We start from the raw sequence: 57,671 nt of genomic DNA, 5'->3' as shown, positions 1-57,671 counted from the left end.
TTGCGTATAACTTATCATAGTTATTGCCGAAAGCAAAAATACAACAGCAGATAAATGTAAATAATGTGAAGAATACTGTCTGAGGAAACCGTTTGGAAAATGCCTCTAATCCTTCTCCTAAACCCTCGTTGTATTCTCCTTTTGGTTTGTGGCAAGCAAATATAACCAATAACATTATCCACATGCCAAACATTCCTAATGTACTTCGTGCATTTTGACTTAGGAATGGGAAATCCTGACCAAAGAAAACCGTTCTGTTTGTCACGGCCATCCATTCAAAGGTGCTTTGCACCACAAATAGCAATACGACAGCAAACGTAAGTGCTCTGCCCGCGGGTGAATAATTCTCGTTTTGGAAAACGATCCAAAGTAGTGCTAACGAAAGGAGAATCATCATAATTGGCACGAATCCCGACAGCTCGCCAATCACGTATCTGGATAGTGCCACATCACTTATCTGTGTATTCCATGTGACACCTTTCTTAAAATGCGGCAATAAGGAGATTATTCCATCATCAGCAATTCGCTTGTCCCCTTTATTGATATGGTATTGCAAGAACCATTGGTTTTGGGCGGCATTTAGTAACCTTTGGGAATTTTCGTGGTTATACATCTCGTCTTTCATAATCTCACCTACAGTTTGTGTGTGGATGATTGCACGATATTTAAAGTGAAGATTGTGGTTCTGAAAATAATTGTATCCCATAGTGGATGACAAACCTACGACAAGTACTACTGAGGCCATACCTATCAAACACCACTTCTTTTCCAAATGTTTCCAACGCCAAATAACACCCAAAATCGTACCTCCGATGATTAATGGAACCACAATAAATGCAAATCTGGACTTACCGATTAATCCTCCCAGGAATGGTTCGTTGCTATACGAGAAGGCCACTATGTCAGGCAACCAGATAATGGTAATGACAAGTAGTGCAAGGAGAGCCATAAAAAGATAAAAGCCGGCGGCCTTTCCAGAACTATATTCTTTCCACCGATATTTCAGATATGAATATAGGATAATTGTGTAGTAGATACTTTCAAATATGAAGAACATGATCGTATAGCCTGGATCGTTGACTATGAGAGCTATCAACGCAATCAGAGCGTTTGCAATCCGGAACCCGATGGACAGCCCTCTCATAATGATATATTCATTAATGAGGAAAAGGATTACAGGTACAAGAATGTTTAGTCCAACTACATTGATATGTGCTATTTTGATGATTATTGCAATAGCAGCAGATGACAGAATAATGAAAATACAGAGGAATTTGTGCCATCCTCCGTTACCCTCAAACTTGTTTGAGATTTTCCTTAAACCAACCAATGATAACAGGGCAATCAAAGGTGCTGTCCACAAGACGATCGTTATGAGCATAGGGTTTTCATACCAGCTTTCCGACAATTCCATTCTGTATCTCAAGAATTCGTTCAGCGATATATCTGTTACTGGTGGGAAAACGGCAATTCTCCAAAGCAGATAGATTCTCATAACAAACAATGGTATTGCAAATAGACATGCAATCATCATAATTTTGGAAAAATGCCCATTTGTAAGTATCATTGAATATAAGAAAGTCAAGAATAATAACAGGAACACAACTCCGAAGATCGTTGTGTCTTTTACATAGATGTTTCCTTCTCCGGTTATAGGACTTGATTGGCGAAGGTCACATATATTGAAATGCCAAATGGCTCCATTCTTTGCTGTCAATACGTTTGGCAATGATGCGCCGCTGATGTGATCATCTGTTAGTTGTGTGATAAAAGGAGTCTGGCTATTATTGATGCGATAATTAATATTGCCATTGAAATTATATTCATTATCTTCTCTCTCAAAGAGTGGATAGTAAAAAGCCTCGTTAACGCTTGTCTTGAGCAGAGATGAGGTTTTTGTTGTAACGGCTAATACTTTTTGCTCGTTTTCCTTTATGTTTGAACCATCAGAATTTTTTGGGAAATTGTTGATGTATGGGAACCTATATCTCAAACAAATATTGCCATTATCATATGATGCTTTCATTGGACGTGTGGCTTGGCTGCCAATGCCTATATAGAAGTAAGTGTCTTCGTCTATTTCAACAGTTTGCAATCCCTTCTTGGTATTATACAATTGGCCGTCACAAACAAGTCTCAACGGCTCCATACTATGTGTATGAGTGAGGTAGTAAATTCCTTGATCCTTATCGTCATAGTCACGTACAATGATGGAATGACGGAGTAAACATAATAAACTTTCTTCATTTTCCTCATAGGATGTTCCGCTGTGAAGGATGTCATATAGGTTATATCCAATATTGATTGGTTGCTTGAACGATGGCGAATAGGACTCTTTAGTATTGTCAGGTGCAAATGATACCTTGATATTGATGGAATCCTGTTCAAATTCAGTAATTAAGATATCACACTGAATGGAGTCGTTTTCAATTATAAGATGATTTTTGAAAGAAGGTAATTGCCCTTTGTTGATGAGTCTTCCTGTCCGGCTTCCATTGACTACTGCAAAAAGAGGCTCTGCTTTCAAATCGTAATGAAGCATACAATTATTGCCTGCATTGCTTGAAGGGGTAATATAAACATTCCCTTCCATTTGTTCACGATCAAACAATGAATTCTTCTTTTTACTTCCTACCAATATGACAGAATCCTTCTTGTCAACTCCTTCCATTACCAGCACATTATAATCTGCATTGCTATAAACAGAGATGTCGGGGTGCAAGTAATTAAGGGTTATAAATACGGATGCCGTAGCAGTTAAAGCCCAAGGAATTATTAGTTTTGCTTTATTATCTATATATTTGCATAACAATAGCGATAGTATGCATATAAGGAAATAGATGGTAAAATTGAGTGGGAAAAAGTTGTTTAGAACAGCCCCCAACAAAATACCAATAATACTAAGGAAACCGATAATAAGGATTCTTTTCATATTTCATTCTCTGCTTTAAGTTGATAGCCAAATGCTGTTGTATCGACCTTTACGCCCTGTTTTTGCAACCATTCATAAATGGCAATAACTCTGACTTGTACTGTAGATCGGTCGTTATAAAACTTTTTTAGTTCTATTTCGTCTTCTGGTAAGTTACCGATGATCATTCTTACTGCTTCGGTATTATAACCAACCTTGTTAAGGTCAGAATTGCTTTCTTTGATAAAATTGACAGTTTGCGATGCTATTTCCCACAACAGCCAACTTATCTCTCCATTCTTTTCTGGTGTGAGAGGGATTTGGATGTTATCAAACAATTCGTCCCATTTTGTATTATACCGCTGATACATAGCCTTGCTCCATTTCTTTTCCATACAATCTTCGATAGGCAGAGTGATTTCCTCATTTGTTTCTGTTTCCGGCTCGGCCTGTTGGGATTCTTGAGTATTGGCTTCTTTGTTGTCATCATTCACGTCATTCTTTTTATCATTACTGAGCTCTTCTTGAGCATTTTCGTTGGATACACAATTGGATTCTTGCTCTTTTCCAGCCAGAATGCCTTGCTTTTCAATGCCAATACAAGCAAGTATTATTAAAGGGATACCTAATGTGACACCAAGCAACATCTGCCAAATATCTGCAAAGATGACAGGGAAAAAGAACGGCAGTACGATCGTGGCTATAAGTGCTATCAACGCCACAACAATCATTATATAATAAACAGTTCTCATAGATCTTTGTTTTAATATAGTTTAATATCAGGAATATCGTAGCTCTCAGGCAGTATTCTATATGGATAGGGGAATAGGCTTTCGTAAAGTAATCCCTTTTTCAGAGACTCGGCAGTAGTCTTTAACTTCATACTGCTTTTTTCATCCCTAACGTAGAAATCAATGCCATCAAAGAATATTGAATAGTCTCTTTTGTCAAGTTTCATGTTGTTTTCCGGAACATATTCATCATCGGAAATATAGAATCGGATGTTGGAATCGCACCGTCCTACTTCCTTTTCTCCACACATCATTTCAACGATATCATCGCGGTCAGCATCTAGATTTACCGTTTGGCTCTTCCTGTTTGTGTTTCCTTTCTGGTGGGTACTCTCCGAAATTTCCCAATCCCAAAGATTGTGCCAATAAGCTTTTGCTTTATCAAACAACGTTTCTTCTTCATGGTTGTTAAGCACAATATCTCTGCTCTTATTTTTTTCTTTTAGGATTGCCATGAACATATCCTTGAGTTTTTTCTCCTCATTTTCTTTCTTCGTCACATCTACTTTTATGGGAATACCGATAATATCAGACTGTTTGTTAATTTTCATGTCAAGTAAAGGTCCTCTAAGGCAACCTCTCTTGGGCTGATCCATAAATATTATCTTATCTTTTAAATGATATAATTTTTCCAAGACGTCTATCGTCTCATCACGGAATGGCTGATATTTAAAGGCTCTACCTCCTAATACTACTTTGTTGAAATTGGTTTCCTTGACATTAACAATTATTTTTTCAATAATCTGGTATATCATTGAACGGATGATTCCACGTTGATCATCGATATGACCTCTCTCTTCTATCATATCGATAATTTTCCCGGCTTTCATCACTTTTTCTATCCGAAGACTTTTTTTCTCGACATTTACCACAGCATCCTCATCCTGTTTATAGTCTTCCAAGATTCTTTCTAAACGGTACAAATCTGCATCTTCTGCTTCCGTGAGAACTTTTTTGATGATATCCTTAGAGTCCAGAGAACCAGACATGCTGGTAATATAGTTCTCAAACATTGCATAGTTCAGAGCATTACCAGCCCCAACGAATCCAGAACGGTAAATGCTGACAGCATCACTACCATCTTCAACTTTAATGATTGAGAAGTCCGTAGTTCCCTTACCTACATCTATCATCAGATAATTGCCAGCTTCTACTGCGAAACCACCAAACTTTGACCAGTAAAGGAAAGAGGCATCACTTTCCGAGAACGATCTGATGTCAAGTACCACGTCTTTCATCGAGTCTGGTAGCAAGTCACGGAATTCGTGAGAATCTGTATGTTCCTGAATAGCGCGAATGAAGTTTGACAGTTGGACCTGGCCCATAACATTGGGAACCAGGAAGAACATTCTGATGGCACATTTGCCACTTTGTTTCCTCCTCTCTCTCTTGTCTTTAACTTCCATTATTGCTTCATGAACAAATCGCATTACAATGGCCTGATGCAATATCTCTGGTTCTATCTCATCAGGTGTTTCACCGGAAAGATAGGATATTTTTATATTGGGCAGTCTTTGACCTTTGTCTTCTGTATTGTTCCTTTTTGTGATAAAATTGAAAAGAGGATCTCCGCTACCAGGCCTTATTATTATGGCACTATTATATGAAGGTAATTCAACCTTTTGTTTGGGAAGGAAATAAATACTTCTGAAGAGTTTTTTATCTTTATCGTCTTGTTGGTCGTATGTCCTTTCACCAATACTGTCAGGATCAATACCATAGAAATGACTTACAAATTCATTAAACAGTTCAGACTCATCATTATTATCTCCGTTTCGCATGACTAACATCTGGCTTGCTTCTGATCCAAAATCCAAAACCATGCTGTATGTTTTGTCGCCAGGAATGCAGTTTATGTAAATCTCTCCAGTTATATTATTTCTATAATGGAAAGCGATGGTATAAGCTTCAGTATCCTCATAACCCTGAGCTTGACTCCAGATATCCAGATATTTGCCATCTTCTACAAATCTGAATAGTGAATCTTCAGGCAATTCTGCATCCATTTTTTTATCTGTCAGATAGATGTCCAATCTATTATCTTTTGGCGCAAAAGACTCAATATATACTTTTTTATCCTCCTTTTTGTTTTGGTAAGACACGAGTTTTAGGTTCTCGCGCTTAATGTGCAATAATTCAACTCCAGTACTTTGGCTGGCCAAGAGTACTTTGATAGGAAGCTTTTTACTAGAATCGTCTGTCAGCTTCAGGTTGTAAGCACGTTCTGCGCTTTCGAAGTAAAAATGGTATACCATATTATAATAATGTTTATTGTTTCTGAATGATGATCTTTGATAATTTAGGATAGCGTTTGTTAGTAGGATTGAGATTGCTGCCAATCATTTTGACACTTGTGACTCTAAATCCGTTCTTAAAATAGTCTGTCAATTCTGATGATTTGTAATATGATGCCTGTTGGGGAACACCATCAACCATAAAGATGGTATTTCCAAACGGTGTGGGACTATTCGTAACAAGCATTGATTTAATAAGAGGATCACCCGTCACCAATAGTTGGGTTATAAAATCCAGATAGCTAACATCGATGACCTGCACTTCCGACATTTCTGCATCTGCTTCACCTCTTAAATATACAGTACAGTTGTCTTTAAGGAAGAGAGTGTCTTGCGCATTTATAGTGCTTGACTGTAGCTGCCAATTGATATCTTCTATAGTTTTAATTTTCTTTTGATAGTCTATGTAATAATCTATAGTCTCAAATTTTGTATTACTGAAATATATAGTGCATGTCTTAGGATCATATACTGCATTAATCTTTGGTTTGGGAGTTGTCTTCTGTATGGCAGGGGTATCACCTGTTACGGGCGTTTGGGTATCATTTGATTTGCTAATCCATCCAGGAATTAGAGCAATGAAGACACCTACCGCAATTCCAATGGCGATACATGTCGTTACGATATAAATCCATTTCTTTTCTATATGAATCTTGTGAATGTTGAAGCCTTTCTTGTTGCTTTTGTCGTTCTTCCAACTAATAATGGAGTTGGGATCTTCGATGTTATTGAAGATTATTTCCCCTGTTTGAGCATCAGCAACATAAAGGTTACATAAGAGCGTGTTACAAAGATCTTCTGCAGCACCAGAATCATATACTTCAATTATTGCTTTTCGTATATCTTCATATACACATCCTTCATCCTTATAATTTAGATAGAGAAGTATATCTAAGAGTTGTGTATAAATGAAACCCTTATAAAGATTGAATGTTTGAATATGGTTCTCATCTTGTTGGTTAATCAAAAACAAGACAATCTTTTTGCCATCGTCTTTATAAACGATGTTAATGTTATCTTGTGGCACAAGTATCTGATATTTCTTCTTGCTCATAACTACTTACTATTTTTCAATTGGCATCACGCGATACACATCTCCAAGGAGTACCATTGCTTGGTTTCCCATGTCCTTAGGTTGCTTTATGAGGTATACGCGATAATCCTTTCGGTCTTTTTCGCTTGTGACTTGTTTCCGCTCTATAGAACCATTGAAAGCCACACTTTGGTATTCCTGCATCAGACTGACGGTAGATTCATATACCTCACAACCATCTGACAATGTCTCTGTCTTTTTCCAGTTTCTAGGGTCTGCTAACTTTCCATTGATGTAGCCATTGACGATACCTATTTTATATGATCTATGCTTAACGCCATTCATAGCTTGATTCTTAAGAGAAGCAAAATATGCTGGCATAAGAGATGTTCTAAACTTATAACCACGTGAGGTCCTGTCATACCAACTGGTTTTCATTTTTCTCTTGTCGAAATCACGGAATAGGGGAGGAACATCATTCTCAATGATGCTTTGTTTCTCATAGCCAGCTTTTAGCAAAGCCTGTTTAGTTCTACTGGCAGGAGAGTTTCCTACAGAACTGATGTATTTGCATAACAGAGTCAGTTTATTATTTAACTCTGCCTGCACAGGTTTTAAGTCATCCCTTGTCAAGTTCGAGCTTTGAGCCCATACTTGACAGAAACATGCAAAAAGCAATATGGTAGAAACTATCATCCACTTCTTCATAGATTTCTATTTTTTTGATTTTTTCTTTTTCCCAGCCTGATAAATACAGTGCCCTACTATTTTTTTGCTTTCTTTTTGCTCAATAATAATAAGGTATCCTTTTGATGTTTTCGATTTGTTCGGCTTGATATAACCACTAAGTGTTGATCCTGACACATGAATATCGATGTCATCAATATTGGAGTAAAGAGTGCCTATTGGATTAGTGGCAATACAAGTTCTCTCCTCTCCATTAAATCCTTCCATAGATTTTACATTGCTTATAATAGTAAAATCCCATTTTCCACCTTCTGCAGGTATATATGAAAGAGTTTGATCTAACGACAATTCATATTCTTTAATGACATCTGGTTTAATGAAGGTTAGTTCCAAGTTAAAGGCAATACTTTGAATAGAAACATTATTATATTCCTGCCCTCTCCATATAACTTTTAATTCAATAGGCTCATCTTCCACGCGTCGTCTTTGTGTATCATCTTCGATTTTCCTTTCTAACACACCAATGACAGTGTATCTGCCACTTTCAGGTAGTTTTTTTATTTCTATTATTCGAATATGGTGGCTGATACTATAATCTTTTAAAACGTTCTTCTTGTACCAAGCAAGGAAATTAATCATTTTGATGTCGCCGGAATTTATTTGGAAGACATTGACACCTTTCTGATATGCTGCTGCAAAATCCTCTGGACGGATTGGTTCTATAGGGTTATTCATTTCAGAAACCTTATAGAAGAACTCCTTAACGGCACGTTCAATGTCTGCCTTTATGTTATGTTTGTTTTGGGCAGCGGTTGCCAATGGAATAAGCAAAACAATAGCCTGTACTATGGCTCGATTGATTTTCATCATTTTTTGCTACAAATAAAGTTAATTATTGTGATAATCATTATTTTTGTTAAAGATTCTGTTACATTTTTTTGGGGTCTAATCCTTTATTTTAATTATATTTACTTCTTTGCTATTAATGGACATCGCATCGCTACTATCTTTGGGAAGAACATATACTTCTGTTCCAAGAGGAATGACCACTTTTCCGAAACGATTCATAAATAATGTTGCTACACTTTCGCTTTCAATCTTCGCATAAAAATTATAGATACTAGCTTCAATATAGATTAGCTCCTTGTCATACCCAGTGATTCGTCCAAGTAAACGACCTTTTTTGCTGAAGTTTATAGTTGGGGTTACTTTGAGGATGACTTTGTATTCAGCTCCAATAAGCGGTCCTTTGCTCTTAGGTATATATTCCAAAATAGAAAATCTGTATGATCTTTCTACAGAAAGTGTCTTGTCTTTATCTGTGATACCATATATGTTACCAAATGAAATCACATAAAAATCCTCTCTCTCTGAAACGACTTTTCCTGTCAGGACTAATCCCTTTTTGAATTGTTCATTATAGGGATATTGGAAATAAATGATACTTGTGTCTCTTTTCTCATCTACGATAGCATTTATGGTGTCTCCAGGTAAAAGGAACTGATAGGTAATATTGTTTTTGGATATCAAATATACAGATCCGGACGGGAGGAATCCTATCAAATCTTTATACTTACCTTCATTAATATATGCATCATAACCTTTCTCGTTCTTGGAAAGAATGGTTATAGAACATTTTGTCCCTTTCTCCGGCCTGTTTTCTATGATATGAGGATGTGCTAACTCAAAGATATCATTTGAGGTGCCTCTATCCCTGTCTTTATATATTACTTCAATGGTGTCAGGAAGCTCTTTGTCATACTCTTGTTTCGTAGTGAATAATTTTCTGTTTGGTATGAATATTCTTAATTGAGCGTTCCTATTCTTATATTGACTATTGATACGAAGCAATGCACCTTCCATCCTTCTGCCAATAAGTTCTGCTTTATAGATATGGTCTATGACAGGTTTTATCTTTATCCCATCTTCAAATTCGCTCAGATATGGCAGTTTTGAAATTGGCTCTATGCTGTTCTTGTATGTTCCCTTAACTATCTCGTTAGGCAAATATCTCAACTCCTTCTTATTTTGACGACAGTCAAGGAGTCCTCTTTGCCCTCCACAATCGACTAGATAACGTTTTGTTCTCTCGTCGTATATGATGACTCGACAATCAACGGTAATATTATTTGATTGATGGTTTATAATAGTGTTTTTTGCTATTTGGGGGTCGTTAAATGAGAACAACGGATAAATCTCATGATTACTATACAAAAGTTTTCCCGTGAAATATACTTTGGGCTTCCGTTGCTTTAGTAGTGTCCAGTTCTTTATCTTATGCCTTTCACCTTCAATGATTTTGCATTTAATCATCAAATCCTTACAAGTAAGATCATAAGGCATGTTGTAAAACCATCCAACTTTCTCAATTCCATTTTTCTCAAGGATATCACCAAAGTTCTCATTAAATTTCGGGTATGTAGTTTTGGCTATCTTTCCATGCCACAGGAATTTAACGTTATTGTTGTCTTTGGTGTAATTACAAGATAAGATGTATTCACGATATTTAAAGTGAGCTTCCTCAGCCTCGTCTAAACGTACAAATGTTCCGATATTAAGATTTCTGTAGATGACACATGCAAAGGCGTAGGCGGACGGTGTCATTTGAATAATAGCCCATTTCTTTGTGTCTGAGTCTTCCGCAAGAAATAAACTATTGTTCAATGGCAGATAGGGGTGTAAAGATCTATCGGCATTGGTTTCTGTAGTAGACAAATTTGGAACGTCGGATTTGGTTACCAATTGTCGTGTCCCATCAGACAATACTAAGATACGTTTCTCTTTGTCAAATAGTACGACTTTCAATTGATATTCTACCTGTTCCTCATCTGGTTTAAAACCTGGAAGAACAAAACCAGTACAACCTTTGTATTTAATTCGGTAGATACCTGTTTTTGACTGCCACACTTGGTTAACAAATACATAATCACCAACATTTATCTTTAATGATTCCCAATATGGTCTGGGATCTGAAAATTCCGCATCAAAGGACAAGTCTTGTTCAATCCCGTTTATCCATAATGTCAATTTGCTTCCAGGCTCCCAATCCCCTTCATAATTGAGCTTATGAATTTCCTCTGGTTCGAAATAGAAGAAGGAGAGTAAGTTATGCCAACGTAGTATGGCATACCTTTTATTGGTAATCGGATTCGTCCAGCTGAGAACAATTTCTACCTCTCTGTAGTTGGGGGCTAATTCCTGATCGTCAAGTTGTTCAATACATTTACCGGATGCTTCTAAAACGGAGAAGTTATAGTAAAGAGTGTCACCATCATTCTTTATACGTGCAATAGCTGGCAATTTTATGGTGGTGTCTTTACTGTTGTTGTAATCGATCATTTGGTTGATGCGGCCCCTCTTTATCTTGCCGTTATCGTTTCTGCCAGACTCGTGTTTGAGGCAGTCTGGTAAATCCTCATTGACATACGTCAAACCTCTGTAGTTCCCACACCGGACATGAAGAATGTCTTGGTCGACTTTGGATTCGCAAATAATCTCGATATCCACCAGTTGCCCTTCTTTGATTTCTTCTTCATTGACTTGCGCAGTTGTCCTACTCTCCAAAACCACCTGTTGGGGATACTTAGGCGTCTTTATTTCAGTTGGGAAAAGCGTGACTCTCTTTTGATCCAGATCGATGTTTTGAATTCGAAAAGCAGTTGTCGAATTTAATGGATGTTGCTCAGCCCATTGCAAGATGTCCAGTTCTGTTAGGGCAGTGTATGGGATTAATGATTGCACGTAATCCCCTTGGTTCTTGAATAGAACAAACAATCCACTCTTACTATAGTGCCACAAGACACATTCCACAGTTTGACCAATCTCTAAGCCTTTAAGGCAATCATCTTTATTAACCCATTTTAATTGTCCGAGTTCATTATTTTTGTACTTAGGATTGTTGTACAATTCAGGCATTCTCGTCTCGCTAAAAGACACATTGCCTGTTTTGTCAATGGTGTTGATATACACTTTCATGGTACCGTCTTCTTGCTGCAATTGCCTGTAGTGATCCATTCCTTCCTTGGATTTGGAGTGGAATAAGTCAGAAGAAGTCATTGCTCCATAAAGACCTTTATATTCAACAATGATATGGTCTTTTAAGACAGCGTTAATCTTCACCTTAAATGGTTCGTCCTTCCGATAACTTTCAATTTGCTCTTTAACATCCTTTCCTTCAAGTAATATGTCTCTCAACTCCTTGAGCACCATTTCACGCTCCTGTTTAGGCAAATGGTCTTTCTTGATATATGAAACATAGACCACTTGGTCTTCGCCAAATCCGTCGATATATAATTCCAGCTCTGTTCCAACTTTTTGCTTATGCAAGAATCCTTTTACGCAAAGTCTCCTGTTTAATTGGAATCTCCAGTTGCTAAACTCTTCTGATTTCAAATCAGCCACAGGTCGCTCATCAGTAGCTGCTTTTTCTATTTTCAGAAGAACTGTGCCACCATTTTTCCATATCTCCAACAATTTTAGCTTCTGTTCAACGGATTTCTGTTGGAATTTTTCTAATATTTTCTCATAGCCTAAACTTGCATTACTCATAGTTTCATTCGTTTGTTAATTTTTCAATATAAAGGGCAGAACAAATTAATTTTTTGTTCTCATAATCAATAGAAGGGAAGAATGACACTTTGTCATCAGCACTAAGCAGCGTGGTATCAGTGTCCTTACTCATGTAGAAGGGATATTTAAGATTGTCTTTGACTATGACAACCAATTTGTCGTCTCTTTTCTTAACAGTGCCTTCAATGAATCCCAAAGTCATACCTCTCTTTTCTTTGACGGTCTTGTTGTCAAGGGGATATATCTTTCCGTTTTTCTCGTGGACTACGAAATCTCCTTTGTTTATTCCAGCCGACAAAGGAGTGGGGTAGTTGCTGAAGAACGAACCTGTTCGGTATTTTTGAGGATCGTAATTGTTTAATATACCGCTTCTAGATGGCGAGAACAAATTTGTCTGGGATGCTGACGTCTCAAGCACAACACACACATTGGGAATGGACATGTCCCACTCCTTGATTACACCTTTCAGATATTTGTAGACGATTTCAATAGAACAGCTTTTTTTCTTGCAGAAGTAGTATAGGTCTTTTACATCTCGATTGTTGTCACAACTTTTAACGAGTTTTTGGCATATCGATGCATGGTACATCTCTGGATGGTTTATACGCACGATGTCAATCAAGTTGTCAAAAGCGATGGCCTTAGTATAAACACCGTCTTTATCTGCAAAGAATTCTATATAGCCTTCTCTGATACCATTGTCTGGTTGTTTTTCGATGGAAAGAAGAGGTCTGTTGCTATATTGTCTTTGTTCTTCTGTACTCATGTCGACCTTTTGAACCTTATGGAACTCTCCTTCGCCGTCAAATCTGACAAAGAGTGAGCTGACATCATCAGATTTTGATGGAAGGGGAATTACTGCAATCTTTTTGTTATTAGATGTAATTTCCTGATAGTAGACCTTTGTTACTCGGTATGGGCCTTCTTTCTGCTCGCTCAGTTTCAGAACCTCTTGATCGTATGCTGCTTTATAGTAACGTGGTATTTTTTCTAATGGCAGCAAATCTAAACACTCAGGATGTTGCCTCATGATGTTCTTTCCATCATCGCAGACAAGATATTTCTCCAATATTTCTTGTTTTTCGGGTCCTATCATGCCGTGCCGCATGAGTACTGAATTAAGGACCATCAAATGAATGTCACTTCCTACAGGTAAGTCTTCTAATAATCCTATCAGTATCTTTTCTTCTGGCTGTTCTTTTCCTTTCTCTGACCACTCTTTTCCTATGACGATGTCCTGAACGTAAGGTATATCGAATTTTGTCATTAGCTTGCTGGCAGCTTTTAGATGAATGGCCGACCTGAACCGATATTCAAAGTTGATGTTGTCTTTCTGCATTCTGCTGTTGATTTCATTCAATTTGTTTTTCATCACATCAACATTGTTTAATACTAGAATGGCATTTGCACTGAGCTTGCGGTTGATGACTTGTTCTATTTCATCTGCCTCCTGATATGTTAATGAGTCAATAACCTTTATGATTTGTTCATCTCTTAGCTTTAAGAGGATGCGCATCATAATGCGCTCTAAATGTGCGGCAGTCTCCAGCAGGTTCATGACAACCATACGCTTATATATCTCATATAATTTTTGATATAAAAGCAGACGGTTTGTACTATGCTCTATCATAATACCCGTTAAAACATTCAGCGCAGTTGTCCTGTTCCAGTTTTTCTTAAACAGTTTTCTTTCGTCTAAAGGTTTTATTATCCACAATCTCAGCCAGTATGGCGTGAAAATGCTATCCAGCAGTTTTTCATCGTTCATCAGTGCGATACAGGTGAAAATGGGTTTTAGATGATCATTTACCTGTGCTGTCACCACATTCGGATCTGTATCCGAAAAACCATTAATGTTGGTATTTTTGAATGTGACCAAGAGAGATGATACGACCTGCCTGATCATTTCTTTCGGCTGGATGTTGATGTAATTATCACCTGGAGTTTTAACGTCATTATTCCATAACTCATCCTTGATAGTTGATGTCGCGTATGCCAATACGGGTAATATCGGATTAACTTTAGAGATGGTTTCTTCTTCCTTATCCTCACCTAACGATAAAAGCGCCAAGGAGAATTTGCTCATCCTTCTACGCCCATTATTTGTCTTTTCTGCATAGGTCTTATTATATTTTTCAATTTTTTCAAGTAGGTCGTTTCGCTCGTTGGTTTTCTTGATAAGCTCAGGGTCATAGTCATTTTCGTCATCTACCAGTCCGATTTCATCTATTTTCTTTTGGCATTTTTTAATGTTATTATCTCTATCCTCTCTACAACCATAAAACCATTCTGTCTCCAAGATTTCAAAAGTCTCTCTTAGGATGTTCATCATCTCTTGCTTTTGAAAATCCTGTGGCACTTTGCCTATTGTTCGAATTGTAGTACGCAGTTCTTCGGCATTATCTTTACAACCTTTTATCTGCTGTGCAAAGTCGTATGCCAGATAATATTCTTGCCAAGAATCATGTTCAAAACTGTATTCGCCATTTTTAAGTGTAAGAACATATAGACTAGATGAAATTTTGAGAAGCTCTTCAATTGTCGTTATAGTTGAAATTGTGATAATATCATCTCCTCGTAGAGCAATGGATTCATAGTCTATTGAACGGCATTGCTTCTCAAACATTTCTTTGGCAATGACTCTCAGTAGATTGTTGATCAATAGGATAAGTCCTTTATAATCTTGATCTTTAGGAGCCTTGTAATTGGCTTTTTTTACAAGTCTTTCTTCTATCAGTGCTCGGTATAGTTTTGATATGGGAATATCAAAATCCTGCTCCTTAATCTCTTTATCCCTGAACAATTCAACTATCTGAACTAATTGCATAGGATTTTGAGCCAGCTCTCCTATCTTGTGGTCCTTAATCTTATCCCACAAATACTCATTGTTGTTTTCGTTGTTGTTTTGTTCTTCACTAACAATCCTGTTATAGTTGTTAATCTGTGTCTGAATCTGCAAATCATCTAATGGCTGCAGGTTATATCTTTTGAAATGTCCAATAGTGCCTTGTTCATTGGTGTCTATTCCGCTGATTCTGGTCGTCACAAAGTATCTTACCTGTGGGTAAATCACAGAGAAGTCTAAGATGTCATTGATAATTTGTTTTCTTAATCCGTACGAAATATTGTTTCCTTCGCTGTCTCTCTGAACAATCTCGTTTAAGCCTTCAATAAATAAGATGCACTTGCCCGTTTCAAGCAACTGCTTGAGATATATTCTAATGGGATTTAATTTTTCATTTGTCAATTCGATTTTTTCCTCCAATGCAATATTTACTAAGATGTGATCGAATAGACTATGGTATTGGTAGATGTCAACCCCGCTTTCTCCTTTTATAATGAGTTTGTTTTCGAAATCAATTTTGATGGGTAATGGCATGTTTTCCTTGTCTTGCTCCCATGAAGCAATGACCCTATCAATCATGTATGCCAACATGGTCGTCTTGCCAGCACCAGATTCTCCTGCTAAGAGAGTAAAATGTTCATCAGGGTCATCAATTAGTTTGCTGGCATTAACAAGACTTTCTTCGGAATCTTCGTTTCCTTCTTCTTTACTATTAGTATGGAATTTCAGATTTACATCAATAATCTGTTTCAGGCTACTTTTGTCACTGCTCTTATAGATCTTGTAATTGATGATATTGAATTGTTCATTCTTAAGCTTTCCAATGTAACTTTCTAACGTTTCTGCACCTTTAATTGCCACTCCTTCTGGGGTAAATGCGCCATTTTTCTCCAAAGCATCATAAATGTCATCATAACGATACCAGATGACTAATATGATGAAACTTGTAATGCTATTTAATATATCCCGGCATGTTTCCCCGCCACGCAAGCACGAAGGAATAGAAAAAGCTGGATTGCCGAAGGGATGTTGGTCGTTGCGATATTTCCTTAATGTATATGCAATTTCTGAAATTGGGGACAAGTCTTTGTCTATAAATCCCATTGGGTTGGATGGAAACTTTTTTTCGAAATTCATAACATCATCCAATCCAAACTTATGTTTCTTACTCGCTTCCTCAAATTCTACAGGATGAAGTAAGAAAATAATTTCTGATAAAAATTTCTCCAACTTAAGTAAAAAGTCACTCAGATTGCCTATTTCTGGCTCTGAGCTATAGTTATATCTAAATACTTTTTTTTCATAATCAATTCCTTTGGTTAAAAATCTCGGTTTGTTATTAATATAGTCAAATAAGACGTGTGACAAGACAAGTACCGCTTCTAAAGAATGATGGTATTTCTTTTCAGCTACAGGAACAATCTCATAGAAATATCCCTTGTGAAAATTTCCTTCCTTGTTGTAATATATGCGAAGATTTGCATTAGCGTTGCAATCTTCTCCAATGCACCGATCATGTATAGAACTGAAATCATCAATCAATTCTTCGCTTAGATTATTCTTAAATGTCAACTCTTCCATTTACAAAATATTTAATGACGATTATTATTCAATTTTTCTTTGTTTAGATTAGTGTACTTTTTCTGTACTCCATCTACAATTCTCCATGCTATTACCATAGTTGCTATAACAATACCTATAACCTTAGCGGCATATATTATTGATGAGGTTCTTTCGGCATTGATGCTGCGGAAATTTGAGAAATAGTCGAAAGAGTCATTGAGACATGAGAACCATGTTAGAGCCAGTGCAAACACAGCGACCCATTTCAAAATTTTGTTTTGAACCTTGTCCATTTCCCTTTCCGTCTTTTTATATGCTTCCATCTGTTCATCATGCAGTTGCTCCAAGGTCTCTTTAAGCGTTGAAAGTTTGTTGTCGACATCTATAAAATACTTGTTAACAGCAAGATTGTTGCTACAGAACTGATAGATTGCATTAAGATGGGAATGGTCTGAGACATCAGGGAAATAGGTATTTATTTTGGTCTTACTCATCTTTTCCATAAGTTGTCGCAAATTCTTTAATCTGCTATTCAAATCTTTACCTGAATATCCGTATTCCTCAGCCAGTTTGCGACTCATCTGCAGTAGCGTGTGGCGTTGCATGATGACAAGTAGATATACCCATAGGTAACTATGAACTAATGGTCCTCTATCAAAACTCATCATAAAGTCATCGCCAGGCCCTTTCTGGAAAGTGAGGACACCACCACCTTCAACGGCCGATCCTATATAAACGTTCTCGAACAGTTGCTTATAAATGTCATTTCCTAAAGACGTGGGAAGGGCCAGATAGTCTTGATCTTGACAGCGGATGATACGAGAAAAATCATCCATCAAGCTCGGGGCCAAACTGGCCTCGGAGGTTGCCTGAATATAGGTAAAAACGTGTAGCCGGTAATCGTCAGCTCTTTCATATTTTCCTTCGAATTCAGCCATCAGACTATCGGTGAGTTGACGCATAATCCAATGATGGTTTAAGAGGTCTTTCATATGATAGCCTGTCGTCGGGATGGGCTCGCCCATGGCTTTGTCAACAGAAGCCATCTTGTCCAAGAAGTCTTGCTTTTCCTTCAATGTCTTTTGACACGTGAGGATAAATTGCTCGTTAGCCTTTTTGTATTCAAGATACTCTTTGCTGATTTCTTCATTGATTCTGGCGATATTATCATCAGCATTTGTTTTTGCATTGTCATTATCAGCTTTGGCAATTCGCTGCCTAAGCATTCTGATAGTCTTGATTTTTTTGCTGATGAGCTTTCGCTTTAAATCTATTTGGTTATTTTCTTTAATCAGTTTTATTTGTCGAGGCAGATAAATATGTACCGACTGAGTACTTTCTTTTTGATAGGTCTTGAATAATTCATAGTTCAGTTTGACTAGGTTCTCGACACTCTTGTTGCCTGACAGTTCTATCGAGAATACTAACAATCCGACTTGTGCGTTAGGACAGATGATGAGCTTAGGCGAAAAGAACAGAGGATAATCATTTTTCAAGTTGTTGAACCTAAAGGTTAAATGTTGTTCCACCTTCTCTCCATCAACGGTTTTCTTGACGAAAATAGCATGTTCATCAGCACTCCCCATGATATCGGTAAATTGTTTGGAGTATTCCGACAAAGAATAAATATGATAGTCATGTGTGGCGAGCATATCGTCAGCAGGCAATGCACCCGTCTGTTTGTCTACCATGACTGACCTTGAGAGAAACTCCTGAATATGAGAGTATAAGATGCCTTTGTCAATGTTCATCTGTGCTCTTTGCCAGATGGATTTCTCAGCTGGTTTGATTTCCTGGTGCTCCTTGATGTAAAAAGGCATCATGAAAAATGTATATGACTTCTCTATTCCTTTTTCCATATTCGTCAATTGAAAATGTTTATCGTTAAATATCTTTTTCCGTTAACAGCCATCGACCGTATATACGCTTCGTCTCATATTTGTTGCTAATATTCATAATTTTACCATTATAAGCATAGATACATTTCGGAGTCGAAGATTTAGATTTCTTTTCGCCTTTAAAAAGATAACTATATATGGCCGACATCAAATAATGGTGTATTTCGTGGGGAGAATCGCATTTGTCGTTGAGTCCCATTGGGGTAAAGAGTCCTTGAGGCACGATAGACTGTAAACATCTGCTCTTTCTGATGGTGTTTCCATTTTCGTCGTTAATGTTTTCAAAAGCATTCAGCATGTGATCTACCTGAGTAATGGTGTAATTGGTCATGATGCATCGATTGTGTGTGAATGGGAAAAGACAACTCTTGTTCGTGAGATATAAAATCTCGATATTGATGGGGTATGGTCTGGCCAAGTCGGGTACTAACCTGTATACGTTTTCGGCTATTGTAGACAAAGGATAGCTGTCTCCTTCTTTAGGCCGTGCTATAATCAGAGTTACTTTATATGCACCTATTATTTTGTGAATGGGGAGCATGTTGTCCATGATGTCGAAGATGTTGTCTAACACATTCTCCAGAGATCCCTCCCCAGCAAAAAGATATCTGTCTATTAATATCAGACGATTTGAAGGATAATGTTTGAAGCTGATATTCTCCAAGATTTTATCCCAATAATATTTGGTAGGACCTTCCTTAAAACTGAAACGTAAACCAGGATCCATCAACACAGAAGCATCCATTTGATTCGTTGGCTGGCATATAACTCCATAGTCCCGCTGTATTTCTGCTGCATCTTCAGGAGAAATGTCTAACAAATAGATGCCGTTCCAATAATTGGTGACTAATCTGTGATTTAGAGGAATGTCTTCGATAAATTGTGTCGCATACAAGACTTTAACTCCATAAGCATTTGACAAGCGTATAAGAGGGTCTTCTTCCGGATCATTTAAATAGTACCTTTTCTTTTCCCATGAGGACACAAATATCACCTTTTGCTTGGTAAAGATCTTAAACCAAACATCCTGGTCTTCAGGCTTTGTGTCTGAAGCCATATTGTTGATGACGATATCCTCCAAGGTCTCTTGGGGAATAAAGATACTGAGCATAGGCTACTTCCTCCTTTCGTGCTTGATGATGGTCATGTGGAGACGTCCAGCTTCATCGAAGAAGCCTGTGTCGAACTTATTCTTGAATCTGCCGCTGGGGAGGAATCCCGTATCGTAGGGGGCACGAGTAGTCGGGAAATAATATACCTTGAAGGGATTCTTCTGCTCGAGTTCTTCCTGGTCTTGGTAAGATTGCTGGAGCACTATGTTCTGTACAGAACGGATGATGTACTCCGAGTGAGTTTCGATGATGAAACGGAATCCATAGTCGTTGTAGATGTCTGCGAAGAGGTCTGCCAGCAAACTCTGCAACTTGGGATGTAGATTTTGTTCTGGTTCTTCGATAACAATCGTTGGCGTGGGGGTTGATGGCCCTTCATAACGACTGATAAAAGTTGCCAATTTAAGAAGAAGGATCATGATTTGTATATAACCAAGGCCGAGATCTGCTAATTCCATTTCTCTGCCAGCCATATTCTTGACTTTTACATAATAAGCCGCTCCTGACTTGCAGTCAATGCTGAAATCTGAACCAATCTCAAACTTTCTCATCCATTCAAGAACGAACAGCCGTTCTTTGTCTTCTTCTTGAATTTGTTCTTCAAAGTAGTCGTGAAGGACAGCTGCTATGTAATCGTTCTTGTCCTCGTATGAGAAGACTATCTTTTGTGTTACTGCATGTGTATAAATGTATTCAATGACATTGTTTCTTAATGTGACTGCAACCTTTTTCGCGAGAGCTTGTAGTTCGTCTTTATATTCATTGCATTTTTCGGAGAAATCAACAATTTGATTAATGATGTCATTCTCATTCATCAATACTGATGGCCTCTCCATTGCCATCGTGAGGTTTGTCTCATTAGCAAATATTGTTGCCTGAGAATTTTTATAATTAAAGGCAACAGAAATCCCTTCAGCATCCTTGATAGAAAGAAGGATAATAGGGGAAAGAGTCTCATAGCTGTCATCTTTATCATTTTCATTTCCTTCAATAGTAATGCCGAAAGTGATTTTTTCTACGACTAAGTTGAATGAAATGGTTTTGTCTTTCTTATCAGCTGCATGATGATTTAATGCTCTCCAAAAAGTTCCTATATGGAGATCGTGTATCTGGTTGGCATCAAAACGAAATTTGGGCGCATGGGATGCGGGATCTTTCCAGGAGTTACGAATATGGCGCAAGTTGTCAAAAGTGAGCAGAAGTGCCTTGACTAGTGTTGACTTTCCACAATTATTACCTCCCACAAGAAATGTGATATCCCCGAATGAGAGGGGAGGGAATTCCTCAAACCTTCTGAAATTCGAAAAAGATATTTGTTTCATAAAGTCTTATTGTATTTTGATTTGTCTGTATTTGCCCTTGAAGATATGACCCTCGCCTTCTACGATGGGTACACTTACTGTCTTTGTCGCATCATTATACCCATAGTGTAGTTCCGTTGTTTCCTGCGATCCAACTACCTCTATAAGCCATTTATTTCCAAAGATTGGAGCAGGAACTAATTTCCCCTTGTTGATGGTGAATGCATATAAAACAGTATCGTCTGACTTTACATATTCATCACTTCCTTCAAGCATCATTGGTCTGGCATCGCTGAACGAAGCTTCTATTAAATAATATGTTATTCCGTTGAGTTTGCTATTACGTATACTCTGGATTTCACAATATGGGAAATTGGCTTCTCCGAAGTCAACTAGTGAATTATATAATAGAACGGTGAAATCGTCTAATACGCCAACATCATCATTTCCCATTTCATATTGCAAAATACCTATATCATAGTTTGAACCAACTCCATTTCCTCCTGTATATCCTGTAAAAGCATAAAGGCGTAATTTCCCATCGGGGGAGTCGCGTATGTATAAGTCCTCGACCTTGATTGGCATGTGAAGGGTTTCTGGGTTGGAGTGAATCAGATAAGACATATTCAGGTCGCGTCGCTCTGTGCCACATCCAGGAGGATCATTACCTTCGTATTCCATTGTCTTTCGAATAGCTTCAGACACATTAGGGTTCGCAGTGAATACAGTTCCTTCCTTAATGATGTTGGTATAGAAATCGGTTGTATCTTTCCCTGAAGAATTAATATATGAGACTCCATCGTATTCATTTACAAACATTGAACTACGATGAAGGATATATTTCCCATTCAATTTACCATCAGCAAGATATTCGTTAAAAACAACACAGGTGTCCCCATCTTCATCAACCTCATAAATCGGCTCCAAAGTGAGTAGTTCTTTAGTGGGTGCTCCAATATAGCGGGCATGCCATCCACTCACGGCATTCTCAATCTCTAAAGGGAGGCATTTCCCAAATTCAGTTGGGGTACAATATATTAAATGGATATAATCCAAGTTGGGCGTAACTTCCTCATCTGTACATGATGTTATGGTCATGCATAGAAGTGCTAAGGTAAAGAACGTCTTTATTCTCATAGGAATTCAATTATTGTGTTACAAATTTAGCAAAAAACATTCACACGCCCAAGATTTCTTAATAATATTTTAAATTTATTAAGAATTGAAAAAGATTCCAATAATCTGATATTCTTTTGCATTTCAAAAGCCAATTCGTTTCTTTTCACAGGGGACTTCAATAGGTTGAATATCAGCTGGCGTTATGTTGAAGAAAGCCTTGGTGTCATCATTGTTTTTGCTCCGCATACAACGCTTGGCATGAAAGAGGTATATGTTTTCTAGGAGATTTGCTACAAATCGAGCATTCCCCCAATTGTTAGGATTGCGTACTTTATATGCTTCTGCTAAGACGGCTTTGTATTTCTTTAGACCAGCCTTTGTGAAGTGATAACCGTATTCGCTTAATCGGCGATAAGTGATTTCCATAAGTTCTTGTATTGAAAAATCCTTAAATTCAAAATGATTTGGGAAGCGCGAGGCTAATCCAGGATTCAAATCCAACAGCTTCTGCATAGGTTCTTTGTAGCCACATAGTACAATGGCTACATCTCGTTTTTCTTCGTTAGATAGGATGTCCATGAACTGAGGGAGGATTAGTTTCCCTGGATCATTTGGATGATTGGAATTCAGCAAGTACGCCTCGTCTATCATAAGCACACCGCCTCTTGCTTTTTTCAGGACCTGTCGAATAGCATTCTCCTCATCTCCCCAGTTAGACCCCAAGAACGTAGCGCGATTGCATACCACGACATGGCCTTTACTCAAAACTCCAGCTTCTTTTAATAACCCGCCATATATTTTACATACAGTTGTCTTGCCTGTTCCAGGTCGGCCCAAGAAGATAGCATGAAGGGAAACGTGATGCTGCTTCCATTTGGGATAATGATCGACCATCCACTTATTGTACTTGGTTAGCTCTATCAGGTCACTTATTTGCGTTTTTATATTCTGACAGCCGACCATCTTTTCGAGTTCTTCACGAGGGGAAGGAAGTGGCTTGAGTATCTCGACATTTATAGTTTTGTTTTGACCAAGTCTCATTGTCCCTGAAGGGAAATGGGGAAGATCAATATCTGTATCTTCCTCGTCGTCTTCCATATCCTCATCCTCGTCATCATCTGCGAACTCGTCTAAGTCATTAAGAAAGTCATCGTCATCCACAAATGACTGTATATCGATGTCGTTGTCATCTTTGTCAAGTCCAAACTCCATTTCATCATAGTCAGCATCAATACCTTCAAATGCATAAGGGTCTCTTGGTAGATCACCTTGGCGTTCACACCAAAGTCTGAAGGCTTTGTATTGAGCAAGTGCCGTGGAATGGTATTTATATGAATAGTGAACAAATGGTATGGATCCTTTTCCATAGCCATGAAAGACAGATACCCCCATCATGTCCCAGAAAAAGGTCATGTCATCGTAGTTGATAAAGGTTGAATTGGTTATTAGCACACCCCAGACATAAGTCAATCTGACATTCGCATCAGCCATTACACGCTGATACAGCCTAGAAAACTCAGAAAGCCTCCATACAGGACTGTCTCGCTTGTTTTTACCGCTAAAATAGGTTGGAGGATTCCCGAAGTATTCCTCTTCATCAGCTATTTCTTCTTCAGGTACAGGCCGCCAGTCTATCATCAGAATGACCACTTCATTTCCACTAACAAACACATATACAGGTGTTTCACCTGTTGTTTTGCAAAAACCAGTAATGTTCATGCAATCAACATCATGTTTTCGGGCAACACTTCCAATTAGATTTAAGATGTTGCTATTCCCTTCTTTCTTAAAATCCGGTATTAAACGTAACGACATAACCTAAAAATTTAAAGCGATTGAAATGCAAAGATATGATGTATTTTTTGAAGAAACAAGATATAATTTGTATATTTTGGGGACATTATTGCATGTTTTGTCACGACATAAGTAGCTAATCTCGTTTTTTTTTCGTAAGTTTGCAGCAGATTTCCTAATTTCAAATATGATTGTATATGGATCGTTTGTATGAAATATGTGATGAAATGGCTTCAACGGAACAGTTTGTTACGCTTCGTTCGATAATGGAGAAGTTTTATGGAAAGCCAATCAGCAAGTTGGAAGGCGATAAGGACTACGGCAGACTGAAAAAACAATTGAATAGAAATGATCATGCTGTTGAGTACAAAAACGGTCGAGATTTTAGGGATGGATTCAGATATAAGGAAGGCTATGAGTTCTATTTCAGAAGTGAAGAAGAGAAGAATGAACTCCTGAAAAAAGATGGTGACGAACGTCGCCTGTTCCTTACAGGAGGTCTTCAGATGCTCTTTGATGGGAAGTCTGCCCAGGAACATCTTGTAGAACTGGAATGTGTTTCCGAACTTCAAAATCTTAGTCTGGTAAAGGTTCTCGTTAAGTATCTTGGGAAATGGGTAATCTCGTTTAAGTATATTCAAGGCTTCCAAAATCTGATGAAGAAGACTGTTCATCCACATCTATTGAAAGAATATAATTCCAGATGGTTCCTTTTGGGCTATGTTCAACAAGAAGATGGTACATGGGAGGTTGTGAATTTTGCCTTGGACAGGATCGTATATAATGGTTCGGCCAATGACATTATGGTCCATGTGGATATCCCATTCAAAAAGACTCCTAAGGATTTCTATGCTAACTATTTCAAAGATATTGTCGGCGTGACCAGATTCGATGAGGAGAAATTGGAACAGATTACCATAAGGACTGTGGACTTCAAGGTTCATCATCTGTTGCGGACTAAACCCATTCATTCGTCTCAAACTGAAACGATACCTTTTGACCAGGAGAAAGGATTTGGAGAGTTTTCAATCTGTGTCATTCCCAACTTAGAGCTACAGGCTCGGTTACTTGGCTATGGTAAAGGACTTTATGTCTTAGGCAATACTCCATTCCGCCAGCGTATGCAGGATGTTATTTCCCAATTGTCAGAACTATATAAGTGAAATAGCAAAATACTTGTCGAGACAGCTATTGTCTGCTTGTCACGTGTTATTTTTATCGCGCTGAGTGGATATGTTGTAGGGAATAACTATCTTTGTAACCGCAATCAATTAAATGAGGATTCTAGGTTCAGACATGATAAAGAATATTCGTAGACATAATACGCCAGTTGCTACATTGATAAAAAACTATGTAGACAAAAAGAGCGGAAAGGTGACTGTCTCAAGGAAAGAGATACAGTGGCGCTTCTGGGCGCTTGACTGGAAGGATCAGAAAACTATATTGGCAGCTTTCCTGGAAGCAGGGAAGGAAGATAGGCATTGGGCGTATAAGCAACTGCTTGACTATTGGGACTCTTCATTGGGAAACAAGATAAAGGAACTATGGGAGTTGTATCACGAGCAAAGATGTAAGTGGGTAGTCATCAGGTACCTCCCGTTGGATTATGTAAGGCAGAACATGCAGGACTTTACAGAAGATCGCGATTATTACTTTGTATGTCTTAGACTGGCAAAAGACAAGGACTATGTGATAGAAAAGGAAAAACTATCGCTCACAGATTATTTTGCAGTTTTGTATCATACTGGCAGAGAATTTGATGAAAATGAGGGGTTAGACGTTCTGTACAAAATAGTTCACAACTACTGTGTTAAAGGTATCGAAGATTATGAAGTAAGCAAGTCAAGGGATTCTGATACGACAAGTTGGTTCTTTCCTGTCAATTTGCAGGATATAAGACTGGCTATATACTATTTGGAAAAGGCTGATTGCAGTAAACCTGTCTTGGCATTTGAAGAATGGAGCGACAAGGTTAAGAAAGCCATGAAGGACAGCCAAGAATACAAAAGGCTTCATGCACATCCTTTTGTGGACTATGACTATGAATGCAGAAAACTGGATATCTTGCGAAAATATGCCTATATGGCTTTGGATGATAAATACAAGATGCCGTCAGATCCTTCTGCAGATGATTTCCTGAAACCAGTAAAGGAGTACTCTGAGGGGGGGAGAACCGTCTTTGATACTTTTTCAACGAGTTCACAATCTGACTCTATTATGGGGTCGCAACCTATTGATCCTGAAGAGGAGATTCTCCCTTTCTAAAAATAAGTGAAGGAACAACATAAGGCAATCTGGCATGATTGATAAGTTTTTTATTCAGACCAATGACACCGTCCTGGACTTCATGTCCGAGATAGCTAAAAGCAAAGAGGTGTTTTCTACCTTTTCTGGTAGGGAAATAGACAACTACACAGTCTGTTTCTATGCAACTAAAACAGAAATAGTCTTGCTGTGTATAGACTGTTGGAAAGTGGAAGATGGGGCCTTAGAGTATGCAGATAAAGGCGTAGGCAGGCTCACACTAAACAGCCCTGCTAAATATTTCAGAAAGGTTCTTCCTGATGGTACAGTCAGCAAGGATCGGAAAGATCGGAGATTCAGCCCTATGATGGAGCTATATGATCAAGCATGTGAGATGCGCAGATTCTTGGCGCTATCACAGCAGTATGATTTGGTGCCAGCCATTCACCTGGTACTTCTGACAAACTCCCACATTGTGAATTATAAGAAAATGGTTAGGACATGGCAACAGGATCTGTTTGGTTTTTCTGTCTTGCATAATATGCATGGTTTGCGAGATCTGAATTATCTCAATATCCCTTATAACAATGATTCCAGCATTGAGGGGTCTGAGTATTGGAGAAAGTGGCAAATCTATCTAAAAAATAGAGGCTGGTTTGATTGGGATGATTATCGTTATGATGACTGGCCGCCTCCCTCCGACAAAAGGTATAAATGGAATGGGGAAATGGGCCATTTGATATCAGATGAATTTGAAAAACAATAATGTAGAGTAATATGATAGGAAAGATAGTGACAGTAACTGTTGATAGGCCTATAGGAAGTTATCATCCTGTGCATAAGAATCTGTATTATCCCATTAACTATGGGTATGTAAAAGGAATCATAGCACAGGACGGGGAGGAACAGGATGCTTACGTAATCGGCGTGGATGTACCTGTCAAGGAGTACACTGGAAAAGTCATAGCCGTCATTCACAGAAATGATGATGTTGAAGAGAAATGGGTAGTTTGCCCAGAGGACAGGGCTTTCACCAAAGAAGAAATAGAGGAAATAGTTAGATTTCAAGAACAATTCTTTGACTCTGTTGTTATCATGTCTATGTGAAATACTAAAGATAAAGAACAAAAAGAAACAATCTCAGATATAAGTTATGAACAGACAACACCATTACATAAAGATTCTACCAGAATACTATAATGCAATAGATTCTGGAGAAAAGAGTTTTGAGGTAAGGTATAATGATAGAAATTATCAAGTCCATGACATACTGCATTTACGGGAGTGGTATAATGGTAATTATACTGGTAGGGAGATGGCTGTGGAGGTAACCTATCTATTAGATGCCCCAGACTATTGTAAAGAGGGATATGTGATAATGTCCATTAGCCGAAATTGGGAATCAGAATGAATATAAGGGTTCTATATAACATTTTCTTGGTCAGATTGGGCATCCGACAGATATTACCCTCTGACTATGTTAATGGGATTAGCGTCATGGAAAACAATGACCCAATGGTACAACTGCTAGCAGGCGAGGGTTGGGTCAAAACAGACGGGAATGCTTATTTTGGGAGAAAAGGCATGATTGAGCGTTTGTTAAAGGCAGCAAAGGTGGTCTCGGAGAAGGGGTGTTGTTTACACATATATCAGATTTATCGTTCTCCCGAAACTCAAGCAAACAGGCGAAATGAACTAAATGAGCAGTTAAAGCAGAAATACCCGGATTATGACGAGACGGAAATTCTTCGTTTGTTGAATATTGGTATCGCAGGAGTCGGAGGTGGGCATCAAACGGGTGGAGCGGTTGATATGGGCCTCTGTGATAAAGAAGGAAGAGAATTAGACATGGGTACTCAATACTCAGAGCACAACCAAAAGACGAAGACTCGTTGCATAGCTCTGACCGATGAACAACGTAGGAATAGACGTATTCTGGTAGATGCTATGCAACGAGCCGGTTTTGTAAACTATCCCGCTGAGTGGTGGCACTTCTCATACGGGGATAAGATGTGGGCTGCCTACAGCAGTAAGAAGTCAGCTTTGTACGATATTGTTAGGTGTTAAATGACAGCATACCATTCACTTCTCTGATGTCTCCTTTTTGTAACATGATATCGAGGACAGCATTGATCGTCTCGACTATTTTTGCGCCGGCATTGGAGAATCCGAGCTTTCGGGCTGCAATAGTCGGGATCTTTTCCTTGGGAAGCGAGAACTCTTCACGTATCACCTCGTTGACGGCATTCATAACCTCACATACAGGTATTTCCGTTATGCTTCTTGGTGATGGTGAACGATAGGTTTTATAATTCTTCGAACTATCCTCGTCCAGCCACAGACTCGAGACTCCCCCCAGCGAAAGCGGATCACGGTAGAACTTAGTCATTGCTATCGATACCGCCTTCTGAATATTCGCACCGGCATGCCCGAAACCGAAAAGCCTGGCTACTCGCTTACAGAGATAGCCTTCGGTGATGGGCTGTTCTTTGGCCAGTATCTGACGTGTCACTTTGGTATTATAAGCAGCGGTCGGATCATAGGCTGCCTTATCAATCGCAGGAACGGTGACTTCTGCTTCGATATACGGTATCTGTCCCTGATTCCTTTCCGGTTCCTTGAGGATGTCGGTCTTCTTGATATGGTCTGCACAGAACGCCTTGAGGGGGATGTCGTCTTTTTCCGTCTCAGGCTTCACATCGGCTGCCTCATTTCCTTTCAGTTCGTCGAGTATCTGCTGGATGCTTCGCTCACGGTTCTCATACCAGTCAATAGAATAGACGCGCATTACACGCCATCCCAGCATCCTCAGGACATTGGGCTGTACGATCTCACGGTCACGGGTCGTCTTCGTCTCATAATAGGTTTTGCCGTCGCAAAGGATTCCTAATATGTATTTTTCGGGATGCTCTGCGGTCGAGACGGCAATGTCTACCTTGAAATTCGAACGGCCTACATTGGGCTTGGCCATGTAACCTTGTTCTGTGAGCATGTCGCAGATTTGTCTTACCATCACGTTCTGGTCTGCTTCCTGCAAGGCACTGTCTATCATGGGCAGACGGCCAGTCTCAGCAAACTCCAGGAAACTTTTCAGCCCTTCCACGCCTTTCGCTTGTGAACGTTTGAGGTCTATCTGACTCGACTTCAACGTTGAGTATACAATCATTTCATAACGGGCGCGTGAAACGGCAACGTTGAGTCGTCTTTCACCACCAGCATTATTCAGCGGGCCGAAGTTCATGGACACCTTTCCGTTCTTGTCGGCACCATAGCCAACAGAGAACAAGATAACGTCACGTTCATCACCCTGTACGTTTTCAAGATTCTTCACGAAGATGGGTTCGGGACTATTATAGGCGATGTCCTTCAATTCAGGATGACGGTCAAGTTCCTCTGTCAGGTCATCTTCAATACGGTCTCCTTGTACTTTACTGAAGGACACGACACCGATGCTGTACTTCGACCGTTCTGGGTCTGAGAGTCTGCGGATAATCTCCTTGACAATGGCCTTTGACTCTTCCGGATTACTGCGTGTACGTCCTTTGTCATAGACGCCATTTACAGGTACTAACTTGACCTTGGCCATCTGATCGTCGACGGAGGGGAAGGTGAAGAGGCGGTTGTCGTAATACTGGGAGTTACTGAATGCAATCAGACTCTCATGCTTGCTGCGGTAGTGCCAGCTCAGGTAGTATTCACGCAGCGACAACGTCTTACAGTCGTCAAGGATACTCTCCATGTCGTCAATATCGGCTTCTTCTTCATCAACCTGGGTGGAAGAGAAGAAACTGGTTGGCGGCATCTGTTTGCTGTCGCCCACCACAATCAGCGCCTTGCCTCGTGCAATGGCTCCCACGGCCTCGCTGGTAGGCATCTGAGAGGCCTCGTCGAAGATGACCAGGTCGAACTTCTCGGATTTCAGGTCGATGTACTGGGCCACACTGATAGGACTCATCAGCATACAAGGGCAGAGTCGTGGCAGCAGAGCGGGTATGTTGTCCATAATCGTGCGGATGGAGTTGCCTCGTCCGCCGTTGGCGATATTGCGTTTCAGGATACCGATCTCCGAACCGTCAGCCGAGGACGCAGAAGAAGACGGCACTCGTGCTGCTAATTTGCTATAGAGCTCTTCCTTGCTTAGTTCCTGGAAACGCTGGGTGTCTCGCTTGTATTGTTCTATGCGCTGGCTGAAAAGTTTGCTGTTGAATGAGCGCAGCTGTTCGTCGGCATCTATGGCTACAGAGATAAGATAGCGGTATACGCCTTTGATGAAGGCAGGTATGACTTCCTGGGGTTTTCCACCCTTTTCAAGTAATGCAACGACCTGTTGTAGATTCATCTGGCATAGCTCTCGCTTCTTGTCCGTCCACAGATACCAGTCCTTCATCTGCTGATAGCCATCAAGCCATCTGGACGAAGAAACGGCGATATCTTCTATCGCGTTTTCCTGGTTTGTCTTTGCCTGCAGCTGGTCGGTCATTTCCATCAGCTGATGATGGAGGACCAGCACATCTTGGTCAAAGTTCTGACGCCCGTTGGCACCTTGCAAGCCGATGTGCTTCTGATAGACATCCTGTCGGTTCTGATAATCGCCGATAAGGGTAAAGACTTCGTCGATGTTCGAGGCATCGACACGGCCATAGATCTGGAAAGTCTTCAAGAACTTCTTCTTGGCAAAATAACGCGGCAGGAACCATTTGGCCTGTATGTCCTCCCATTCACGCTTACAGGCTCGTACATTTGTCTGCATCATGTCGGTGCTGCATGCCGACAGAGCCTGGGTGTAATCCGCAAAGGTCTTACTGAACTCCTGCAGAAGCTTTTTGATGCCATCGGTCGTCTCAAGTCTGTTGTTAACAGGCTCCAATCCTAATAGCGGATGACTCTCTGGCGTACCGACAATATTCAGAATAGTGTCAAGGGAATCAACCTGTTCCCGGCAATTCGCGATAAAGGAGGCTGTCAGGACATCTCTGCGAGGCAAGCCATCTTGTACTTCTTCCTGCGGGATCGACAGGTATTCGGAGATACAGTCATATAGGCTCAAACCATTGCTGCCTTTTTGATGTAGGGCATCCATGTAGCTAATCAGGCTTTTGCGCTCAGCAAACAATTCTTCTGCCTTGGAAGCATATTCTGCTGGTTCCTTGATCTTAGTGACATTCAGCACCTTGTCCATCTGCTCCAGGAAGTGTTTCTTGGTGGCTTTGTTGGAGTGCAGTTCCAGACAGAAGGGTGCAAGACCTATCTTCTCCAATCGTGACTGGACAACAGAGAGGGCTGCCATCTTCTCTGCCACGAAGAGCACCCTTCTCCCCTGATAGAGCGCATTGGCAATCATATTGGTAATGGTCTGCGACTTACCTGTTCCAGGAGGGCCATGCAGGATGAACGTCCTGCCCCTTCCTGACTCTACGATGGCTTCCATCTGTGAGGAATCGACATCAAGAGGTATCGAGAAATCCATAGGTGAGTTTGTCTTATCAATGATGCGGGCATCAACTGAATCCTCTGTAACGTCCTGCTTGTCCCGATTCTCGATGAGTGAGGCAATGATAGTGTTTTCAGCCATCAAATCGGCATTCGAATGGATGTCATTCCACATCACGAACTTATTGAATGAAAACAGTCCGAGCATGGATTCTTCAAGGACGTTCCATTTTTTCTGTTCCATGATGGCGCGACGGAAGTAGGTGAAGATTTTCTTCACATCCACACCGCTCTCATCTTTTGGCAGATCCTTCAAAATATCAAGGTTGATTTTGAAGTTCTGTTTCAACAGCTCAACAAGTGTGATATTCAGGATAATATCTTCGTCGCGTTTGCGGATGACATATTTGTTGCCGCTCCTTCTGATAATGTCTACTGGCAATAGGAGAATTGGCGCATAACGTGGCTGTTCGCTTTTGGCAGTCTCAAACCATCGGAGCATTCCCAGTGCAAGGAACAGACTGTTGGCGCCGTTTTCTTCCAAGGATGTACGGGCAGTTCTGTAAACATAGGTAAGTGCGCTCTGAAGTTCCGTTTCTGTCAGATAGGAAGCAATCTTATTGCTCTTGATCATCTCTGAAACGAAATTCTGATATTCCTCAGCTTGATGCTGAGAATCGTACATGCCCTCGCTATTAGGCTCTATTTTCTTGCCAGGAGAAGGTGTAATCGCATAGTCTTCGTTGTTTTGCAAATGGTCTTCCAAATGCTCAATCTCAAAAGAGATAAATGGAACCACTCTCTTTCCGAGACGGGTGTTGAGCAGATTGTTACGAAGAGAGAAGTCCAACAACTTACGCTCCCATATCATCTGTTTGGTAGTCGGTTTCCCTGTGTCTTCAAGTCGTAAATCATAATGGCTCAGTTCACTGATGTGGTCTGTCGCATGCTGATGCTCCACACCCTCATTGTCAAATGTCCAGACGCCATCCTTTTGTATGCGCTGTGGTATGGGACGTATATTGCCAAGACGGCAACGATGAATATCGACAAAGTAGTTGAACTGGCTCTCGTCTTTCAGTTTTGCCAAGGCAGTCTTGACTGCTTCTTCAAATCCCACGTTCTCCGAGGAAGTAATAGCGGTCGATTCAAGCAGCACGATATTATTATTGCCGTCAGCAGTTTCTTTGAGTAAGAGGCTTACGTCATCGCAAACCATTTGGGGGCAGACCGTTGGAGTCAGCCAAGCCCCTACCAGCACATGACCTTTCATCATGACTATGATGGGGTATATGTCGCAGGCTTCAAGACAGGACGCTATCAGAAGGCTGGTGTCTATGCAGGTGCCCAGTTTCTCGGTCAGCACTTTGTCTGCCAGTCGTATACGCTGACCACTTGTTTCAAAACTGGCAGGTGGCGCAGAATAGACAATGCCTTCCGAACGTAACGCTTCGTAGATGGCAGCCACTTGGGCACGAACGCGATTACGGTCTTGGGTCTGATATTCGTCTAACTGAGAAGACCCAGTCCATTTCTCCAGGAACTGCGCTGCGGAAACCTTGATTCTTGACAGAAGCGGATTGTTTGGCACAACAAATGAGGCGATATGCTCTGGGATGACATTCGTTCCTGCCCATTCATCGTATGCAAGTAAGGTAATGGGCAACTCTTGCTGCAACAGCTGTCCACTCTGTTCTTCTACGGTAACAGTGAATGTTGTGTTGATAGCCTCCGTAATCTCACTCAGTTTCTTAATGTCTGGCAGGATTTTAAAGTGGCCAATCTGAACGGATTGTCCTTTACGCAGGAACTCAAGTCTTTGCACATGTCCTTTAATGAGCTCACCCCTAATACTAATCTGAACCTGATGCCAGTCGTGTTGATCCACATTTTCCAGTACGCATTTCGAACAGGTTTCCACGCCATTGTTCAGCATGGAGTAATTCAGAGAAGGAAGATACTCAATTATAAGAATAGCTTTCTCAATTTCAATAATCTCTTGTCCGTTCATATCCACAAATTGTTAGATGAGCTTGCCGCAAGAATGCTATTGTTGGCAATTTTGTGCAAATTTACACAATTTATCTCATCATCACAACAATTTGTGCATTTTTTAGCATATTGTGGTGCCTTTTAGGCACTGAAGCCCACCTTTCGGCGTGGCTTCAGTTCAATAACATTGGGATTGAAACGCTTATATCCCTCTACCACATCAGAAACCAAGATGTGTTGGTAATCCTTTGTGGTAGCATGTATAACCCGGTCTGCCATTGCTGGGATGATTCCATTTTTAACGAATTGCTCAACCCATCTGGCATTTCCAAAGTTCTTTGTTCGTTGAGACACTGTCTCGCTAATCGTTTCAGTCAGCATATCCTTGGCTTCGTCAGTAAGTACATATTGATCACGATTGAACAAATTGCAGGCTATTTCCATAAGCTGTTCAGCATTATAGTCATTGAAACGATATTTGTATGTGAAACGCCCTGATAAGCCAGGGTTCGAGTTCAGCATGGCATCCATTTCTTTCTCATATCCTGCGAGGATAATGACCATGTCGGGGTTAGGCTGAGCAAGAACGGTTAGCAGGCTGTCTAAGACGTGGTTACCATAGTCTTGGCGATCATCCGCACCATCGTATAGGTTGTATGCTTCGTCAATGAAAAGCACATTCCCATGTGCCTCTGCTAGGACTATCTTCATGTTGTTTTCCGTTTCTCCAACATAGCGTCCGACAAGTCTTGTACGGTCTGTGCAAATTACTTCTCCTTTAGACAAGACGCCGAGTGAGTGATAGATCCTGCCTATCATCTTCGCAACGGTTGTTTTGCCTGTTCCAGGATTCCCGGTAAAAATAGCATGACGGGGAGTGTCATCGGAGGTTGGAAAACCTGCCCTACGCCGTTCAAGACAGAATCGTGCCTGATTGGCCATGGTGATGATACTTTGTTTGATGTCATCAAGTCCAACCATACGATCAAGTTCTTTGATACTGTCCTCGAATGCCGAGGTTGTATGCGGAAGGAGGCTCAAGTCTATATCTTCCATGGTGAGAGGCGATATATCCTCACTCACTATATCGTTGATGGCTCTTTTGACATATCTCGGGAGTACATCTTGAACAATGAAGTGATGGATACTACTTAATGACCAAGTACCTATACTGCCGTCCTCCTGACATTTGAGAATGGCTCTGGAAAGTTCATCTTTTACTTCGTCCGTGGGCATCAAGTCCTCTTTCTCGAACTCTGAGATAAATGCTTGAACAATCTCGAAGTCTGTGTATGGTTGCTGTTCCAACTGGTTGCTACTAAGGAAGAATTCACGCAGCAAAGGATATACTTCCATTACGCTGTCAATCTCTTGGCGGCTTCCACAAAGCCAAAGTGTGCATAGCCCTTTTTCATCATGCATTCTTTCTTCGACTTTCTTTACCACCATTTTCTCATCACTAGTTAAGAGTGAGCTCAGATTCGTCAGACAGTAAACATGGTTTGTACCCTTGAATTTCTCGTCTAAAGCCAACGTTTGACTAACAGAAGACACGTTGTTGAGTGATGAGCAATCTATGTGGGTGAAATATGTTCCGAAAACGCAAAGTTTCTTGAACATTTCCAACGTCTGGACAGACCAGTCTTGGTTGTAAGTGTATATCAGGAGATTCCTGTTGCATTTTAACTCTTTCACATTAAGTTGCTTCCGGAGTTTGTTGTAGTTCTTAAACTGGTTGCATTCAAGCACATACCTCCTCAACTGGGCTGCTCCTGGCGCAGTAGCAACAACATCCCAACTGGCATCGGTATTTTCTACGCATGAGGTCAGGACGTAATCCAAACTGCCAGAGTTACATTCCTTTGGTTCGCCGCAGATGACTCTTAACCTGTCATCAAGGCTGAAATCAATCCGTAATTGCGACTTTGTGGTTTCGTCAAGAACGAATAGGATATAGTCCCCAGGTAACCAAATCTTGTGGCTTTGAATCTCGATGTCGATGCAACCACCATTAATTGGAAGCTGTTTACCAGACTCATCGCTATTGCAAATCGGATAGTAGTCATCAGTATAGATGAAGCAGGAGAAGCGGTCTTTCTTGATATATGAACCACTTTTTGCCTTTATGTTCACAGTCACTGATCCATCAGTATAGATGGAAAGATTTTTTGCTGACAAGGTCAGCGAGATATTTGAGATGTCTTTCAAATTATAAACGGTTTAAGTTGCTTATCTTTTCTAAACATATTGCTCTCTTGATATAGAGCACGAGAGATTAATAGACAACGAGATTTTTATTGTCTGTTGGATTAGTTGTGCCATTATGTCAAAGATCGCGTATATTAACCGAGAAACGGCTCTACATTAGTTTCTTTGGGATTGTGTTTTTTCTTTTCTTCGAGTGCTTATTCTAAAAGCGGGCGCAAAGATAGTGTTTTTTATGCATAGCCACAAGGCTAATAGAGAGAAATTTACGGGACAGGATATGCGTTTTTGTCACGATGAGCCTTCTCACAATTCTGGCTCGTCATCTTCAAGTAGATAACAAGCCAGATTATATGACAGGATCTGATGGTTCGTCCAATATTTGCTAAAACAGATACTTAGTGGACGAAGGGTTGCTATACCAAATGCTATAATTCCCATTTGAATTTTCTATTTTTGAGTTCACTAAATAATAATACATATATTTTTCGGACAAGAATCTAGTTGACGTATGATATTCCCTTTCAGATTGATCTCAAAGTAGATACCATTGGAATCCTTTACATATGAGATTTTTCTATTGCGACCAAAAGGAATGGCGGATTTCCATATACAAGGAACGACAATATTCCCTTCTTTAACCTGTTGGCGGAATTAATTTAGTGCATACTTAATTCTGCCAATGGGCTTGTCGTTAATGAAGTTTACGTATTGCAGAATGGTAAGTGCACTAATTTTGCCAATGATTCTGGCAAACAAACCATTCGTTATTTTCGCGTAGTTCCTGATGACCAGAAACTGGTATGTAATTTGTGAGAATATTGTCTCAATCCTCTTTCTTGCCTTTGCAAACGGAATGAATGTCGGTTTCCAATCCTTTTGGTTGAGCCGATACGGACACTCCAGTCTTATGTGTGCGGTTTCGAACAAGTCAAGCTGTACGTCAGCTCCAATATACCCTTTGTCACCATAGATGCTACAGTCGTGATAAGTATGTTTTACATCCTTCATATAATGGAGGTCAACTACACTTGCCTTTGACAGATCATAGGAATGGATAACTCCACTTAACCCACATAGAGCGTGTAACTTATAACCAAAATAATACGTGTTCTGCGAAGCACAGAAGCCGAAGTCGGGAGCTTGCGAGAAATTGCCGGTACGTCCCATCTTGCAACGTTTTCCTCTTGCAACCCTCCAAACCTCTATCGGCTTGGAGTCAACAAAGAATTGTTCCTCTCCGCCATCCATTTCCATGGCAATCCTCTTGCGCAGTTCCTCACACAGGCCTGACGTTTTCTTCCTGCGGTCATTGAACTGTCTCCTTGATATGAGATTGGGAATGCTGTCCTTGTACTCTTGCAATTTATAGTCGAACAACCACTTCTCACTATCAATGCTCTCGGTCTCTGCTGTCAGGGATAGCGCCACCACTTCCAAATCCGAAAACTTGGGAACAGGACCACGACGTGGAACATTACCCGATTCATTGACGAGATTTTCAGAGAATTGTTCGCATATCTCAAGTATTTTGACGAATTTTGTATAAAGGTTGTACATACGATGGTTTGAACTTAATGTTTTGAACACCACTAAGTTACTAAAAAACAGCGATATATACAACCTTTTACTCATATTTATCAACTTAAATTAATTCCACCAACGGGTATCGTAACGCTCCTTGTATTGTTGTGTGATGAATAATGCTTGTGTGAGGCACCTCGGGAATGAAAAGAAAAACGAGTTTTTCTTTTACATTCCGTTCGGTTTGCACTATCTCTGCACCGTGTTTCAAAAGAGAATCACTCATTGCACTGAAAATTCCGTCCGCACACAGACGTGGGCAACTCCTCAGTAAGTCACCAGTGAATCCGCATTAAATCCCAAAATTGAGCGGACGATGATGGGACAAAAATGGGAGAAACAGGCTACTGAAAGGGAGAAACCTCACGATGTGGGAATGAGTGCGATATGACTAATTTATTGATAACAACATACTGGTCGAATATCTGATATATCCATTTAAGTGTTTCAAATAACAAATAACAGTTACAGTATTACAGTTTCCAAAAAGCAAAAACAAGGGCTTCATTTGACTTTCTGGCGAAACGGAGCTGTGTGGTATTATCGCGTGATTTTCTTGCCGGCTGCCACCCAACCGAGATAGCCGGAGTCGAGCTCAATGACGCGATAGCCATGACGGACAAGAATTTGGGCGGCACGCTTGCTTCGCTTGCCACTGCGACAGTTGATGGCGATGGTCTTGCTGAGGGGAAGGGTTGTGGTGGCGCGTTGCTCAAAGTCGGGGTTGAGCACATCGATGTTGATGGCGCGGTCTATATGACCTGCGGCAAACTCTTCTGACGTGCGCACGTCAAGACGGATGACTGTTGTGTCGGCAATAGCTTGTTCGTAGGCTTCTACCGTCAGACTCTTGAAAGCCTGGCTTTGGGCGTTGCCGGTGATGGTCGTCAGGACCATGGCGGCGAGGGATAGTATCTTTCTTTTCATTGTTTGTTTTGTTTTGTTACTGAACTTTCGCATGTGGGGAAGTTAAGGGAAGTTAGGGAAGTTAGAGAGAAGTTAAGGGACAAATGTCCTACGTCTTACGGCAAAAGGCTATTGTCTCTTAACTTCCCGAACGACCGTGGGGAGTGATAACTGCTTTAACTTCAATCAATTCCATCAGTTGCGAAACTTAAATTTTTTTATCTTCGTGAGTGCGATGTGCTGCCTTTCCAGATGGTTTGAGGATAGCGTCCTTTACTGTCAACGGTGAGTCTTACATTGCCGGTGTCGCCGGTGGAACGCAGAATGACTAACGCTGAGCCGTGGTAGAGGTGGCGACGGTTGCCGACATGAACTTCATCGGACTGCAAATCGCCGTTGTCTGTGGCAACAATCTCTGCCGGACCTTCTACCTTAAACACCAACGGGTCGTTGACATCCCACACCCGGCGTCCTTGGCGGTCAATGGCTGTGATGCGCAGATGTTGCAGGTCTTTCCCGTCAGCTTTCCACTGGCTGTTGTCGGCTTCTATCTGTAAGGCAGTCGCCGCTCCTGTGGTTTCTATCCTGTGGCGAGCCACTATCTTTCCGTTGTTGCGGGCAACAGCCTCCAGGCGCCCTCGCTGATAGACGATACCTCGCCAGAAGATGCGGTTGCGCTGTGTGGGCAATATGTTGTTGCGCTTCCTGCCTAATGACTTTCCGTTGAGCAGCAGTTCTACTTCCTCGGCATTGGTATAGGTGTAGAGCGAGAGGGTGTCGCCTGCTGTCCTGTTCCAATGATCTGATAATTGGTCAACAGCCACATTGATGCCGTTCCATTCTTCGCTATGCTGCGCATGATCCAGGATGGCGATGTGAACAGTGGGTTCGGTGGTAAACATGCTCTTGACGAGATATGCCAATGGCTTGGGTTGCAAGGAGATGTCGAACACCCCTTGGTTCCATCCCTTGACGGGCCACCCCATGCTTTCGCCAAGATAGTCGATAGCACCCCAATATGCCAGTCCGACCACCCAATCGTGGTTCATGCCGAAAAAGTTGGTGCCTATCATCGAGGTGTTGGCCTCGCTTTGATAGAAGATATGGTCGGGATAACGCTTACGGTCTCCAGGGAAGTACTGGTATCTGTAGTTGTAGGAGGCGATGTCTGTTGCGATAGCCAACGGAGCCGGCAACGAATCGGTTTCGAGACTCCTATAGCGTGGATGCATGGCTACGGTGGTGGGACGTGTGGTGTCGTAACGGTGCAGCAGGGTTCGCATGAGGCGGTAGGCGGTAACACCCCAATCGTTGAAGGGGAGGTCGGACCGCTGTTGCAGTTCGTTGCCTAAGCTCCACATGACGACGGAGGGGTGGTTGCGGTCGCGCTGCACCCATTCTGTGATGTCGTTCTGCCATAGGTTCTGCCAGGACGTGCGTCCTCCGGCAAACTGTTGCAGCCATTTGTCGTACAGTTCGTTGACCACGATGATTCCGTATTTGTCGCAGAGGTTCAGAAACTCTTCGCTATATGGATTATGGGCAGTACGGACGTGGTTGTAGCCAAACGACTTCATCAGTTGCAGCCGCTTTTCAATGGCGCGAGGGTAGGCTGCCGCTCCCAATGCGCCGAGTGTATGGTGATTGGCAAAGCCCTTGAGCAGCACTTTCTTTCCGTTGATGCGCAGGCCGTATTGTGGAGAAAACGCGATGGTTCTCACGCCGAAGGACTGCGATACCTGGTCGAGGGGCTGGTGCTGACGGTTGTAGATCGTGACGATGGCGGTGTAAAGGTACGGACTTTCACACGACCAGAGCTGTGGATGCTGAAGGGTTATCGTGTCCAACGGATATTCACGCTGTCGCCAGCGTGGCGAGTAGTGGAGGGGTTGTTCGTGTTGGGCAACGGTCTGTCCGCTCTGGTCAACGATCGTTACTCCGACGGTCAGGGGTTCTGCCTTTCTTTTGTTGAACAGCTCCGCTTGAATGCACACCTGTCGGTTGTCAACGGTTGTGATGAATAAAGGGTGGCGTGCAAAATGCGTGTCTTTATTGCTGATGATCAAGCGCACGTCACGATAGAGGCCGCCACCGGTGTACCATCGTGAATTGTCGGGAGACTGGGTGTCTGCCCTGACGAGTATTTCGTTTTCCTGACCGAAGATCAGCTTGTCGGTGATGTCGGTTTCAAAACCGAGATAGCCGTAGTCTGTGCCTCCTATCCGTTGTCCGTTGAGATAGACATCGCCCACGAGCATGATGCCTTCAACATCGAGCACGATGCGCCTGTTTTTCCAACTGTTGTCTGGGGTGACGGTACGCCTGTACCAACCAACAGCCATCTCCTTGAATCCTCTGCTGCTGAGTCGGCTCTTGGTATTGTTGGCAGCATCATTTTTGTTGACCTTCTCGTCTTGTTGCGGAGCTACCCATGGTTGCGAGATCTGGAAATCGTGGGGCAGATGAACCACTTCCATGCTCTTGTTTTTCAACTCATCGGTGTGGGCCACATCGCCTCTGTAAAACTGCCAGTTGCGCGACAGGGAAATGGTGTCGCGTACGGCGGCTTGAAGCGGTTGGAACAGTAGTCCGCCTGCCATGATCAGCATTAAAGACTTTGTTTTAATAGATTTAGGAAATGGCATAATAATTAGGCGGTTATGAATTATAGATCATGATATGACGGTGGCGACGATACGTCGTGATCCGCCATGATTGCGGAATTCACAGAGATAGATGCCCTGCCATGTTCCAAGGTTGAGTCTGCCGTGAGTGATGGGAATAGACAGGCTCACGCCGAAGAGCGATGATTTGGCATGGGCAGGCATGTCGTCAGCCCCTTCGAATACATGTTGGTAGTATGACTCGTTTTCTCTTACAACATGATTGAGAATCTCTTCCATGTCCGTTCTCACATCAGGATCGGCATTCTCGTTGATAGAGAGTGCACACGAGGTGTGCTGTACGAAGAGGTTAAGGAGTCCGGTTTCAGGCAACGGTGCGGTGAGGTTTGCCAGTATCTCGTTGGTCACCAGATGGCACCCCCTGCGTTTGGGGGCAAGGGAAAAGGTGGTTTGCTGTATCATGATGGCGTATTGTTGTTGTCAGTGGATAAATCAGGCTTGTGTCTCACTATCTTATAGCCGATGGAAGCAATGAAGATGCTCATCAACGGGCTGAGGATATTGAAGAAACAATAGGGCAGATAGGTGAACGTGGCAACGCCCAATACCGTGGCCTGCGTCATGCCGCAGGTGTTCCAAGGCACGAGGACGGAAGTGACGGTAACGGCATCTTCCGTCGTGCGACTCAACAGGCAGCGCTCGTAACCCTGACGGTCATAGATATCCTTAAACATATTTCCCGTCAGCAGGATACACAGATACTGGTCTGCCACCGCCAGATTCATCATCATTCCGGTACAGGCTGTTGATGCTACCATGGTGGTGCGTCCCTTCACCAAATGAACAAAAAGGCGTGTGATGCCGCCTACCATGCCACCTGCCGACATGGCACCTCCGAAGCACATGGCGCAGATGATGAGCCAGATGGTGTCCATCATGCCAGCCATTCCGCGCGTGGAGACAAGTTCAGTCAGTACGGGGATGTCGTCAGCCACAGACGTACTGCCGTAAACGCTCTTCATGGCAGCTTTGAAGAGTGACGGGTCGATGTCGCGAATCACATCGGTCTGGAAGATCAGACCGAAGATGATGGCCGTCAAGGTGGAGAGAAACAGCGTGATCAATGGCGGCCATCGGCGTGCGATCATCACGCCGGTCAGTACAGGGACTGCCAGAAGCCATGGGGTGATATGGAAACGCTGTTCCAAAGCGGCAGTAAACGACATGATGTTCTGACTGTCGTTGGTGGTGTAGAGAATACCGCCTATGGTAAAGAGTATCAGTGCAATGGTCAAGGAAGGAATGGTGGTGATCAGCATGTATCGGATGTGGCGGAACAAGGGAACGCCCATGCTTCCAGACGCCAATACGGTGGTTTCGGAAAGGGGCGAAATCTTATCGCCGAAATAGGCGCCGCTGATGATGGCTCCGGCAATCCATCCGTCGCTAAATCCCTGTGCGCGTCCGATGCCCATCAGGGCTATTCCGATGGTGGCAATGGTAGTCCATGAACTACCCGTCATAAGGCTTACCAAGGCACAGATGACGCAGGCAGAAGCGAGGAAAATATCGGGATGGATAAGCTGTATTCCGTAGCTGATGAGCGTAGGGACAACACCGCTGACCATCCATGCGCCACTTAACGCACCGATGAACAGCAGGATGGTGAGGGCACTTGCCACACTTGCCACATTTTTCGTGATGGCTTTCTCAAAACTTGCCCACGGCACATGAAGGAATACCATTCCGATGAGTACGCAAAGCGCCGATACAGAGAGTAGTGTGATTTGGCTTGCTCCTTCAAGAGAATCGCTGCCAAACGATCGGATGGTGAAGGTCAGCATGATCACCAATACAATTAGCGGCAGTATAGACAGAAAGACCGATGGTCGTTTCTTGATCGTCAATTCCTTTTTCTTCTTTTCCAATTTTATTAGAATTATAGGGGTGATGGATGTCGTTTGTCCGATGTCAGGATGCCGATGGCTGATCTAAACGTCCTGAGAGGAAGAATCTTCTGGTTCGCACGAAATAGAGCAATACTCCCAGCGCATGAGTGACTGATACGGTCCAGAATGCGGTAGCGTAGCCTAAGTGCTCGGCAATGGCTCCGCCAGCGATAATGCCTATGCCGACGCCTACGTCCCACGAGATGAGTATGGTGGAGTTTGCCGTGCCTCGCTCGTTGTGGTGTGCCATGGAGATTATCATATTCTGGAAGGCAGGCCACAGGTGTCCGTTGCCTAATCCGATGAGTATGGCTGAGCCGTAATAGCCGACCATGTCAGGACAGGCGACGAAGATGGTGTATCCTGCCAGCGAGAGGAGCATGCCCTCTGTCGCATTTTGTGTGAGTTTGCCTTGGCGTAGCGCCTTGCTCCCCTGTAGTCGCGACATCATCAGACCGATGGAACAGAGCAGGAACCACGTTCCTGTTCCTCCAGTCATTCCCAAGACCTGTTTGCCGTAGATCGCCAGATAGTTGCTCAGTACGCCAAAACAGAATCCGAAGAATATCATGTTGAACCCCAGCATCCAGCCACGTGCCAGAAAGAATCTGTCAAGGGAGATGCGCTTAGGTTTCTGGGTGACGGTAGTGGGCTTTAGCCGAACTGTCGCATCCACCATCCAACCGAATGTCGCTATGATCAACGCCATCCAAAACAGCAATTCGAAATTGTGGGTCTCGGCATAGATATAAATGGCAAATGTTGGTGCGATGGCCATGGCGAGATTATTGCTCAGGCCATAATAGCCCACGCCTTCATTACGTCGTGAGGAAGGGAGCACATCGATGGCTACCGTTGAATTGGCAACCGTGAGCGCACCAAAGGGTCCTCCGTGTAATGTTCTGACCAATGCAAACATCAACAAGGTTCCTGCAGCCAGATATCCTGCAAAGAAGATGGAGAATGCGGCAAAGCATACCATGAGCACCTTCTTTCGAGGAAACGTATCAACAAAATAACCGCTGAATGGCCGGAAGAGTAATGCCGTAACGGTATATCCCGAAAGCACCAGTCCTATCACGTCTTTCGTAGCTCCGAAAGTTTCGCTGAGATAGAGTGGCAGAAGAGGTGTCAGGAGATAGAAGGCAAAGAACAGCGAGAAATTGGCTGTCATGACCTTCACGTAATTGGCATTCCACAGTCTTTCCATGGACATCGGGTTTATTGTACGTATTGCCGTAATGCAGCAATAAGTTCGTTGTTCTCGCTCTTCAGTCCGATGGTCACACGCAGACAGTTATGGCATAGTGTGATGCGTGATCTGTTGCGTACAATAATTCCATGATCGACCAGATAGTCATAGATAGACTGTGCATCGGTCATGCGAGCCAGAAAGAAGTTGGCATCTGACGGATATACCTGTTGGCAAACCGGCAATTCGAGGAATGCTTTCATCATGCGAACTCTCTCGTCGAGAATACTTTTCACCCATCTATCCACGTCATAGGGGTTGGCAAGGGCTTCCATCGCCTCTGCCTGTGTCAGTCGGTTGATATTATAGGGGTATTTCACCTTATTAAATATATCGATGATTTCCTTGCTGGCAAATGCCATGCCCAAGCGGATTGCTGCCAATGCCCATGCCTTGCTCATGGTGTTGAGCACAATGAGGTTGGGGTGGGTTGCCAGTTCGCTACGGAACGACTGCTGGCGTGAGAAATCGATGTACGCCTCATCGATGATGACAATACCCTGGAAGCGTTCTACGACATGGAGCATCTCCTCTCTGTCGAGTGAGTTTCCTGTAGGATTGTTGGGCGAACAGAACCATATCAGTTTGGTGTTCTCGTCGCAAGCCTGCAATATTTGATCGGCCTGAAACTGAAAACTCTCGTTGAGCGTCACTGTGCGATATTCCACATTATTGATATCTGCGCACACGCGGTACATGCCGTATGTAGGTTCGATGGCCACCACGTTGTCGCGTCCCGGTTCGCAGAAGATGCGGTAAGGCAGGTCGATAGCTTCGTCGCTACCGTTACCGAGAAAAATATGCTCAGGAGCGACACCCTTGACCTTGGACAGCGCCACTTTGAGTTCTCGCTGGAGTGGGTCTGGGTATCTGTTATTGTCGGTCATGCTGTACGGATTCTCGTTGGCATCGAGAAAGACGTGAGCCTGCTTGCCAGAGTATTCGTCGCGGGCAGAGCTATAAGGTGCGAGTTTCCAAATATTTGGTCTTACCAGTTGTTCAAGTTGTTTCATGCTTTAAGCGATTTTATTCTAACTGTCATTGCGTTACGGTGAGCATCAAGCTGTTCGGCTTCTGCCATGAGTTCCACAGCGCGGCCAATTTCCCTGATGCCTTGTTCTGTAAGGTGTTGGAAGGTGACTTTACGGCAGTAGCTGTCGAGATTCACGCCGCTGTAGGCTGTTGCATAGCCATGAGTGGGGAGTGTGTGGTTGGTGCCGCTTGCATAGTCTCCTGCACTCTCGCAGGCATATTTTCCGAGGAAGACACTTCCTGCATTGATAACCTTTTCTGCTAAGGCCTCATAGTCCTCAACCTGCAAAATGAGGTGTTCCGGTGCATAGGCATTAGACAGTTTCATGGCCTCATCGAGATCGCTTACCAAGACATAGTTGCTGTTTTCCAACGCTTTTGCCGCCATTTCCTTGCGTGGCAATGCTTGCAGTTGGCGATTAACCTCCTCTTGTATCTCATGGAGTTTCTCTTCAGAGGTGGTGATGAGCAACACCTGTGAGTCGATTCCGTGTTCTGCCTGAGACAGCAGGTCTGCTGCTACGAATGTTGCATTGGCCTGGTGGTCGGCAATGACACATACTTCCGACGGTCCAGCGGGCATGTCGATTGCCACCTCGTCGAGACTAACCTGTTGTTTGGCAGCCATGACGTATTGGTTTCCCGGTCCAAAAATCTTATAGACTTTCGGTACGCTTTCCGTTCCGTATGCCATGGCACCTATGGCCTGTACGCCTCCAGCCTTGAAGATTCTGTTGACGCCAGCCACCTGTGCGGCATAGAGAATGGCAGGATTCACCTTGCCTTCGCTGTTTGGCGGGGTGCAGAGTACGATTTCGCTGCATCCTGCAATTTTTGCAGGAGTAGCCAGCATGAGAACTGTGGAGAAGAGTGGGGCAGTACCCCCAGGAATATACAATCCGACTTTTTCGATCGCCACACTTTTTTGCCAGCATGTCACGCCTTGACGCGTTTCAATGGGTTTCCCTTCAAACTTTTGTGCTGCATGAAAGGCATGAATGTTTTTGTGTGCCAAAATGATGGCAGCTTTCAGTTTATCATCCAACAGATGTTCTGCCTCGTCCATCTCCTGTGCTGAAACAGCCAAAGAATGGAGTGTTACGTGGTCAAACTGAGCCTCGTACTTCTTGACAGCCTCATCGCCATGCTCTTTGATGTCGTTGAGCACCCCAGTCACCGTGGCATGGAGCTTGGAGAGGTCCAGATGTGGACGCTGGATAATTTCTTTCCATTCGTTTTGTTGCGGGTATCGATAAGTTCTCATAGCTTAAATTCCTTCCGTTATGTTATTTCCTTTTTTAATAGCATAGAGTAGAGCAATTACCTTGCTCTACTCTTGTGGGGGTTAACCTGTAAGTGACAGGATAAGTGATAAAGAAGCGTTTGTTTTTCGCTTAAAGTATCATTTTTTCAATAGGAGTCACGAGAATGCCCTGTGCACCCATTTCTTTCAGTTTGCCGATAATCTCCCAGAAACGCTTTTGGTCGAGTACGGTATGTACGGAGCACCAGTCGTCGTCGGCCAATGGAATGATAGTAGGACTCTTCAGTCCTGGCAATACGCTGATGATTTCCTGTAGTCTTGCCTTGGGGGCATTCATGCGCACGTACTTCTTGTCTTCTGCGTCTTTGACGGCCTTAAAGCGGAAGAGCATCTGTTCGAGTATTTCGCGCTTCTCCTGACTCATATTCTTGTTGCCGATGAGTAATGCCTCGCTCTGCATGACCACTTCCACCTCACTCAGGTTGTTGCTGACCAGTGTGGATCCGCTGCTGACGATGTCGAAGATACCATCAGCCAAACCGATTCCCGGACTGATTTCTACGGAACCTGTGATGACGTGGATTTCGGCGTTGATGTTGTGCTGCTCCATGAAATGTTGCAGGATATTAGGATAGGATGTGGCAATTTTCTTGCCGTTGAACCATGCCAACCCCTGATAATTGATGTCTTTAGGAATGGCCAGTGAAAGTCTGCATTTGGAGAATCCCAAGCGTGAGATGATTTCAGCATCTTCGCCACGTTCTACAAATTCGTTTTCACCTACTACGCCAATGTCAGCAACACCACTTGCAACGCTCTGTGGAATATCGTCATCGCGCAAGTAGAGCACTTCTAAGGGGAAATTCTGTGATTGTACCAATAGGGTGCGTCGTCCTGAACTGACTTTGATATCTGCTTCTGCGAGCAGATTCATCGTGTCGTCAAACAGACGACCTTTGGATTGTACTGCAATTCTCAACATATAAAAATCTATTTCTGATGATTTCCTTTGCAAAAGTACGCAATTCTGGTAATATTTCCAAAAAATTGATTACTTTTGCAACGAAATTTTAATAAATTGATGCGAAAGAGAATATATATACACGTTTTTGCTCTCTTGCTTTTGTGTGCTGCATGCAAGCACCAACAGGATGAACCTCAACTCACACCTTGGGGAGAGGAGCAAGATTCGTTGTCGGCAGATTTTGACTTGGAGCAGATTGTGGGTAATGGCGAAATGATTGTTTTGACCATGACGGGTCCAGAGACCTATTATGATTATCATGGTCATTATCTTGGAACGCAATACCTGCTGTGTCAACGCTTTGCGGAAAAGATTGGCGTGGGACTGCGCGTCGAGGTCTGTCGGGATTCGGCAGAGATGGTGCGCCGCATCAAGGATGGTGAAGCCGATGTGGCGCTGTTCGCAGGACGAGACGATCGGCTGGCGTGGCGGATAGGTCCCGATAAACCTCAATTGGAAAAAGAAATAAAAGCATGGTTTCGTCCTCAGCTGATTGCCGAGACACGTAAGGAAGAACAGTATCTGCTGTCGTCTCGTTCGGTTCGCCGACGCGTATTTGCGCCGATGCTCAATGCGAAAGGAGGCGTGATTTCTAAATATGATGCACAATTCCAGCAACATGCCCGTCGTATCAGATGGGACTGGCGACTTTTGGCAGCTCAATGTTATCAAGAGTCAACATTCGACTCGCAAGCTCGTTCATGGGCAGGTGCCTGTGGTCTGATGCAGATCATGCCGTCAACAGCAAACCATCTCGGACTGGCTCATTCCGATTTGTTTGATGCAGACAAGAATATTGCCGCTGCTGTGAAGTTTATTGAGGAACTGGACGGACATTTCCGCGATATTCCCAATCGGACGGAACGTATCAAATTTGTACTGGCAGCCTATAATGGTGGGTCGTATCATGTGAGAGACGCCATGGCACTCACCCGCAAGCACGGTCGTGACCCGCATCGCTGGAATGATGTGAGTCAGTATATCCTTGCTTTATCGCAACCGCAATATTATAATGACCCAGTGGTGAAGAACGGTTATATGCGTGGAACAGAAACCGAAGACTATGTGCGTCGTATTATCAGCCGGTGGAATGGCTATCGTGGCATTAAGACAGCCGCCCACATGAATACCACAGGAGTACCCCAAAAAGCACATCATAAAAAAAAGAAATATAAGATATAAGTCATATTTCCGCAAATATATTTTTTTTATAAGAAAATAATGTGTAACTTTGCAAAGATTCTTTTAAAGCATAAGAAAATGAAGCAAACAATACTTGTAACAGGTGGAACAGGATTCATCGGTAGTCACACTACCGTAGAACTGCAGAATGCCGGATATAAAGTGGTGATAGTTGACAATCTGTCCAACTCCAATGCAAAGGTGGTGGACGGTATCGAGAAGATTACGGGAGTTCGTCCTGCATTCGAGCAAGTGGATTGCTGCGATTTTGCTGCGATGGACCGTGTGTTCTCAAAGTATCCTGATATTTCTGGAATTATCCATTTCGCTGCATCGAAGGCCGTGGGCGAGAGTGTTGAGAAGCCATTGCTATATTATCGTAACAATATTGTTAGTTTGGTGAATTTGCTGGAACTCATGCCTAAGCATGATGTGAAAGGCATTATTTTCTCGTCAAGCTGTACGGTTTATGGTCAGCCAGCCCCAGAGAACCTTCCTGTTACAGAGGATGCTCCTATCAAACCGGCAGAAAGTCCTTATGGTAACACCAAGCAGATCAACGAGGAGATTATCCGCGACGATATTCACAGCGGAGCACCCATCAAGGCTATCCTGTTGCGTTACTTCAATCCGATTGGTTCGCACCCAACAGCCATTATCGGCGAACTGCCCAATGGCGTGCCTATGAACCTCATACCTTATGTAACCCAGACCGCTATGGGTATTCGTGAACAGCTCAAAGTGTTTGGTAACGATTACAATACTCCTGACGGAACATGCATCCGCGATTATATCTATGTGGTGGATTTGGCAAAGGCTCATGTGAAAGCCATGGAGCGTGTGCTTGATACCGACAGCGAAGCCCTTGAGGTATTCAATATTGGAACAGGACATGGCTGCTCTACCAAGGAAATCGTTGAAACTTTTGAAAAAGTTACAGGCGTTAAGCTCAACTGGACTTTCGCTCCTCGTCGCGAGGGAGATATCGAAAAGGTATGGGCTGATCCTGAGAAAGCCAACAAAGTATTGGGATGGAAAGCCGAAACTTCTCTGGAAGACACGCTCATGAGTGCGTGGCGCTGGCAGCAGAAGCTTCGTGAAGAAGGAATACAATAATTTAAATTATAGTAAAGACTAACCAGTCTTCAATAGTGGGACTGCGTTTTTATTTTGTGTTTGTGTTGTTATGAGCCCCCGATGAGAATCGAGGGCTCATTCTATCAAAACCCTATTGAAAAAAAAACAAATGACAATGGAAGATATACTCGACAATCTTAACGAAAGCCAGCGCACAGCAGTAGAATGGTGTGATGGTCCGCAATTGGTTATTGCAGGGGCAGGATCGGGCAAAACGCGTGTGCTGACCTATAAAATAGCATACCTTTTGAGAAAAGGACTGGCTCCGTGGAATATCCTTGCATTGACATTTACAAATAAAGCAGCTCGCGAGATGAAGGAACGTATTGCGAATCTGGTTGGTACAGACAGAGCTCGCGGTCTTCACATGGGTACCTTTCATTCCGTTTTCTCACACATCCTGCGAGTTGAAGCGGAAACCATTGGGTATCAGTCGTCCTTTACGATATACGACCAAAGCGATTCCCGTTCGCTGGTGAAGAACATCATCAAGGAAATGGATCTTGACGATAAGATCTATAAACCCGCTTCTGTTGCCGATCGCATCTCCATGGCGAAAAACCATCTGGTGTTACCACAGACTTATGCTATGAGTGCATGGGCGAAAGATGATGCAATACGTCGTCAACCGTCAATTTCTGCAATATATAATAGGTATTGTGAGCGTTGCAGACAGTCCAATGCCATGGATTTTGATGATTTACTGGTGAACACCTTTATGCTTTTCGATGCTAATGAAGAGGTCTTGCAGAAGTATATCGACCGTTTTCAGTATGTACTCGTGGATGAGTATCAAGATACCAACTACGTCCAACAAGCTATTGTCTCGCAACTCACCAAATCCACAGGACGTATCTGTGTGGTTGGCGATGATGCCCAGAGTATCTATGGATTCCGTGGTGCTAATATCGACAATATTCTTAATTTCCAACAGGAATACCCCAATACACGCCTCTTCAAACTCGAACGAAATTACCGGTCAACCCAAAATATCGTTGATGCAGCAAACAGTCTGATCCGTCATAATCAACGGCAGATTCCTAAAACGGTTTATAGTAAGAATGACGAGGGTGAACACCTTGTACTTAAACCAGCCTATAGTGACAAGGAGGAGGCTATTATCGTATGTAATGATATCCGACGTATCAGAAAGACGGAAAACGGACGTTATTGCGATTTTGCAATACTCTATCGTACCAATTCGCAGAGTCGTGCCTTTGAGGAACAAATGCTGAAAGATAATATCCCATATCGCATCTATGGCGGACTGAGTTTCTATCAACGCAAAGAAATCAAGGATGTTACGGCTTATTATCGTGTCGTTGTCAACCCCGACGATGAGGAGGCTTTGCGTCGTATTATCAACTATCCGGCAAGAGGCATTGGCGATACGACTCTTCGCAAGATTATAGATGTTGCTAATCATGATGGCGTCAGTCTATGGTCTGTCATCTCACAACCGCATCTGCATCCCATTCCTGTTGGGAAATCAACTTTGACGCGCCTGGATGCCTTCTGTCAACTCATAGAAGGGTGGCGTGTTCGAATGGCTGCTGAAGATGCTTATGAGATAGGTCACGCCATTATCATGGAGAGTGGTATAAGTAAGGAAATCTATGCTTCGAAAAATCCAGATGATGTGGCACGTCAGGAAAACCTTGAAGAATTTCTTGGCAGTTTGAAGGATTTTGTAGAAAACCATCGTGAAGAGGGATTAGTCGAACAAATGTCGCTGGCAGACTATCTGCAGGATGTGGCGTTGTTGACAGACCTTGACAGCGAACAAGGTGATGAAGACGACCGCGTGGCGCTGATGACTGTACATAGTGCCAAGGGATTGGAATTTCCTACGGTATTTGTCGTGGGACTTGAAGAGAACATCTTTCCATCTCCCATGAGTGCAGGTTCTACACGTGAGTTGGAAGAGGAACGTCGTTTGCTTTATGTGGCTATAACGAGAGCCGAGCGTCATTGTATATTGACATGTGCTCAGAACCGTTGGCGTTATGGTAAGTTGGAATATGACACTCCTTCGCGGTTTATAAAGGATATTGACACCCGTTTCCTTCGGGTGGAGTCAGGACGTCAGGATTATGGACGAGCTGAGAGCCTGTCTGGTTCAAGAACAAAATCTGTTTATGGGAATTCCTTCTCAGGACAGTCATCACGAAGCGGTTCTTCATGGCTACAGAATCCTCATCCGGTGGCCTCACAATTTAAGGCAGACCCCAAACCCCGTATTGTGGCTCCTCGTCAACCGGAGTCAAGTGTTGATCCGTTGTCTCCCTCCTTCCGTCAGCAACTTCAGAATGCGGTCGGTAATCGTTTCAAACCCGTGAACAGGGTCGTTTCTTCTACTTCAGCATCATCTGCAACAACGGCATTAAAAGAAGGTAACGTTATCGAGCATCAACGTTTCGGAGTGGGAACTGTTCTACGTATTGACGGTAGTGGAGAAAATGCCAAAGCTACAGTAGAATTCCGCAACACAGGTACCAAGCAACTCTTACTGAAATTTGCCAAGTTTAAGATTGTTCAATAGACGTTAAGACGATAAAGCAATCCCGAATCCATCCCGAAGGCGTCTCGACCAATGGTCACGGCGCCTCGAAGTCGAGAGCAGATGCAAAGTTCACTTAACGTTTCTTGTATTCGTCTTTTCGTTTGGGGTTCATGGGGAACCAACCTTTTTCGACTCGTCCTTTTTGTTCGAAAATCTCAAGAATACTCCAGAGGCACGAGCATCCCACAACGCCTAATATGGGGCTGATGATATTGTCAGCAACAATTAGACTGGCGGCGATAAAGACGATGCCGGCAAGGGCAAAGGACCACCAGCATCGTGTGCCGAAATAGTATTCACACTTGATGACGATAGGGTGGAATATGCCGATAACCAGAAAGGTGATGACGGCTATTATCAATCCTGAAAAATTCATAGTTGTTTATTGATTTAAATTATAAAAAGTCGGTTATTCTCCGTAGTCGGCAACGAATTGGTCTTCCGAGATAATAGGAATATTCAGTTGTTGTGCTTTACGGTTTTTGCCCGATGTTGATTGAACGTCATTATTGATGAGGAAACTTGTACTACCGCTGACTGCCGATGCCACATGACCGCCCTGGCTCTCGATGTACGCCTTGAGGGCATTACGGTTCTTGTAATGGTGCACATCGCCAGTAATGACAAAGGTTAGACCTTCACAACGGCTTCCTGTAGGCTGGGAAGAAGCTTGGCTGACCGTAATTTGCTGCATGAGTCGCTGATAGTGAGACAGATTGTCTGTGTTTCTGAACCATCGAACAAAAGAAGCTGACTTCTCAGGACCTATACCTGCCACATGGGCAAATACTTCTTGTGGCTCGCGTTGTGTGGCAAAGAGATCTCCCTCTTCTTTTGTCGCTTCGTTAACAAGTGTCTCCAAAGGGTAGGCAGCAAGTAGTCGCTTGCAAACATCTGCTCCGCAGAGTGGAATGGTAAGAGCATAGAGCAGACGGTGGGCCTCGGTCTGGCGTGCTTTTTCTATACTTTGCTTAATATTTGATGCCGACCGCTGTCCAAAACCATCCATCTGCGCTATTTCGCGGATATGGTCGCCAAGGGTGAAAATATCGGCAAACTCACTAATCCATCCTTTATTGATAAATTTTGCGATGGTTTGCTCTGAAATTCCATCGATGTTCATGCCCTCCTTGGATACAAAACGGGCAAAGATGCGAAGTTGCTTGGCGGGACAATGACCGTTGGTACAATGAAGCGTTCGAGTACCGCTCGTCTCGCTGATACGTACTTCCGTTGCTGCGTGACAGACTGGACATTGTGCAGGAATATGCAACTCGCCCACAGTCTGACAGACTTTAATGACCTTGGGGATGATTTTATTGGCTTTGATGACCTCTATGCGCGTGCCGGCACCACCAATGCCCAGTCGTTCACACTCACTAATATTGCAGAGTGATGCACGCTGCACGGTCGTGCCTTCAAGGTTGACTGGTTGGAAAATAGCCACAGGGGATATGGTATTGGCAGCACACGACCACTCAATCTCTTTGAGTTCTGTTTCTGCAGCCTCGTCTTGCCATTTGAAGGCCAGACCAGCGCGTGTGGCATGATGGCCTGTGACAGAACCTGTTTGTGCATAGTCGGTATCATCGTAACATACGACGAGTCCGTCAACGGGGAAAGGACAGGTCCGGTTGGTGACACGCAGGGTGAACGCGTCGATCACTTCCTGTATATTCTTTGTGTTTGGCTGTTGCACAGCAGTTCGCTCCACCGTATTGAACCCCATACTGTCAAGCCAGTTCATGCGTTCGCCCCACGACACGATTTCGTGTTCACAATAGACTAATGTAAATGGAATCCATTGTACATGACGTCGGCGTACTTCATCCGTATCTTTCAATGTTAGGGTTCCCGATGCTAAATTGCGAGGATTGGCGAACCCTTCGCCTCTTTCCATTTCAAACTGTTCGAAATCGGCATAACTGATAACCGCTTCTCCACGTATTACCGTGTGTCCCAACTCTTTAATTTGTTGCGGAATACCGCTGATGGCTTGAGCCAAATGGGTGATATTGGTACCGATGTGACCATTTCCGCGTGTCACCACCTTCGACAGACGTCCTCCATCGTAAGTCACCACAAGTGTCAGTCCGTCAAGTTTCCACGATATCCATATAGGGAGCCCTTCTGCCCATTTCTCAAGATCTGTGGTGAGCTTGGTCTTTGCCAATGAAAGTGCAGCAAATTCATGTTCCTCTTTCTTTCCCGCCATATCGTCATGCGATACGTTATGGGTAGGCGAATCGGGTAACACGGTGGCGGTCTGCTGTTCTAATTGGCGGAGCTCATCGAAACGAGCATCCCACTCAAAGTCTGTCATCAGTTCGCCTTGTCCGTTGTAATAGGCTTCTGATGCACGGTTGAGTTGCTCAACCAGTTCTTTCATGCGTTGGAGCTGTTGTGGGGCTATTGTTGTATTGTCCATAATCTACACTGGAATAAGATAAATAGACTGCAAATTTAAGAAAAAAAAACGAGAATACGGGGAATGTCGCACCAATAATTGGAAGTTCACGAAGGAATATTTGGTCGTTTGCCGAAAACTTTGTAATTTCGCACTCGATTTAAACTTAAACATATATTGTAGATATGATCAACATTACTTTCCCAGACGGTTCTGTTCGCTCGTATGAGCAGGGCGTTACTGGACTTCAGATTGCCGAAAGCATCTCGCCAGCTTTGGCACGCAGCGTATTGGCTTGCGGAGTGAATGGCGAAACAGTGGAACTGAACCGCCCCATTATGGAAGATGCTCAGGTTGAGCTTTATAAATGGGACGATGAGCAAGGTAAACACACATTTTGGCACACTTCTGCACACTTGTTGGCGGAGGCTTTGCAGGAGTTGTATCCTGGCATCCAATTTGGTTTCGGACCTGCTGTCGAGAACGGTTTCTTCTATGATGTGCTGCTGAAAGACGGCGAAAGCATCAAAGAGAGTGATTTCCCAAAGATTGAAGCTAAAATGAAGGAACTGGCTTCGAAGAAAGAGCCCGTGGTTCGCAAAGAGGTGGCCAAGGCTGATGCCCTCAAGGAGTTTGCAGCAGCAGGACAGACCTATAAGTGTGAACACATTGAGCAAGATCTTGAAGACGGTACCATCACAACTTATACACAGGGAGCATTTACCGACCTTTGTCGTGGTCCGCACCTCATGAACACAGGAGAAATCAAGGCTATCAAGCTCACCAATGTTGCTGGAGCTTTCTGGCGTGGCGATGCTACACGTCACCAGATGCAACGTCTCTACGGTGTATCATTCCCCAAGAAGAAGATGCTTGACGAATACCTCGTTATGCTGGAAGAAGCCAAGAAGCGCGATCATCGTAAGATCGGCAAGGAAATGGAACTCTTCATGTTCTCAGAGAATGTTGGTAAGGGACTTCCTATTTGGCTTCCCAAGGGTACAGAACTTCGTTTGCTCTTGCAGGAACACTTGCGTAAAGTACAGAAGCGCTTTGGATATAAGGAAGTTATTACTCCGCATATTGGTTCTAAAAACCTCTACGTTACCTCAGGGCACTATGCACATTATGGCAAGGATTCATTCCAACCCATCCATACTCCAGAGGAGGATGAGGAATACATGTTGAAACCTATGAACTGTCCGCATCACTGCGAGATTTTTGCATGGAAACCTCGTTCATATCGCGATCTGCCTTTGCGCATTGCTGAATTCGGAACAGTTTATCGTTACGAACAGAGCGGTGAGCTTCATGGACTGACTCGTGTGCGTTCGTTCACACAAGATGACGCTCATATCTTCTGTCGTCCTGATCAGGTAAAACAAGAGTTCCTCAACGTAATGGACATTATCGGAATCGTGCTGAAGGCTTTCGGCTTCAATTTTGAAGCACAGATTTCTCTTCGTGACCCTAACGACCATGAGAAATATGTGGGAACCGATGAGGACTGGGCATTGGCAGAGAAAGCCATTGTTGAAGCATGTGAGGAGAAAGGTCTCCATGCCAAGGTAGAATATGGCGAGGCTGCTTTCTATGGTCCTAAACTTGACTTCATGATTAAGGATGCCATTGGTCGTCGTTGGCAGTTGGGTACCATTCAGGTGGACTACAACCTGCCTAAGCGTTTCAAGTTGGAATATACCGACGAGGACAACCAGAAGAAGACTCCTGTCATGGTACACCGTGCACCATTCGGTTCACTCGAACGTTTTACCGCCGTACTTATTGAGCATACAAGTGGACATTTCCCACTTTGGCTCACACCTGATCAGGTGGCTATTTTGCCTCTGTCAGAGAAATATAACGACTATGCCAAGGAAGTTGCTAAGATGATGCAAGATGGTGGTGTACGTCCTACCATTGACCTGCGCAACGAGAAACTCGGTAGAAAGATTCGCGACAACGAATTGAAGCGTATCCCATACATGGTGATTGTAGGCGAAAAGGAACAAGCAGATCGCACAGTTGCAGTACGCCCACAAGGTGGTGGCGAGCAGAAGGTGATGACCATCGAAGACTTCATTGCTCACATTAATGCCGAAGTGGATGAGATGACCAAGGACTTCTAAGATAGAATACACTGATTATTCATAAGATAGGCTGCCAACCTTTCCGTAATTGGATGAGGTTGGCAGTTTTTCTTTATGTGTGATTTTTAATCTCTAATCGTCATACTTCTCTTTGACGTTGAGCCTATTTCAGTATGTCCATTGTATGCTTTGGCTATTTATACATCGGTATTTTTTATCTTTGCCTTTTTTCTTTTGCTTTTATGCCGAGAATATTTTCATGAACCAATTATATTCTGTAACTTTGCATTTGAAAGTACTAATGTATAACAAAAATAATAACATGAAACAATTATTCTTCATTCTTGCGCTCCTACTGGCAACCGGTGGTAGCGTAATGGCAAAATCAGTTAAAAAACAACATGTAATTCTTATCGGACTTGATGGGTGGGGAGCCTATAGTGTACCTAAGGCACATGACATTCCTAATATCAAGAATATGATGGAACACGGTGCATACACACTAATGAAAAGAAGTGTGTTGGAGTCAAGCTCTGCCATCAATTGGGCATCTATGTTTAATGGTGCATGTACAGAACAACACGGCTACACCGAATGGGGATCTCGCACTCCAGAAATTCCATCGGCAATAGTAAATAGTCGTGGAATCTTCCCTACTATACCCCAGTTCGGGATAAGAAATAGTTTATAAAAAAGTTGGTAGTCTCATAAATATTTTGTACCTTTATAGGTGAAAATCAAATAGTTACAAAAATATTTAATATGACTACCGATTGCAAAGTTACAGAATTATTTTGTATTATAGACGAGTTTTGCAAACATTTTGATGCAGAAAATGCAGGAAATTTGCTGGAAGACAATAGCGGAGT

Annotated in this window: 36 protein-coding genes and 2 pseudogenes (1 of these 38 running past the window's edge); 12 read left to right on the top strand and 26 right to left on the bottom strand. The window is 42.7% G+C overall.

Going from position 1 to position 57,671, the window contains the following annotated elements:
* From CIK93_RS03860 to CIK93_RS03800, 13 genes are all read right to left on the bottom strand, one after another.
* Window positions 1-2,932: the 5' portion of a hypothetical protein gene (locus CIK93_RS03860; RefSeq protein ID WP_094446634.1), read on the bottom strand. The gene continues 2,276 nt to the left of window position 1, outside the view; 2,932 of the gene's 5,208 nt are visible here — the first part of the coding sequence; it begins with the start codon at window positions 2,930-2,932; the stop codon falls past the left edge of the window.
* Window positions 2,929-3,663: a hypothetical protein gene (locus CIK93_RS03855; protein ID WP_144007595.1), complete on the bottom strand. Its 735-nt coding sequence runs from the start codon at window positions 3,661-3,663 to the stop codon at window positions 2,929-2,931. The genes CIK93_RS03860 and CIK93_RS03855 overlap by 4 nt, the downstream gene beginning before the upstream one ends.
* 11 nt (window positions 3,664-3,674) lie before the next feature.
* Window positions 3,675-5,957 (bottom strand): hypothetical protein, encoded by a 2,283-nt coding sequence (locus CIK93_RS03850; protein ID WP_094446632.1) that lies wholly within the window; start codon window positions 5,955-5,957, stop codon window positions 3,675-3,677.
* A gap of 13 nt (window positions 5,958-5,970) precedes the next feature.
* A complete protein-coding gene (locus tag CIK93_RS03845) occupies window positions 5,971-7,050 on the bottom strand; it encodes a hypothetical protein (RefSeq protein ID WP_094446631.1) in 1,080 nt (359 codons plus the stop codon).
* 9 nt (window positions 7,051-7,059) lie between these two features.
* Window positions 7,060-7,737 (bottom strand): hypothetical protein, encoded by a 678-nt coding sequence (locus CIK93_RS03840; RefSeq protein WP_144007596.1) that lies wholly within the window; start codon window positions 7,735-7,737, stop codon window positions 7,060-7,062.
* A gap of 6 nt (window positions 7,738-7,743) precedes the next feature.
* On the bottom strand, window positions 7,744-8,586 hold the full coding sequence (locus tag CIK93_RS03835; protein WP_094446629.1) for a hypothetical protein: 843 nt from the start codon (window positions 8,584-8,586) through the stop codon (window positions 7,744-7,746).
* Between the two features lie 75 nt (window positions 8,587-8,661).
* Window positions 8,662-12,264, bottom strand: coding sequence for a hypothetical protein (locus CIK93_RS03830; protein WP_094446628.1), 3,603 nt, complete (start codon window positions 12,262-12,264; stop codon window positions 8,662-8,664).
* 4 nt (window positions 12,265-12,268) lie between these two features.
* Window positions 12,269-16,711 (bottom strand): NACHT domain-containing NTPase, encoded by a 4,443-nt coding sequence (locus tag CIK93_RS03825; protein ID WP_094446627.1) that lies wholly within the window; start codon window positions 16,709-16,711, stop codon window positions 12,269-12,271.
* Window positions 16,712-16,722: 11 nt separating this feature from the next.
* Window positions 16,723-18,552 (bottom strand): hypothetical protein, encoded by a 1,830-nt coding sequence (locus tag CIK93_RS03820; RefSeq protein WP_094446626.1) that lies wholly within the window; start codon window positions 18,550-18,552, stop codon window positions 16,723-16,725.
* 25 nt (window positions 18,553-18,577) lie between these two features.
* Window positions 18,578-19,648, bottom strand: coding sequence for a hypothetical protein (locus CIK93_RS03815; protein ID WP_144007614.1), 1,071 nt, complete (start codon window positions 19,646-19,648; stop codon window positions 18,578-18,580).
* 57 nt (window positions 19,649-19,705) lie between these two features.
* Window positions 19,706-21,025, bottom strand: a complete 1,320-nt coding sequence (locus tag CIK93_RS03810; protein WP_094446624.1) for an AAA family ATPase — start codon at window positions 21,023-21,025, stop codon at window positions 19,706-19,708.
* Window positions 21,026-21,031: 6 nt separating this feature from the next.
* Complete coding sequence (locus CIK93_RS03805) at window positions 21,032-22,141, bottom strand: hypothetical protein (protein ID WP_094446623.1); 1,110 nt, start codon at window positions 22,139-22,141, stop codon at window positions 21,032-21,034.
* Between the two features lie 123 nt (window positions 22,142-22,264).
* On the bottom strand, window positions 22,265-23,842 hold the full coding sequence (locus CIK93_RS03800) for an AAA family ATPase (RefSeq protein WP_144007613.1): 1,578 nt from the start codon (window positions 23,840-23,842) through the stop codon (window positions 22,265-22,267).
* 302 nt (window positions 23,843-24,144) lie between these two features.
* On the opposite strand from CIK93_RS03800, the gene CIK93_RS03795 reads away from it, so the two are divergent.
* The 6 genes from CIK93_RS03795 to CIK93_RS03770 all read left to right on the top strand — a co-directional run bounded on the left by CIK93_RS03795 (window position 24,145) and on the right by CIK93_RS03770 (window position 28,228).
* Window positions 24,145-25,080, top strand: coding sequence for a WYL domain-containing protein (locus CIK93_RS03795; RefSeq protein WP_158215465.1), 936 nt, complete (start codon window positions 24,145-24,147; stop codon window positions 25,078-25,080).
* Window positions 25,081-25,213: 133 nt separating this feature from the next.
* Entirely contained in the window at window positions 25,214-26,182 is a 969-nt protein-coding gene (locus tag CIK93_RS03790) for a hypothetical protein (protein ID WP_144007612.1), read from the top strand.
* Window positions 26,183-26,216: 34 nt separating this feature from the next.
* The gene (locus tag CIK93_RS03785; RefSeq protein ID WP_094446619.1) at window positions 26,217-26,927 is read left to right on the top strand and encodes a hypothetical protein; all 711 of its coding nucleotides are present in this window, start codon (window positions 26,217-26,219) and stop codon (window positions 26,925-26,927) included.
* A gap of 11 nt (window positions 26,928-26,938) precedes the next feature.
* On the top strand, window positions 26,939-27,268 hold the full coding sequence (locus tag CIK93_RS03780; protein WP_094446618.1) for an inorganic diphosphatase: 330 nt from the start codon (window positions 26,939-26,941) through the stop codon (window positions 27,266-27,268).
* A 46-nt stretch (window positions 27,269-27,314) separates the two neighbouring features.
* Entirely contained in the window at window positions 27,315-27,572 is a 258-nt protein-coding gene (locus CIK93_RS14085; protein WP_094446617.1) for a DUF3850 domain-containing protein, read from the top strand.
* Window positions 27,573-27,658: 86 nt separating this feature from the next.
* Window positions 27,659-28,228: a M15 family metallopeptidase gene (locus CIK93_RS03770; protein WP_158215464.1), complete on the top strand. Its 570-nt coding sequence runs from the start codon at window positions 27,659-27,661 to the stop codon at window positions 28,226-28,228.
* Here CIK93_RS03770 and CIK93_RS03765 read toward each other — a convergent pair.
* From CIK93_RS03765 to hisG, 11 genes are all read right to left on the bottom strand, one after another.
* Window positions 28,218-33,602: a DUF4011 domain-containing protein gene (locus CIK93_RS03765; protein ID WP_094446615.1), complete on the bottom strand. Its 5,385-nt coding sequence runs from the start codon at window positions 33,600-33,602 to the stop codon at window positions 28,218-28,220. The genes CIK93_RS03770 and CIK93_RS03765 overlap by 11 nt on opposite strands.
* Before the next feature lie 122 nt (window positions 33,603-33,724).
* Window positions 33,725-35,791, bottom strand: a complete 2,067-nt coding sequence (locus tag CIK93_RS03760; RefSeq protein ID WP_094446614.1) for an AAA family ATPase — start codon at window positions 35,789-35,791, stop codon at window positions 33,725-33,727.
* Window positions 35,792-36,442: 651 nt separating this feature from the next.
* Window positions 36,443-37,423 (bottom strand): IS982 family transposase, encoded by a 981-nt coding sequence (locus CIK93_RS03755; protein WP_094446613.1) that lies wholly within the window; start codon window positions 37,421-37,423, stop codon window positions 36,443-36,445.
* Window positions 37,424-37,912: 489 nt separating this feature from the next.
* Window positions 37,913-38,299, bottom strand: a complete 387-nt coding sequence (locus CIK93_RS03750; RefSeq protein WP_094446644.1) for a rhodanese-like domain-containing protein — start codon at window positions 38,297-38,299, stop codon at window positions 37,913-37,915.
* Window positions 38,300-38,496: 197 nt separating this feature from the next.
* Complete coding sequence (locus tag CIK93_RS03745; RefSeq protein WP_254046729.1) at window positions 38,497-40,887, bottom strand: glycoside hydrolase family 2 TIM barrel-domain containing protein; 2,391 nt, start codon at window positions 40,885-40,887, stop codon at window positions 38,497-38,499.
* A 63-nt stretch (window positions 40,888-40,950) separates the two neighbouring features.
* Window positions 40,951-41,364 (bottom strand): secondary thiamine-phosphate synthase enzyme YjbQ, encoded by a 414-nt coding sequence (locus CIK93_RS03740; protein WP_094438925.1) that lies wholly within the window; start codon window positions 41,362-41,364, stop codon window positions 40,951-40,953.
* Window positions 41,361-42,803 carry a Na+/H+ antiporter NhaC family protein gene (locus tag CIK93_RS03735; RefSeq protein ID WP_094446642.1) on the bottom strand — a complete coding sequence of 481 codons (1,443 nt, stop codon included), beginning with the start codon at window positions 42,801-42,803 and terminating at the stop codon, window positions 41,361-41,363. The genes CIK93_RS03740 and CIK93_RS03735 overlap by 4 nt, the downstream gene beginning before the upstream one ends.
* Before the next feature lie 70 nt (window positions 42,804-42,873).
* Window positions 42,874-44,061, bottom strand: a complete 1,188-nt coding sequence (locus tag CIK93_RS03730; protein ID WP_371327197.1) for an MFS transporter — start codon at window positions 44,059-44,061, stop codon at window positions 42,874-42,876.
* An 11-nt stretch (window positions 44,062-44,072) separates the two neighbouring features.
* Entirely contained in the window at window positions 44,073-45,116 is a 1,044-nt protein-coding gene (gene hisC, locus CIK93_RS03725; protein ID WP_094446611.1) for a histidinol-phosphate transaminase, read from the bottom strand.
* On the bottom strand, window positions 45,113-46,399 hold the full coding sequence (hisD, locus tag CIK93_RS03720; protein WP_094446610.1) for a histidinol dehydrogenase: 1,287 nt from the start codon (window positions 46,397-46,399) through the stop codon (window positions 45,113-45,115). Before hisD ends, hisC begins: the two co-directional genes overlap by 4 nt.
* A 130-nt stretch (window positions 46,400-46,529) precedes the next feature.
* Window positions 46,530-47,381: an ATP phosphoribosyltransferase gene (gene hisG / locus CIK93_RS03715; RefSeq protein ID WP_094390806.1), complete on the bottom strand. Its 852-nt coding sequence runs from the start codon at window positions 47,379-47,381 to the stop codon at window positions 46,530-46,532.
* Between the two features lie 99 nt (window positions 47,382-47,480).
* On the opposite strand from hisG, the gene CIK93_RS03710 reads away from it, so the two are divergent.
* The 3 genes from CIK93_RS03710 to CIK93_RS03700 all read left to right on the top strand — a co-directional run bounded on the left by CIK93_RS03710 (window position 47,481) and on the right by CIK93_RS03700 (window position 52,284).
* Window positions 47,481-48,605 (top strand): transglycosylase SLT domain-containing protein, encoded by a 1,125-nt coding sequence (locus tag CIK93_RS03710; protein ID WP_158214654.1) that lies wholly within the window; start codon window positions 47,481-47,483, stop codon window positions 48,603-48,605.
* Between the two features lie 78 nt (window positions 48,606-48,683).
* Window positions 48,684-49,721: a UDP-glucose 4-epimerase GalE gene (gene galE, locus CIK93_RS03705; protein ID WP_094446609.1), complete on the top strand. Its 1,038-nt coding sequence runs from the start codon at window positions 48,684-48,686 to the stop codon at window positions 49,719-49,721.
* Between the two features lie 136 nt (window positions 49,722-49,857).
* Window positions 49,858-52,284, top strand: coding sequence for an ATP-dependent helicase (locus CIK93_RS03700; RefSeq protein ID WP_094446608.1), 2,427 nt, complete (start codon window positions 49,858-49,860; stop codon window positions 52,282-52,284).
* Window positions 52,285-52,378: 94 nt separating this feature from the next.
* On the opposite strand, the gene CIK93_RS03695 is transcribed toward CIK93_RS03700, so the two are convergent.
* On the bottom strand, window positions 52,379-52,681 hold the full coding sequence (locus tag CIK93_RS03695; RefSeq protein ID WP_094446607.1) for a DUF4491 family protein: 303 nt from the start codon (window positions 52,679-52,681) through the stop codon (window positions 52,379-52,381).
* A gap of 33 nt (window positions 52,682-52,714) precedes the next feature.
* The gene (ligA, locus tag CIK93_RS03690) at window positions 52,715-54,733 is read right to left on the bottom strand and encodes an NAD-dependent DNA ligase LigA (protein WP_254046728.1); all 2,019 of its coding nucleotides are present in this window, start codon (window positions 54,731-54,733) and stop codon (window positions 52,715-52,717) included.
* Between the two features lie 164 nt (window positions 54,734-54,897).
* On the opposite strand from ligA, the gene thrS reads away from it, so the two are divergent.
* From thrS to CIK93_RS14080, 3 genes and pseudogenes are all read left to right on the top strand, one after another.
* Window positions 54,898-56,841 carry a threonine--tRNA ligase gene (gene thrS, locus CIK93_RS03685; RefSeq protein WP_094390801.1) on the top strand — a complete coding sequence of 648 codons (1,944 nt, stop codon included), beginning with the start codon at window positions 54,898-54,900 and terminating at the stop codon, window positions 56,839-56,841.
* A 283-nt stretch (window positions 56,842-57,124) separates the two neighbouring features.
* Window positions 57,125-57,463 (top strand): annotated as a pseudogene (locus CIK93_RS03680) (alkaline phosphatase); the annotation flags it as partial.
* 101 nt (window positions 57,464-57,564) lie between these two features.
* Window positions 57,565-57,671 (top strand): annotated as a pseudogene (locus CIK93_RS14080) (IS982 family transposase); the annotation flags it as partial.

This window comes from Prevotella sp. P3-92, assembly GCF_002251205.1.
Taxonomy (GTDB): domain Bacteria; phylum Bacteroidota; class Bacteroidia; order Bacteroidales; family Bacteroidaceae; genus Prevotella.
Note: the sequence above shows the minus strand (reverse complement) of the source record. Positions and strands in the feature narration are given on the sequence as shown.

Bases quoted from the DNA above. Each gene is read 5' to 3' on its own strand.
- CIK93_RS03800 (WP_144007613.1), bottom strand. From the start codon at position 23,842: ATGAACATTACTGGTTTTTGCAAAACAACAGGTGAAACACCTGTATAT.
- hisC (WP_094446611.1), bottom strand. From the start codon at position 45,116: ATGAAACAACTTGAACAACTGGTAAGACCAAATATTTGGAAACTCGCA.
- CIK93_RS03780 (WP_094446618.1), top strand. From the start codon at position 26,939: ATGATAGGAAAGATAGTGACAGTAACTGTTGATAGGCCTATAGGAAGT.
- CIK93_RS03845 (WP_094446631.1), bottom strand. From the start codon at position 7,050: ATGAGCAAGAAGAAATATCAGATACTTGTGCCACAAGATAACATTAAC.
- CIK93_RS03785 (WP_094446619.1), top strand. From the start codon at position 26,217: ATGATTGATAAGTTTTTTATTCAGACCAATGACACCGTCCTGGACTTC.
- galE (WP_094446609.1), top strand. From the start codon at position 48,684: ATGAAGCAAACAATACTTGTAACAGGTGGAACAGGATTCATCGGTAGT.
- CIK93_RS03855 (WP_144007595.1), bottom strand. From the start codon at position 3,663: ATGAGAACTGTTTATTATATAATGATTGTTGTGGCGTTGATAGCACTT.
- CIK93_RS03835 (WP_094446629.1), bottom strand. From the start codon at position 8,586: ATGATGAAAATCAATCGAGCCATAGTACAGGCTATTGTTTTGCTTATT.
- hisG (WP_094390806.1), bottom strand. From the start codon at position 47,381: ATGTTGAGAATTGCAGTACAATCCAAAGGTCGTCTGTTTGACGACACG.
- CIK93_RS03700 (WP_094446608.1), top strand. From the start codon at position 49,858: ATGGAAGATATACTCGACAATCTTAACGAAAGCCAGCGCACAGCAGTA.
- CIK93_RS03710 (WP_158214654.1), top strand. From the start codon at position 47,481: ATGCGAAAGAGAATATATATACACGTTTTTGCTCTCTTGCTTTTGTGT.
- CIK93_RS03750 (WP_094446644.1), bottom strand. From the start codon at position 38,299: ATGAAAAGAAAGATACTATCCCTCGCCGCCATGGTCCTGACGACCATC.
- CIK93_RS03695 (WP_094446607.1), bottom strand. From the start codon at position 52,681: ATGAATTTTTCAGGATTGATAATAGCCGTCATCACCTTTCTGGTTATC.
- CIK93_RS03740 (WP_094438925.1), bottom strand. From the start codon at position 41,364: ATGATACAGCAAACCACCTTTTCCCTTGCCCCCAAACGCAGGGGGTGC.
- CIK93_RS03730 (WP_371327197.1), bottom strand. From the start codon at position 44,061: ATGGAAAGACTGTGGAATGCCAATTACGTGAAGGTCATGACAGCCAAT.
- hisD (WP_094446610.1), bottom strand. From the start codon at position 46,399: ATGAGAACTTATCGATACCCGCAACAAAACGAATGGAAAGAAATTATC.
- CIK93_RS03790 (WP_144007612.1), top strand. From the start codon at position 25,214: ATGATAAAGAATATTCGTAGACATAATACGCCAGTTGCTACATTGATA.
- CIK93_RS03795 (WP_158215465.1), top strand. From the start codon at position 24,145: ATGGCTTCAACGGAACAGTTTGTTACGCTTCGTTCGATAATGGAGAAG.
- thrS (WP_094390801.1), top strand. From the start codon at position 54,898: ATGATCAACATTACTTTCCCAGACGGTTCTGTTCGCTCGTATGAGCAG.
- CIK93_RS03745 (WP_254046729.1), bottom strand. From the start codon at position 40,887: ATGCTGATCATGGCAGGCGGACTACTGTTCCAACCGCTTCAAGCCGCC.
- CIK93_RS03810 (WP_094446624.1), bottom strand. From the start codon at position 21,025: ATGAAACAAATATCTTTTTCGAATTTCAGAAGGTTTGAGGAATTCCCT.
- CIK93_RS03755 (WP_094446613.1), bottom strand. From the start codon at position 37,423: ATGAGTAAAAGGTTGTATATATCGCTGTTTTTTAGTAACTTAGTGGTG.
- CIK93_RS03765 (WP_094446615.1), bottom strand. From the start codon at position 33,602: ATGAACGGACAAGAGATTATTGAAATTGAGAAAGCTATTCTTATAATT.
- CIK93_RS03830 (WP_094446628.1), bottom strand. From the start codon at position 12,264: ATGAGTAATGCAAGTTTAGGCTATGAGAAAATATTAGAAAAATTCCAA.
- CIK93_RS14085 (WP_094446617.1), top strand. From the start codon at position 27,315: ATGAACAGACAACACCATTACATAAAGATTCTACCAGAATACTATAAT.
- CIK93_RS03805 (WP_094446623.1), bottom strand. From the start codon at position 22,141: ATGAGAATAAAGACGTTCTTTACCTTAGCACTTCTATGCATGACCATA.
- CIK93_RS03820 (WP_094446626.1), bottom strand. From the start codon at position 18,552: ATGGAAAAAGGAATAGAGAAGTCATATACATTTTTCATGATGCCTTTT.
- CIK93_RS03850 (WP_094446632.1), bottom strand. From the start codon at position 5,957: ATGGTATACCATTTTTACTTCGAAAGCGCAGAACGTGCTTACAACCTG.
- CIK93_RS03840 (WP_144007596.1), bottom strand. From the start codon at position 7,737: ATGAAGAAGTGGATGATAGTTTCTACCATATTGCTTTTTGCATGTTTC.
- ligA (WP_254046728.1), bottom strand. From the start codon at position 54,733: ATGGACAATACAACAATAGCCCCACAACAGCTCCAACGCATGAAAGAA.
- CIK93_RS03815 (WP_144007614.1), bottom strand. From the start codon at position 19,648: ATGGCTTCAGACACAAAGCCTGAAGACCAGGATGTTTGGTTTAAGATC.
- CIK93_RS03770 (WP_158215464.1), top strand. From the start codon at position 27,659: ATGGAAAACAATGACCCAATGGTACAACTGCTAGCAGGCGAGGGTTGG.
- CIK93_RS03825 (WP_094446627.1), bottom strand. From the start codon at position 16,711: ATGGAAGAGTTGACATTTAAGAATAATCTAAGCGAAGAATTGATTGAT.